The organism is Nitrosarchaeum sp. (assembly GCF_025699065.1).
In the GTDB taxonomy this organism is placed as follows: Archaea; Thermoproteota; Nitrososphaeria; order Nitrososphaerales; family Nitrosopumilaceae; genus Nitrosarchaeum.
Genome location: NZ_JAILWF010000006.1, coordinates 1 through 57,671 on the forward strand (window position 1 = coordinate 1; position 57,671 = coordinate 57,671).

At 34.4% G+C, this 57,671-nt stretch carries 67 protein-coding genes and 2 tRNA genes (1 of these 69 running past the window's edge); 47 read left to right on the top strand and 22 right to left on the bottom strand.

The window, feature by feature from the left end:
• The 3 genes from K5782_RS07270 to K5782_RS07280 form a co-directional block, all read left to right on the top strand.
• A partial coding sequence (locus K5782_RS07270; RefSeq protein ID WP_297465344.1) for a thrombospondin type 3 repeat-containing protein occupies positions 1-807 on the top strand: 807 nt, incomplete at its 5' end.
• 119 nt (positions 808-926) lie between these two features.
• Positions 927-1,085, top strand: coding sequence for a hypothetical protein (locus K5782_RS07275; protein ID WP_297465345.1), 159 nt, complete (start codon positions 927-929; stop codon positions 1,083-1,085).
• Positions 1,086-1,164: 79 nt separating this feature from the next.
• Entirely contained in the window at positions 1,165-1,488 is a 324-nt protein-coding gene (locus tag K5782_RS07280; protein ID WP_297465346.1) for a hypothetical protein, read from the top strand.
• Here K5782_RS07280 and K5782_RS07285 read toward each other — a convergent pair.
• The 3 genes from K5782_RS07285 to K5782_RS07295 all read right to left on the bottom strand — a co-directional run bounded on the left by K5782_RS07285 (position 1,483) and on the right by K5782_RS07295 (position 4,873).
• Positions 1,483-3,060 (bottom strand): radical SAM protein, encoded by a 1,578-nt coding sequence (locus K5782_RS07285; protein ID WP_297465347.1) that lies wholly within the window; start codon positions 3,058-3,060, stop codon positions 1,483-1,485. The two genes, K5782_RS07280 and K5782_RS07285, sit on opposite strands and share 6 nt — an antisense overlap.
• A 73-nt stretch (positions 3,061-3,133) precedes the next feature.
• Complete coding sequence (gene larB / locus K5782_RS07290; RefSeq protein WP_297465348.1) at positions 3,134-3,925, bottom strand: nickel pincer cofactor biosynthesis protein LarB; 792 nt, start codon at positions 3,923-3,925, stop codon at positions 3,134-3,136.
• A gap of 33 nt (positions 3,926-3,958) precedes the next feature.
• A complete protein-coding gene (locus K5782_RS07295) occupies positions 3,959-4,873 on the bottom strand; it encodes a malate dehydrogenase (protein WP_297465350.1) in 915 nt (304 codons plus the stop codon).
• Positions 4,874-5,058: 185 nt separating this feature from the next.
• Here K5782_RS07295 and larC point away from each other — a divergent pair, with 185 nt between their 5' ends.
• Genes larC through K5782_RS07310 form a run of 3 tightly spaced genes read left to right on the top strand, consistent with a single transcriptional unit; the run spans position 5,059 to position 8,235 of the window.
• On the top strand, positions 5,059-6,291 hold the full coding sequence (gene larC, locus K5782_RS07300) for a nickel pincer cofactor biosynthesis protein LarC (protein WP_297465352.1): 1,233 nt from the start codon (positions 5,059-5,061) through the stop codon (positions 6,289-6,291).
• Positions 6,284-7,081, top strand: coding sequence for an ATP-dependent sacrificial sulfur transferase LarE (larE, locus tag K5782_RS07305; RefSeq protein WP_297465636.1), 798 nt, complete (start codon positions 6,284-6,286; stop codon positions 7,079-7,081). The genes larC and larE overlap by 8 nt, the downstream gene beginning before the upstream one ends.
• Complete coding sequence (locus K5782_RS07310) at positions 7,078-8,235, top strand: cysteine desulfurase family protein (RefSeq protein WP_297465354.1); 1,158 nt, start codon at positions 7,078-7,080, stop codon at positions 8,233-8,235. Before larE ends, K5782_RS07310 begins: the two co-directional genes overlap by 4 nt.
• A gap of 7 nt (positions 8,236-8,242) precedes the next feature.
• On the opposite strand, the gene K5782_RS07315 is transcribed toward K5782_RS07310, so the two are convergent.
• The 4 genes from K5782_RS07315 to K5782_RS07330 form a co-directional block, all read right to left on the bottom strand.
• Positions 8,243-9,040 carry a PEFG-CTERM sorting domain-containing protein gene (locus K5782_RS07315; RefSeq protein WP_297465356.1) on the bottom strand — a complete coding sequence of 266 codons (798 nt, stop codon included), beginning with the start codon at positions 9,038-9,040 and terminating at the stop codon, positions 8,243-8,245.
• 71 nt (positions 9,041-9,111) lie between these two features.
• Complete coding sequence (locus K5782_RS07320) at positions 9,112-9,963, bottom strand: PEFG-CTERM sorting domain-containing protein (RefSeq protein ID WP_297465357.1); 852 nt, start codon at positions 9,961-9,963, stop codon at positions 9,112-9,114.
• Between the two features lie 63 nt (positions 9,964-10,026).
• Positions 10,027-10,869: a PEFG-CTERM sorting domain-containing protein gene (locus K5782_RS07325; protein WP_297465359.1), complete on the bottom strand. Its 843-nt coding sequence runs from the start codon at positions 10,867-10,869 to the stop codon at positions 10,027-10,029.
• 106 nt (positions 10,870-10,975) lie between these two features.
• On the bottom strand, positions 10,976-11,791 hold the full coding sequence (locus tag K5782_RS07330; RefSeq protein ID WP_297465362.1) for a PEFG-CTERM sorting domain-containing protein: 816 nt from the start codon (positions 11,789-11,791) through the stop codon (positions 10,976-10,978).
• Positions 11,792-11,970: 179 nt separating this feature from the next.
• On the opposite strand from K5782_RS07330, the gene K5782_RS07335 reads away from it, so the two are divergent.
• The 10 genes from K5782_RS07335 to K5782_RS07380 all read left to right on the top strand — a co-directional run bounded on the left by K5782_RS07335 (position 11,971) and on the right by K5782_RS07380 (position 24,379).
• Positions 11,971-12,222 (top strand): DNA-directed RNA polymerase subunit H, encoded by a 252-nt coding sequence (locus K5782_RS07335; RefSeq protein ID WP_007549733.1) that lies wholly within the window; start codon positions 11,971-11,973, stop codon positions 12,220-12,222.
• Complete coding sequence (locus K5782_RS07340) at positions 12,222-15,569, top strand: DNA-directed RNA polymerase subunit B (RefSeq protein WP_007549735.1); 3,348 nt, start codon at positions 12,222-12,224, stop codon at positions 15,567-15,569. The genes K5782_RS07335 and K5782_RS07340 overlap by 1 nt, the downstream gene beginning before the upstream one ends.
• Positions 15,569-19,360 carry a DNA-directed RNA polymerase subunit A' gene (locus K5782_RS07345; protein WP_297465366.1) on the top strand — a complete coding sequence of 1,264 codons (3,792 nt, stop codon included), beginning with the start codon at positions 15,569-15,571 and terminating at the stop codon, positions 19,358-19,360. The genes K5782_RS07340 and K5782_RS07345 overlap by 1 nt, the downstream gene beginning before the upstream one ends.
• Before the next feature lie 24 nt (positions 19,361-19,384).
• On the top strand, positions 19,385-19,615 hold the full coding sequence (locus tag K5782_RS07350) for an LSM domain-containing protein (RefSeq protein WP_297465368.1): 231 nt from the start codon (positions 19,385-19,387) through the stop codon (positions 19,613-19,615).
• Positions 19,616-19,665: 50 nt separating this feature from the next.
• Positions 19,666-20,838, top strand: coding sequence for a hypothetical protein (locus K5782_RS07355; RefSeq protein ID WP_297465369.1), 1,173 nt, complete (start codon positions 19,666-19,668; stop codon positions 20,836-20,838).
• Between the two features lie 54 nt (positions 20,839-20,892).
• Positions 20,893-22,401 (top strand): tetratricopeptide repeat protein, encoded by a 1,509-nt coding sequence (locus K5782_RS07360; RefSeq protein WP_297465372.1) that lies wholly within the window; start codon positions 20,893-20,895, stop codon positions 22,399-22,401.
• Between the two features lie 82 nt (positions 22,402-22,483).
• Positions 22,484-22,807 (top strand): ribosomal L7Ae/L30e/S12e/Gadd45 family protein, encoded by a 324-nt coding sequence (locus K5782_RS07365; protein WP_297465374.1) that lies wholly within the window; start codon positions 22,484-22,486, stop codon positions 22,805-22,807.
• A gap of 64 nt (positions 22,808-22,871) precedes the next feature.
• On the top strand, positions 22,872-23,336 hold the full coding sequence (locus K5782_RS07370; RefSeq protein WP_007549741.1) for a NusA-like transcription termination signal-binding factor: 465 nt from the start codon (positions 22,872-22,874) through the stop codon (positions 23,334-23,336).
• Positions 23,337-23,339: 3 nt separating this feature from the next.
• On the top strand, positions 23,340-23,777 hold the full coding sequence (locus K5782_RS07375; RefSeq protein ID WP_007549743.1) for a 30S ribosomal protein S12: 438 nt from the start codon (positions 23,340-23,342) through the stop codon (positions 23,775-23,777).
• 2 nt (positions 23,778-23,779) lie between these two features.
• Positions 23,780-24,379, top strand: coding sequence for a 30S ribosomal protein S7 (locus tag K5782_RS07380; RefSeq protein WP_007549744.1), 600 nt, complete (start codon positions 23,780-23,782; stop codon positions 24,377-24,379).
• 12 nt (positions 24,380-24,391) lie between these two features.
• On the opposite strand, the gene K5782_RS07385 is transcribed toward K5782_RS07380, so the two are convergent.
• Both K5782_RS07385 and K5782_RS07390 read right to left on the bottom strand, forming a co-directional pair.
• Positions 24,392-24,499 (bottom strand) — tRNA-Gln (locus K5782_RS07385).
• A gap of 44 nt (positions 24,500-24,543) precedes the next feature.
• Positions 24,544-24,864, bottom strand: coding sequence for a hypothetical protein (locus K5782_RS07390; protein ID WP_007549746.1), 321 nt, complete (start codon positions 24,862-24,864; stop codon positions 24,544-24,546).
• A gap of 35 nt (positions 24,865-24,899) precedes the next feature.
• Here K5782_RS07390 and K5782_RS07395 point away from each other — a divergent pair, with 35 nt between their 5' ends.
• Positions 24,900-25,604: a YkgJ family cysteine cluster protein gene (locus K5782_RS07395; protein ID WP_297465378.1), complete on the top strand. Its 705-nt coding sequence runs from the start codon at positions 24,900-24,902 to the stop codon at positions 25,602-25,604.
• On the opposite strand, the gene K5782_RS07400 is transcribed toward K5782_RS07395, so the two are convergent.
• A complete protein-coding gene (locus K5782_RS07400; protein WP_297465380.1) occupies positions 25,601-26,614 on the bottom strand; it encodes an NAD(P)/FAD-dependent oxidoreductase in 1,014 nt (337 codons plus the stop codon). The two genes, K5782_RS07395 and K5782_RS07400, sit on opposite strands and share 4 nt — an antisense overlap.
• A 123-nt stretch (positions 26,615-26,737) precedes the next feature.
• On the opposite strand from K5782_RS07400, the gene K5782_RS07405 reads away from it, so the two are divergent.
• Together K5782_RS07405 and K5782_RS07410 are read left to right on the top strand one after the other, a co-directional pair.
• A complete protein-coding gene (locus K5782_RS07405) occupies positions 26,738-26,938 on the top strand; it encodes a hypothetical protein (RefSeq protein ID WP_297465382.1) in 201 nt (66 codons plus the stop codon).
• Between the two features lie 39 nt (positions 26,939-26,977).
• The gene (locus K5782_RS07410) at positions 26,978-27,577 is read left to right on the top strand and encodes a nitroreductase family protein (RefSeq protein WP_297465384.1); all 600 of its coding nucleotides are present in this window, start codon (positions 26,978-26,980) and stop codon (positions 27,575-27,577) included.
• Here K5782_RS07410 and K5782_RS07415 read toward each other — a convergent pair.
• Together K5782_RS07415 and K5782_RS07420 are read right to left on the bottom strand one after the other, a co-directional pair.
• Complete coding sequence (locus tag K5782_RS07415) at positions 27,574-27,777, bottom strand: hypothetical protein (RefSeq protein ID WP_297465385.1); 204 nt, start codon at positions 27,775-27,777, stop codon at positions 27,574-27,576. The two genes, K5782_RS07410 and K5782_RS07415, sit on opposite strands and share 4 nt — an antisense overlap.
• A gap of 251 nt (positions 27,778-28,028) precedes the next feature.
• Positions 28,029-28,319, bottom strand: a complete 291-nt coding sequence (locus K5782_RS07420) for a rhodanese-like domain-containing protein (RefSeq protein ID WP_297465388.1) — start codon at positions 28,317-28,319, stop codon at positions 28,029-28,031.
• Between the two features lie 291 nt (positions 28,320-28,610).
• Here K5782_RS07420 and K5782_RS07425 point away from each other — a divergent pair, with 291 nt between their 5' ends.
• Both K5782_RS07425 and K5782_RS07430 read left to right on the top strand, forming a co-directional pair.
• Positions 28,611-28,712: a zinc-ribbon domain-containing protein gene (locus K5782_RS07425; protein WP_297465390.1), complete on the top strand. Its 102-nt coding sequence runs from the start codon at positions 28,611-28,613 to the stop codon at positions 28,710-28,712.
• A gap of 128 nt (positions 28,713-28,840) precedes the next feature.
• Positions 28,841-29,347 (top strand): hypothetical protein, encoded by a 507-nt coding sequence (locus K5782_RS07430; protein ID WP_297465392.1) that lies wholly within the window; start codon positions 28,841-28,843, stop codon positions 29,345-29,347.
• Positions 29,348-29,639: 292 nt separating this feature from the next.
• Here K5782_RS07430 and leuS read toward each other — a convergent pair whose 3' ends face one another.
• A complete protein-coding gene (leuS, locus tag K5782_RS07435; protein ID WP_297465394.1) occupies positions 29,640-32,519 on the bottom strand; it encodes a leucine--tRNA ligase in 2,880 nt (959 codons plus the stop codon).
• Positions 32,520-32,523: 4 nt separating this feature from the next.
• Positions 32,524-35,214: an alanine--tRNA ligase gene (gene alaS, locus K5782_RS07440; RefSeq protein WP_297465396.1), complete on the bottom strand. Its 2,691-nt coding sequence runs from the start codon at positions 35,212-35,214 to the stop codon at positions 32,524-32,526.
• A gap of 78 nt (positions 35,215-35,292) precedes the next feature.
• On the opposite strand from alaS, the gene K5782_RS07445 reads away from it, so the two are divergent.
• The 6 genes from K5782_RS07445 (at position 35,293) to K5782_RS07470 (ending at position 37,887) form a co-directional block, all read left to right on the top strand.
• The gene (locus K5782_RS07445) at positions 35,293-35,802 is read left to right on the top strand and encodes a hypothetical protein (protein WP_297465398.1); all 510 of its coding nucleotides are present in this window, start codon (positions 35,293-35,295) and stop codon (positions 35,800-35,802) included.
• A 176-nt stretch (positions 35,803-35,978) separates the two neighbouring features.
• On the top strand, positions 35,979-36,206 hold the full coding sequence (locus K5782_RS07450) for an integrase core domain-containing protein (RefSeq protein ID WP_297465400.1): 228 nt from the start codon (positions 35,979-35,981) through the stop codon (positions 36,204-36,206).
• A gap of 6 nt (positions 36,207-36,212) precedes the next feature.
• The gene (locus tag K5782_RS07455; protein WP_297465403.1) at positions 36,213-36,428 is read left to right on the top strand and encodes a hypothetical protein; all 216 of its coding nucleotides are present in this window, start codon (positions 36,213-36,215) and stop codon (positions 36,426-36,428) included.
• A 103-nt stretch (positions 36,429-36,531) separates the two neighbouring features.
• Complete coding sequence (locus K5782_RS07460; protein WP_297465405.1) at positions 36,532-36,705, top strand: hypothetical protein; 174 nt, start codon at positions 36,532-36,534, stop codon at positions 36,703-36,705.
• Positions 36,706-36,878: 173 nt separating this feature from the next.
• The gene (rpl12p, locus tag K5782_RS07465; RefSeq protein WP_297465406.1) at positions 36,879-37,178 is read left to right on the top strand and encodes a 50S ribosomal protein P1; all 300 of its coding nucleotides are present in this window, start codon (positions 36,879-36,881) and stop codon (positions 37,176-37,178) included.
• Positions 37,179-37,254: 76 nt separating this feature from the next.
• Positions 37,255-37,887 carry a trimeric intracellular cation channel family protein gene (locus K5782_RS07470; protein ID WP_297465408.1) on the top strand — a complete coding sequence of 211 codons (633 nt, stop codon included), beginning with the start codon at positions 37,255-37,257 and terminating at the stop codon, positions 37,885-37,887.
• Between the two features lie 2 nt (positions 37,888-37,889).
• Here the strand turns inward: K5782_RS07470 and K5782_RS07475 are convergent, their stop codons facing one another.
• Both K5782_RS07475 and K5782_RS07480 read right to left on the bottom strand, forming a co-directional pair.
• Entirely contained in the window at positions 37,890-38,756 is an 867-nt protein-coding gene (locus K5782_RS07475; RefSeq protein WP_297465410.1) for a 50S ribosomal protein L10, read from the bottom strand.
• Positions 38,749-39,411 (bottom strand): 50S ribosomal protein L1, encoded by a 663-nt coding sequence (locus K5782_RS07480; RefSeq protein WP_007549773.1) that lies wholly within the window; start codon positions 39,409-39,411, stop codon positions 38,749-38,751. Before K5782_RS07480 ends, K5782_RS07475 begins: the two co-directional genes overlap by 8 nt.
• A 194-nt stretch (positions 39,412-39,605) precedes the next feature.
• Here K5782_RS07480 and K5782_RS07485 point away from each other — a divergent pair, with 194 nt between their 5' ends.
• Positions 39,606-40,037: an Lrp/AsnC family transcriptional regulator gene (locus tag K5782_RS07485; RefSeq protein WP_297465412.1), complete on the top strand. Its 432-nt coding sequence runs from the start codon at positions 39,606-39,608 to the stop codon at positions 40,035-40,037.
• Between the two features lies 1 nt (position 40,038).
• Here the strand turns inward: K5782_RS07485 and K5782_RS07490 are convergent, their stop codons facing one another.
• From K5782_RS07490 to K5782_RS07500, 3 genes are read right to left on the bottom strand one after another with little or no spacing between them, the layout of a single operon-like run.
• A complete protein-coding gene (locus tag K5782_RS07490) occupies positions 40,039-40,521 on the bottom strand; it encodes a 50S ribosomal protein L11 (RefSeq protein ID WP_007549775.1) in 483 nt (160 codons plus the stop codon).
• 34 nt (positions 40,522-40,555) lie between these two features.
• The gene (locus K5782_RS07495) at positions 40,556-41,014 is read right to left on the bottom strand and encodes a transcription elongation factor Spt5 (RefSeq protein ID WP_007549776.1); all 459 of its coding nucleotides are present in this window, start codon (positions 41,012-41,014) and stop codon (positions 40,556-40,558) included.
• A gap of 1 nt (position 41,015) precedes the next feature.
• A complete protein-coding gene (locus K5782_RS07500) occupies positions 41,016-41,189 on the bottom strand; it encodes a protein translocase SEC61 complex subunit gamma (protein ID WP_048109392.1) in 174 nt (57 codons plus the stop codon).
• Positions 41,190-41,228: 39 nt separating this feature from the next.
• Between K5782_RS07500 and K5782_RS07505 the strand changes: the two genes are divergently transcribed.
• Complete coding sequence (locus K5782_RS07505; protein ID WP_297465415.1) at positions 41,229-42,005, top strand: D-aminoacyl-tRNA deacylase; 777 nt, start codon at positions 41,229-41,231, stop codon at positions 42,003-42,005.
• Positions 42,002-42,301 (top strand): MGMT family protein, encoded by a 300-nt coding sequence (locus K5782_RS07510; RefSeq protein WP_297465418.1) that lies wholly within the window; start codon positions 42,002-42,004, stop codon positions 42,299-42,301. Before K5782_RS07505 ends, K5782_RS07510 begins: the two co-directional genes overlap by 4 nt.
• Here the strand turns inward: K5782_RS07510 and K5782_RS07515 are convergent.
• Positions 42,298-42,750: a 50S ribosomal protein L19e gene (locus tag K5782_RS07515; RefSeq protein WP_297465420.1), complete on the bottom strand. Its 453-nt coding sequence runs from the start codon at positions 42,748-42,750 to the stop codon at positions 42,298-42,300. The two genes, K5782_RS07510 and K5782_RS07515, sit on opposite strands and share 4 nt — an antisense overlap.
• Complete coding sequence (locus K5782_RS07520; RefSeq protein ID WP_297465422.1) at positions 42,734-43,141, bottom strand: 50S ribosomal protein L32e; 408 nt, start codon at positions 43,139-43,141, stop codon at positions 42,734-42,736. The genes K5782_RS07515 and K5782_RS07520 overlap by 17 nt, the downstream gene beginning before the upstream one ends.
• Positions 43,142-43,342: 201 nt before the next feature.
• Here K5782_RS07520 and pckA point away from each other — a divergent pair, with 201 nt between their 5' ends.
• On the top strand, positions 43,343-44,899 hold the full coding sequence (pckA, locus tag K5782_RS07525; protein ID WP_297465638.1) for a phosphoenolpyruvate carboxykinase (ATP): 1,557 nt from the start codon (positions 43,343-43,345) through the stop codon (positions 44,897-44,899).
• Here the strand turns inward: pckA and K5782_RS07530 are convergent.
• Positions 44,868-46,916 carry a S8 family serine peptidase gene (locus K5782_RS07530; RefSeq protein WP_297465424.1) on the bottom strand — a complete coding sequence of 683 codons (2,049 nt, stop codon included), beginning with the start codon at positions 46,914-46,916 and terminating at the stop codon, positions 44,868-44,870. The genes pckA and K5782_RS07530 overlap by 32 nt on opposite strands.
• 77 nt (positions 46,917-46,993) lie before the next feature.
• Between K5782_RS07530 and K5782_RS07535 the strand changes: the two genes are divergently transcribed.
• The 16 genes from K5782_RS07535 to K5782_RS07610 form a co-directional block, all read left to right on the top strand.
• Positions 46,994-47,614 carry a superoxide dismutase gene (locus K5782_RS07535; protein ID WP_297465426.1) on the top strand — a complete coding sequence of 207 codons (621 nt, stop codon included), beginning with the start codon at positions 46,994-46,996 and terminating at the stop codon, positions 47,612-47,614.
• A 104-nt stretch (positions 47,615-47,718) separates the two neighbouring features.
• Positions 47,719-48,144, top strand: coding sequence for a prefoldin subunit alpha (gene pfdA, locus K5782_RS07540; RefSeq protein ID WP_297465427.1), 426 nt, complete (start codon positions 47,719-47,721; stop codon positions 48,142-48,144).
• Positions 48,145-48,148: 4 nt separating this feature from the next.
• Complete coding sequence (gene ftsY, locus K5782_RS07545) at positions 48,149-49,516, top strand: signal recognition particle-docking protein FtsY (RefSeq protein ID WP_297465429.1); 1,368 nt, start codon at positions 48,149-48,151, stop codon at positions 49,514-49,516.
• Positions 49,513-50,424, top strand: coding sequence for an ornithine carbamoyltransferase (argF, locus tag K5782_RS07550; RefSeq protein WP_297465432.1), 912 nt, complete (start codon positions 49,513-49,515; stop codon positions 50,422-50,424). Before ftsY ends, argF begins: the two co-directional genes overlap by 4 nt.
• Before the next feature lie 36 nt (positions 50,425-50,460).
• Positions 50,461-50,943 carry a 50S ribosomal protein L18 gene (locus K5782_RS07555; RefSeq protein WP_297465434.1) on the top strand — a complete coding sequence of 161 codons (483 nt, stop codon included), beginning with the start codon at positions 50,461-50,463 and terminating at the stop codon, positions 50,941-50,943.
• Between the two features lie 2 nt (positions 50,944-50,945).
• Positions 50,946-51,680, top strand: a complete 735-nt coding sequence (locus K5782_RS07560; protein WP_297465436.1) for a 30S ribosomal protein S5 — start codon at positions 50,946-50,948, stop codon at positions 51,678-51,680.
• A gap of 6 nt (positions 51,681-51,686) precedes the next feature.
• Positions 51,687-52,154, top strand: a complete 468-nt coding sequence (locus K5782_RS07565; RefSeq protein ID WP_297465438.1) for a 50S ribosomal protein L30 — start codon at positions 51,687-51,689, stop codon at positions 52,152-52,154.
• 1 nt (position 52,155) lies between these two features.
• Positions 52,156-52,581: an uL15 family ribosomal protein gene (locus K5782_RS07570; RefSeq protein ID WP_297465439.1), complete on the top strand. Its 426-nt coding sequence runs from the start codon at positions 52,156-52,158 to the stop codon at positions 52,579-52,581.
• A complete protein-coding gene (gene secY, locus K5782_RS07575) occupies positions 52,574-54,004 on the top strand; it encodes a preprotein translocase subunit SecY (RefSeq protein ID WP_297465441.1) in 1,431 nt (476 codons plus the stop codon). Before K5782_RS07570 ends, secY begins: the two co-directional genes overlap by 8 nt.
• Positions 53,982-54,569 carry an adenylate kinase gene (locus K5782_RS07580; RefSeq protein WP_297465443.1) on the top strand — a complete coding sequence of 196 codons (588 nt, stop codon included), beginning with the start codon at positions 53,982-53,984 and terminating at the stop codon, positions 54,567-54,569. The genes secY and K5782_RS07580 overlap by 23 nt, the downstream gene beginning before the upstream one ends.
• Position 54,570: 1 nt before the next feature.
• Positions 54,571-55,206: an EMC3/TMCO1 family protein gene (locus K5782_RS07585; protein ID WP_179365880.1), complete on the top strand. Its 636-nt coding sequence runs from the start codon at positions 54,571-54,573 to the stop codon at positions 55,204-55,206.
• Positions 55,203-55,763, top strand: coding sequence for a cytidylate kinase family protein (locus tag K5782_RS07590; protein WP_297465446.1), 561 nt, complete (start codon positions 55,203-55,205; stop codon positions 55,761-55,763). The genes K5782_RS07585 and K5782_RS07590 overlap by 4 nt, the downstream gene beginning before the upstream one ends.
• A complete protein-coding gene (locus K5782_RS07595; RefSeq protein ID WP_297465448.1) occupies positions 55,760-56,758 on the top strand; it encodes an RNA-guided pseudouridylation complex pseudouridine synthase subunit Cbf5 in 999 nt (332 codons plus the stop codon). Before K5782_RS07590 ends, K5782_RS07595 begins: the two co-directional genes overlap by 4 nt.
• 27 nt (positions 56,759-56,785) lie before the next feature.
• Positions 56,786-57,232, top strand: a complete 447-nt coding sequence (locus K5782_RS07600) for a hypothetical protein (RefSeq protein ID WP_297465449.1) — start codon at positions 56,786-56,788, stop codon at positions 57,230-57,232.
• Positions 57,233-57,300: 68 nt separating this feature from the next.
• Positions 57,301-57,401 (top strand) — tRNA-Ser (locus K5782_RS07605).
• Between the two features lie 168 nt (positions 57,402-57,569).
• A protein-coding gene (locus K5782_RS07610; protein WP_297465451.1) for a hypothetical protein crosses the window boundary here: on the top strand, positions 57,570-57,671 show its 5' portion. It continues 39 nt past the right edge of the window; only the first 102 of its 141 coding nucleotides appear in the window; it begins with the start codon at positions 57,570-57,572; its stop codon lies beyond the right edge, outside the window.

The following is a 57,671-nucleotide window of genomic DNA, read 5'->3' on the forward strand; positions in this document are numbered from 1 at the left end:
GATGTAGTTCCTCCAACTGACACTGATGGTGATGGCATTCCAGATTCTTCAGATTCTTGTCCTACACAAGATGAAACGATAAACGGATTTGAAGATTCAGATGGTTGTCCAGATGTAGTTCCTCCAAAAGATACTGATAATGATGGAATTGATGATAAAATAGATCAATGTCCTACTCAAGCTGAAACATTTAACGGGATTGAAGATTCAGATGGTTGTCCAGATGTAACAGCACCTAAAGATACTGATAATGATGGAATTGATGATAAAATAGATCAATGTCCTACTCAAGCTGAAACATTTAACGGGATTGAAGATTCAGATGGTTGTCCAGATGTAGCTACACTTCAAGACTCTGATAAAGATGGAATTATCAATTCTGCAGATCTTTGTCCGCGTTCTCCTGAAACATTTAACGGATTTGAAGATTCAGACGGTTGTCCAGATAATTCACCTGTAATTGATACTGACGGTGATTTGATCATTGATACACTTGATCAATGTCCAACCCAATCTGAAACTGTTAATGGCTTTCAGGATTCAGATGGTTGTCCAGATGTAGCCCAACCAACTGACACTGATGGTGATGGCATTCCAGATTCTATTGATTCTTGTCCAACCCAATCTGAAACTGTTAATGGCTTTCAGGATTTAGATGGCTGTCCTGATATCATTCCAACAACTGATTCCACTCCAATTTCTGAATCTGAGGATGATAACTCTCTATTGCAATGGACTGCTGTAATAGCTTCTGTTATTACTGCTGTAGGTGCAATTGGAGCTGCAAAATTAAGAAAATCCTCTTAATTCCAAGTTTGTAATTAAACCAAACATTTAATGCCAAAAATTATTTTTATGATAATAATTGGTTTGCACGCCAACAATCCAGAAAGAATCATTCAAAAGTGGTTCTTTCTGGAATTTTAATGAGGTTTGAATTATTGTTATCTGAAGGATTATCTAATTTTTCTTTATACTCTATTGAAATTGGACAAATAGCATTTGTTACTGCTGTAATAGTACTGTCTGTATCTGTATGTGTTAAAATTATTAAAAATAAAAAAAACAAGAAAAAATCATATTAAATTCTCAATCAAAACATTTTTCTATAATTTTCTTAACTATTACTCTAAGTTATTATATTCAAACAAACTCTAAATGTTTATGCATATAGAATATGAGGAATTTGATTCAATTGAGGATATTTTCTTGTATATGGCAGCTGCTGCACCACCCATGAAAAATACTATGCCTATTAATTCCTATAAAGGATTTATCATGGCATTTATTCCACTTAGTCCTTCAAGCGGTGATTCATATCTTATGATTTATGCTAAAGGTGCTCTTGAAACAGGCATTTATGAATTTGATATTAATTCAAAATCTTTCAAAAAAGTAAATGCAATTGAAAGGGCAGATAAAAATTACTTTATTTCTTTAACCCCCAAAAGAAATACTATCGCAGATGAAGCAGTTAAAAATCTATAATTTTTTCGTTTGAATTTTTGGAGCCGTCACAGATCTACTTCTGGCATATTTATCAATAATTTCGTCTGGAGTTCTTCCATTGAATAGATCTTTACATAATCCTCTTAGATATCTCATTATTGCCCATGTACCTGCTTTTAGAATTCCATACATGAATACTTTCATTGGTGGACCATATGTCTTATTTCTAAGAATAATTGGAATGATGTCATTAATTACACGAAGATTGTTTTCCCAACATTTCCAAAATAATGTAAACTGGGCCTCATTCAAATTTCCAAAATGCATTGAGTTCTTTTCACTAAAGTCTTGATAAAGTAATGGTGCAACTAGTCCTCTGAAATTCATTTCTCTAAAGTCACTCATCATATCAATAGTGTATTGTACATCGTCTGGTGTTTCATCTGGCCATCCTATGATAATTGTCGCAGCTGGGAACCAATGATTGTCATTCAAAATTTTTGCTCCTTCTCTTACCACACTACCCCATTCTTCAGGAGCAAATGGTCTTGTTTTCACACCTAGATGTTTTTTTACCATGTTTGGTGCAACTGTCTCAATTCCCAAATTTGTTGCAAGCCATCTACCGGTTTCATCTTGTTTGTTAATCCTTGAAATTTGTCGCATTAGCTCTGGATCTGCAGCAACTGCTGAAAAAGTCATATGTGTAGTTCCTATAAAATTGGCTCCCAATCCTTTTAGTCCTTTCCAAAGTTCTGTTATGGCATCTCTATTTGGAATAAAGTCTCTATTATCGCATCCATAAAGTAACATCTCATCAGAATGGAGCCATACTGAATCAAATCCGTAATCTAAATTGATCTTTGCTTCATACTGTAATCTTTCTAATGGTAAATCTTTCTTTGATCTTTTATTTACATCACAAAAATCACACCCTCTACCGCATCCTCTCATTGCTTCAATGAGTGAATTTATTGTTGGCCCTTCAATAACTGGAATATTTTGTATATTTTTTACAAAACAATGCATTAATTCTGGTGCATCGCCTTTTTCTAAATCATGAAATAAATCCAAAGCTAATTCATCAGCTTCCCCTACGACTACAGTATCTATTCCGTGAATTTGCATTCTATCCGATTTTGCAAGTTCCCATGCACCGTTTCCACCAACTACCACATGAAAATCGTATTTCTTTTTTAATTGAATAATATTTGCACACATTTTTTTGAATTTCATAGCAACATAAGATAATTTTTCAGGTGACATTGTTGTTGTAACTGGTGCCATTCCCAAAGGATCCATCACATTGATTCCAACTACTTTGGTATCTGGTCCAATTGATTTTTCTAACATCTCTGGATTTGCAATAAAAACTTCATCGCGTTTGTATCCTTGAAGTAATGCACTTTCCACTCTTCTTAATCCAACTTGAGCAACTTTTGATTCTCCTGTAATTGGATCTGTTTCAACTGGAGGACAGAAAACTTTGTCAAACACCCATTCTGGAAGGACTTCATATGGTCCACAGGCAATAAATCCATAAAGAAAATTTCCTCTATAATTTGTCATTAAACTACGATCAGCAGTTAGAACAATTCGTTTTCCAGCCAATATTAACAAGATTCGTTCTAGTATGGTATATATCATTTACGAGGTAAATTTGCTAATAATTTTCTATAACCTCTCAATTAGTGTTGCTTTGTACTGATTTTTGTATTACTCTATTTGCTATATTTGCAGATATTGCACCAGCCGCAATACCGTTGTCTATATTGACCACTGATAATCCTAACGAACAACTTTGTAACATTGAAGCCAGCGCAGCTATGCCTTTTCCACCATATCCATATCCAACGGAAGTTGGTATTCCTATTACTGGAATATCTACCATTGATGAAACTAGAGTGGCTAATGCTCCTTCCATTCCTGCAACTACAATAATGCAATCAACTTCTTCATTTACCATTTCTTTTAAAATTGGAAATATTCTTTGAATTCCAGCAACCCCGACATCATAGCTCGTAATGCATTTACAATTCATTGCTTCACACATTAATCTAGCTTCTTCAGCAACTCCTATATCTGATGTTCCAGCTGCCAATATGCCTACTTTTCCGCCTTTGGATTTAATTTGTTTTTTAAAAAGTACTATAGTTGATGAATTTTTTCCAGTTTTAATTTTTATTTTTAATTTTTTTGCAAATGCTAAAATTTTTGAATAATCTTCTTTTTTGATTCTTGAAACTACCACTGAATTAGTTTTCTCTAATGTTTTTTGAATAATTTTTTCAATTTCATCTATTTTTTTACTTTCTGCAAAAATTACTTCTGGTATTCCTTTACGCTTTCTTCTATTAATATCAATTTTGGCAATACCTTCTATTTCCTCAATTGAATATAGTGATAATAGTTTTTTTGCTTTATCTAATGAAATTTTTCCTTTTTCCAATGATTTTAAAATTTCATGAATTTCCAATAATGTTTCATCTATGTTTGAATAAAAAAATGCTTAGATCTGTATGCCTGAAATTGCACTTTTAACATTTTGTATCCCTGCATCAAATGATTGTTTTTCTTCAGCATTTAGGTCAAGTTCAATTATTTTTTCAACACCTTTCTTGCCAATTACCGCAGGAACACCTATTGTGACATCTGAATGCCCATATTCCCCATCAAGATATGTTGCAACTGGTATCACTTGTTTTCTATCTCTAACAACAGATTCAATCATCGCCGAGATTGCATTACCGGGTGCATGGACAGTTGCGCCTTTTAACTCAATTACCTTAGCTGCAACCTGTTTTGTATTTTGTACAAGTTCATCTAGTTTTTGTTTTGGTAGAAACGAAGAAAGTGGAATTCCAGAAACCGATGAAAATCTTGGCAATGGTAACATATTTTCACCATGTTCTCCAATTACAAGTGCTCTAATAGAATCACGTGAATATCCTGTAGCTTCATGAATAAATTGTCTGAATCTCGATAAATCTAGCATTCCTCCCATTCCAAAAACTCTGCTTCTATCAAATCCTGATACCTTGTAAGTAATGTATGCCATTGGATCAAGTGGGTTTGTCACGGGAATTATCATGGAGTCATTTGCATATTTTTTGATATTTTCTACGACACTTTTTACAATAGTTGCATTAATTTTTAAAAGATCCATTCTTGTCATTCCTGGTTTTCTTCCAGAACCAGCAACAACGACTACTATCTTAGAACCTTTCATATCTTCAAAATTATTTGATCCTTTTACTTCTACATCTATTCCTTGTTCTGACAACATGTGATTGATATCCATTGCCTCTCCTTGCGGTAATCCTTCTGCCACGTCGAGTAAAAGTATTTGATCATCTAATCGCTTTAATGCTGAGAATAGCGCTGCATCTCCACCAACTTTTCCTGAACCAATTATTGTAATCATAAAAGGAGCAGAAAATTTTCAATAATTAAATCTAATGAAATTTAGCTCTGGTAAGAAAGTGGAGGTTACTCGTTAAAAATTCTAGATGGTAAGTTTCGGGGGTTGTAAATTCTAGTTTTTCTAGAAATGGAAATTTTTTATCTATTTAGACAGAATTTATATGCATTTTTGATAATTTTTAATCTATGGTTATTGTTATTGATCCTCAAATAGCAGGCATATCTGGAGATATGATTCTCTGTTCTTTAGTGGATTTAGGTGCAAATAAAACCAAAATTATCAATGGGCTTAAACAATCTGAAAAATTTCTTTCAAATTCAACTATCAAACAAATTGATTTTAAAAAAATAGATAAACATGGAATAGAATCCACTTCATTATTTTTAGAAATTGATGAACACGTTCATGAAAGAAAAGGTACTGAAATTAAAAAAGCAATTATGGATTCTGCAAATGAGATTGGTCTTTCTAACAAAGCAAAATTTTTTGCAGAATCATGCATTGATACATTAATTTCATCTGAATCTAAAATTCATGGACTTCCTTTTGAATCAGTTCATTTTCACGAAGCATCTAGTATTGATACTTTGATAGATATTGTTGGAACTGCAATAGCTATGGATGATTTAGCGTTATTTGATGAAGATATTATTTGCATGCCAATTGCTGTAGGTGGAGGAACTGTGACATTTTCTCATGGAACCATGTCAAACCCTGCAAGTGCAATTATTCAAATCTTGAAAAATTCTAAATTCTCAATTCATGGTGGCCAAGTAAAAGATGAATTAACTACTCCTACTGGTGCTAGCATTCTTGTACATCTAGCAAAAACATCAATGGATTTCTATCCTTCAATGGAAATAATCTCTGTTGGATATGGTGCAGGAAAAAAAGAATTTGATGAATTTTCTAATGTTTTAAAGATTGTAAAAGGTATTCAAAAAAATAACTTTCAATTGGATTCTGTTAAAATTTTAGAAACTAATGTTGATGACGTCTCTGGAGAAATCATGGGAAATTTAATTGAAAAAATTATGAATAAAGGTGCTAGAGATGTTTCCATTTACAATGGTATTACTAAAAAAGGAAGACCCACAAATCTCATATCTGTCATATGTGATGATTCATCACTTCATGAAATTATGGAACTTCTAGTAATTGAAACTGGAACTTTGGGAATTCGTGTAAGTACTTCAGATCGTTTTATTGTGCCAAGAAAAATTCATAATATTAAACTAATTTTTGATAATAATGAATTTTTAGTAAAATACAAGGTTTCATCTTTTAAAGGAAAAAATGATTTTAAAATTGAATTTGATGATTTAAAATTGATCTCAAATACCTTAAACAAATCAATAAAGGAAACAGAATCATTGATTAGAAAAGAGATTATGAAATTAAATGTTAATTATGACTAAACTTGATAATCTTATTGATTGGTTTGGAACAAAGAAAAAGGTAATGATAGCTCTTTCTGGTGGTGTAGATAGTGCGCTTGTCGCTTATGCTGCATTTCAAAAATTAGGTGCATCTGCAATTGCAGTTACTGCAGACTACAAAACCTTGTCAAAAGAAGAACTAGAAACCGCCAAACAGATTTGTTCAGAAATAGGAATCCAGCAAATTCTTTTAGACTACGATGAGCTCCAAAATGAAGAATTTGTAAAGAATTCTTCGGATCGTTGTTTTCATTGTAGATTGGAATTAGGTGATCATTTGGTTAATCTTGCCAAAAAACATGATGTTGAATTAATTGTTGATGGGACTAACTTAGATGATTTAGGAGAATATCGTCCAGGAATTGAAGCCTTAAAAAACAATGGCATTAGAAGTCCTTTAGTAGAAACCAATTTTACCAAAAATGAAATTCGAATAACTGCAAAACTTGTAGGATTGTCCGTATATGATAAACCATCAAATTCTTGTTTAGCCTCACGAATTCCTTGGGGCCAGAGAGTAACAAATGAAAAATTAATTAGAATTGAATTAGGTGAAACATTTGTTAAACAAATTACAAATGTAAGACAAGTTAGAGTACGAGATCTAAATGGTATTGCAAAAATCGAAGTGGAGAAAGATAAAATATTTCTTCTTCAAGGTGATGCTTTGGAAGAAATTACTAAAAAATTAACGTTGATAGGATTTCAATCCGTTAAAGTAGATCCTGATGGATATAGACCTGGAAAAATTAATGTGATTGCAGATTGATATATCTTGACAATGCAGCATCCACACAAATTCATGACGATGTTTTAGATGCAATGCTACCTTATCTTAAAGAACAATATGGTAATCCTTCATCAATACATCGATATGGTAGATTGGCTCATAAAGCTATAGAAAAAGCTAGAAAACAAATCGCATCCTTGATTAATGCAGACCCATCAGAAATTTTCCTTACATCTGGTGGCACTGAATCTAATAATATGGCACTTTGGGGAATTGCATCAAAAAAACCTTCTTCTAAAATAATTACTTCTTCAATTGAACACGACGCAATATTAGAACCATGTAAAAAATTAGTCAAAAGTGGATTTGATGTTCTTTATTTGCCTGTTGACAATCACGGTGTTGTAAATCTAGGTACACTAAAAAATTCTCTTTCAGACGATGTATGTCTTGTTTCAATAATGTTTGCTAATAATGAAATAGGAACGATTGAACCAATTGCAAAAATTGCTCAACTGTGTAATGAACAAAAAATTCTATTTCATACTGATGCTGTTCAGGCTGTAGGAAAAACTCTAATTGATGTAAAGCAATTAGGTATAGATTTACTTTCTATCTCATCTCATAAAATTAATGGACCTAAAGGTGTGGGTGCATTATACATCCGACATGGAATTGATTTAGATCCCCTAATTTTAGGTGGAGGTCAAGAACATGGTTTACGCTCAGGAACCGAAAATGTGGCAAATATTGTAGGGTTTGGAAGAGCATGTGAGATTGCTAAGCTCCATCTTGTTGAGAATATCTCCTACATGAAAAAACTTCGTGACATCCTTATTGCAAAAATCATCAATGAGATTCCATATGTTACACTTAATGGTGACATTGAAAATCGTTTACCAAATAATGCGCATTTTACTTTTCTTGGTGTTGCAGGTGAAGACTTGATTATAAAACTAGATGAGTATGGCATAGCCGCGTCTACTGGTTCTGCATGTTCAGTTCACACCCAAAAAGCATCTCATGTTTTACAAGCGATGGGTTTTTCACATGAACAAATTACTGGTTCATTAAGACTTTCTTTGGGTGTATTTAACAACGAACAACAAATAGATGAAACAGTAAATATCTTGAAAAAAGTAACTACTGAGTTACGTTCTGTTTCACCATTTAAAGAAAAATACTCTTTTTGATTAAATCCTAAATAGGAATCTGAAATCTATTTTTTGTAACCATTATTGTTGTTATGATTCCTATTGCTAGAATCATCACTGCAATTGTACCAAATTCTGGAATTATTGTAGTACCTATTATTTCGATATCTGAATCACCTTCTTCAAAATTAATTGTAATTATTCTTGAGTTTGTATTTGTTACAGTTTCTTGATACGGTACTTCTATACCATCTATTATTATTATGAATGTGTCATCTGTTTGATCTTGTTTTTTTGCATCAAATGCATCTCTTGGCATTTCTAAAGTAATAGATCCATCATTTTCAGATTCTATTATTACTATTAATGCAAAGATGTCTTTGTCTATGAGCATATTTTTTACGGTACCGCCATTTATAGAATAATTCACGTCAAATGTGCCATAACTGCCAGCATCCACTTCAAATATGTCAGTTGCAGTTACATCTGATTTTGGTGAAAAATTGAATTGAGTTTCTGCAACATTACCTTCACCAAATGACGCTCTTACAGTGTATTCTCCCGATTTAACCCAATATGGGCCCTCTGCAATGATTGTATATGAATAACTTCCGTCTTCTGCTACATTGAATTGTGCAACATCTACTAAATTACCTTGATTGAAAATTTGTAATGTGATAGGGGTGCCTACTATGATGGTACTTACGTTACCTGAAATTACTACTGTATCTCCTTCTTTATATGAATTAGAATTTGTTTTTATTGTGATTAAGGACTGAGCAAAAACTGGTAGTGTGATAATCATTCCTAAAATTAAAAATACAAAAATAATTTTAGTTTTCACAAAAATTATTGTTGTACGATTGTATATTTCCTTTACTATCCTAAAATGAAAAAATGAAAAAAGTTGTGAATTTAGTATCTTGGCATAATGCTTAGTTTTGACTTTGCAGATACTGCAATTATTGATATAATTGCTACTGCTAGAATCATCACTGCAATTGTGCCAAATTCTGGGATTACAAAGGTACCTATCACTTCAATTTTTTGAGCACCTGCTAAGAAGTTGATTGTGACTTGATTGCCACTGATTTCTACATCATCCCATTCTTCTCCATCTACAAGTACCATGAAGATACCATCAAGAATTGATTTGTCTGGGTTTAATGTGAGTGTTCCATCTTCACTTGCGTTAATTCTTATGATAATTGCATTATCATTAGAATTGATGCTTGCACCTGTTACCACTCCACCAGTAATAGTGTATGGTACACAATAATTGCCTTTTAGATAAATCTCTGAAGAGGCACAATTGTTTGAGCTACCTGAAGTTGCACCACTTAATTCAACAAGTGCTTTATTGCTTTTTGAAGCACTTCCATAGTTGACTTTAATGGTGTATGTACCATCGTGTTTCCATAATTCACCATCTGTATTGAGAATCGTCTTAAAACTACCGTCACTCTCAGGATTTATCTGAGCAATTGTAACGACAGAATTTAATGGATTCACAACAGTAACTGTTATTGGCATTCCAGAAACATTTGCTACTTTACCGTGTACTGTAATTTTATCACCATGCGAATAATCTGTATTATCTGTCCAAACAGACACAGGCATATCCATCAACAACATTTGTTGTGCTGCTTTTCTTCCAGCATCTGGTTCGTAACAACCTACACATGCTTGAGCATATGCTGATGATATGGTTAAAGTACCGACTGCAGTCAAAACGGCTAATAGCGCGAACGACGTACGGTTGTTCATCTTATTTGCAAAATGAATTTGTCTCTATTTATGTATATTTAAAAAATGAAAAAAGTTGTAAATTTAGTATCTTGGCATAATGCTTAGTTTTGACTTTGCAGATACTGCAATTATTGATATAATTGCTACTGCTAGAATCATCACTGCGATCGCACCAAATTCTGGGATTACAAGACCGTTTTCTATTCCTACTTCAATTGAAGATTTATCATTGCCTTGTTGAGCTACAATAGTATAATTGCCATCTTGTTTCCATAATGCACCTCCTGTTATGATCTCTTTAGTGAAGTGCCCATTTGCATTTAGATTTGGTGCAAATTGATCTACCACAATCACATTTCCATTTGGTGCTATTACTTTCAATGTAATTGAATTAGCGCTATCTGTAATGCCACTAATTTTGATTATGTTGGATCCTGCCATTGAATTTGCTTCTTTAATCACCAATGTTTTTCTTACTGTTGGGGTTGGTTCAACAAATCCTTTTTCTAAAGTAGATTGACTAACATTTGTTTCTGAGGTCATACCATTTATGACTTCTACACGAAGTGACATTTTATACAACGAACTTCCATGTGGGCTTTGTTCAGCTTTTATTGTATAGAATCCATTCTCCTTCCACATTGGAACTTTAAATTCTATAGCAAAATCACCATTTTTGTCAGGTGTTAATTGACCAATGCTGACTACATTTAGACTAGGAGAAATTACTGTAAATGTAATATCAGTAACAGATGATTTTGTATGTCCATTAATTGATATTGTGTCAGAACCTTCTGATGCTATAGCTGAAATTGACATTCCTGTAGTTTGAGCAAATGCATCTTGTTGAATTGAAGTTATTGAAATTATTGACAAAACCATTACGATTAATGTCATTGATGTTGCTGAACTTTTAAAATTCATTCTAAATTGAAAACGGTTACTTGGTATTTATATACATTTTTAAAAATGATTCTGTATTATTTCTAGGGTCGATCATAAGATCTTAAAAAGAGAAAAAAAGATGAATTTAGTATCTTGGCATAATGCTTAGTTTTGACTTTGCAGATACTGCAATTATTGATATAATTGCTACTGCTAGAATCATCACTGCGATTGTACCAAATTCTGGGACTACGGTAGTACCAATTATCTCGATTTCCTCAGCACCTGCTGGGAATAGAATTGTCAATGTTCTATCTGTAGAAGTTGTTGTTTCCTCAAAGTCTACTTCTTCTCCGTCTACTAAGACAAAGAATGTATCATCTTGATCACCCATCTTTGCATCAATCAAAGCTCTAGGCAATGTAATGACAAGTGAACCGTCTTGACTTGCGGTTATTGCAATTATCAAGGAGTTTGCTTCTACATCTGGAGTGATGCTGATTAGTTTACCACCAGTTATCTTGTAACTGACCATAAATTCAGTACCTTCTACTGCCATTTTGGTTTCTTTTGGTCCGCTATCGGATGAACCTGCAAATGAGAATGTGGTTTCAGCTGTACGAGTTTGGCTTCCATAAGTTACTTCAATTGTATAAGTTCCCCCTGATCTCATTAGTGGTCCACCTACAGTAAATTCAGTACTGTATTTTTTGTCTAAACCAACATCCAATTGATCAAGTATTACTCTATTTCCGTTGGGTGCTGTTACTATGAGACTAATAGGAGTTCCAGAAAGAAGTTCTCTTACTTCTCCAGTTACTAAGACTATATCACCATCTTCGTATGATGTTTTGTCTGTAGTGACCGAGATTGGATTTACTATTTGTCCAAATGCTGGTGCTATTCCAATACTTGCAATAATAATTGCAGATAAGGCTAACACCGATAGATGAGTATTCATCAATTTTACGCTCGAATTTATCCTATTTAAGGTTGTGAAAAATATTATTGACTAAAAAGAAAAAAGACTGATTTTTGCCGAATTTCAGATTAGATATATATTAACCTGAGCGTGACTTTTTTTCAGTTTGTGTGTATTGTTTGCTGTTACATTTAATGTTCGTCATGGAGGTTTTGTAGATGGCAACTAAGAAAAATCAGGTTTTAGTGCCTGACCATATTTATGTGCCAAAACATGAAATTATTTCAAAACAAGAAGCTGAAGATGTCCTAAAAAAATATAATTGTAAACCAACAGAATTACCATTGATTTTTGTAAACGATCCTGCCATATTGGGACTTGGTGTAAAACCAGGCGATATGATAAAAATCACAAGAAAGAGCCCTACTGCTGGTGAGAGCCTTTACTATAGATACGTGGTGGAAGTTTAATGGCAGATCCTTCAGTTAAGCGTTGGCCAATAATTCAAGATATCTTGAAACGTGAAGGTATTGCACGTCAACATCTCAACTCTTTTGATGAATTTTTAGAAAGAGGTCTTCAAAGTATTATCAACGAAGTAGGGCAAATTGAAATTGAAAATGCTGAATATCCCTACAAAATACAATTAGGTAAAGTCAAACTACAACAACCAAGAATGATGGAGCTTGACGGTTCTATCACTCATATCACTCCAGCAGAAGCTAGACTAAGAAATGTTTCATACTCTGCACCAGTAATGATGGAAGCAAGTGTTGTTGAAGATGGAAAAATCTTAGAATCTAGATTTGTCCATATTGGCGATGTACCTGTAATGGCAAAATCAAATGCTTGCATTTTACATAATTTTTCAACACAAAAATTAGTTGAACATGGTGAGGATCCAAATGATCCTGGAGGTTATTTTATTATCAATGGTTCTGAAAGAGTTATTGTAGGATTAGAAGATCTTTCATACAACAAAATAATCGTTGACAGAGAAAGTGTTGGTGGAAATACCGTTTTCAAAGCTAAAGTTTATTCTTCAATTGTTGGTTATCGTGCAAAACTAGAATTGGTAATGAAAAATGATGGTTTGATTGTAGCTAGAATTCCAGGTTCTCCTGTTGACATTCCTGTTGTTACATTAACTAGAGCACTTGGATTAGAATCTGATAGAGAGATTGCAGCTGCTGTTTCACTTGTTGATGAAATTCAAAATGAATTAGAAGGTTCATTTGAAAAAGCAGGTGATGTTCCAACAGCAAAAGATGCAATTGTTTACATCAGTAAAAGAATCGCTCCTGGAATGTTAGAAGAATTCCAAATCAAACGAGCAGAGACTCTTTTAGATTGGGGATTATTGCCACACTTAGGTAAACATCCTGAGAATAGAAAAGAAAAAGCACAATTTCTTGGCGAAGCTGCATGTAAATTATTAGAACTTAAGCTCGGATGGATCTCACCAGATGACAAAGATCACTATGGAAATAAAGTAATCAAATTTGCAGGACAAATGTTAGCTGATCTGTTTAGAACTGCATTTAGAAATTTGGTTCGAGACATGAAATATCAATTAGAAAGATCTGGTCAAAAAAGAGGTATTAATGCAGTAGCTGCAGCAATTCGTCCAGGTATCATCACAGATAAATTAAACAATGCAATTGCAACCGGAAACTGGGGCAGAGGACGTGTTGGTGTAACTCAATTACTGGATAGAACAAACTACCTTTCAACTATTAGTCATCTTAGAAGAATTCAATCTCCACTTAGTAGAACTCAACCAAACTTTGAGGCAAGAGATTTACACGCTACACACTTTGGAAGAATCTGTCCTAGTGAAACTCCTGAAGGTTCTAACTGTGGTCTGGTAAAGAACTTGGCACTTTCTGGAATTATATCTGTAAATGTTCCATCCGAAGAAATTGTTGAGAAATTATATGATCTTGGAACAATTCACTTCTTTGATGCAAAAGAAGATGTGAAAAAAGATGGAGCTAGAATATTTGTTGATGGTAGATTAATTGGTTATTACAAAGATGGTGCTGAATTAGCAGAATCGCTAAGAGAATTAAGAAGAAATTCAAAAATTCATCCTCATGTTGGAATATCATTTCATCAATCTGCCATTGAAGGTTCTACAAAACGACTTTATGTTAATTGCAATGCTGGACGTGTTTTACGTCCTTTGATAATTATCAAAGATAACAAGCCATTGCTCACACAAGATCTATTGGATAAAATCTCAAAGAAACTTCTTTCATGGACTGACCTGTTGCGAATGGGAGTCTTAGAAATGATTGATGCCAATGAAGAAGAAAATTGCTATATTACATTAGATGAAAAAGATTCAAAGAAACATACTCATCTTGAAGTATTTCCACCAGCAATTCTTGGTGCAGGTGCTTCGATAATCCCATATCCAGAACATAACCAATCTCCAAGAAATACATACGAATCTGCAATGGCAAAACAAAGTTTAGGATTTTCAACTCCAATGATGAATACCAGTACTTATGTCAGACAACATTTGATGTTGTATCCACAAACACCAATTGTTAATACTAAAGCAATGAAATTATTGGGATTAGAAGATAGACCAGCTGGACAAAACTGTGTTGTAGCAGTTTTGCCATTTGACGGTTATAATATTGAAGACGCAATTGTACTAAGTAGATCATCCGTTGACAGAGGTCTTGGAAGAACATTCTTCTTTAGAATTTATGATGCAGAAGCAAAACAATATCCTGGTGGAATGCGTGATGCTTTTGAAATTCCAAACGCTGAAGATAACATTCGTGGTTACAAAGGTGAAAAAGCTTATCGATTATTAGAAGAAGATGGAGTTGTTGCATCTGAATCTCCAGTTCATGGTGGCGATATTTTAATTGGAAAAACAAGTCCACCAAGATTCATGGAAGAATATAGAGAATTTGAATCATCTGGACCCTACAGACGAGATACCTCAATTGGTGTCAGACCATCTGAAACTGGCGTAGTTGATACTGTTGTAATGACACAATCTAACGAAGGTGGAAAGATGTACAAGATTAGAGTTAGAGATATGAGAATTCCTGAAATTGGTGACAAATTTGCATCAAGACATGGACAAAAAGGTGTTTTGGGAATTTTAGCAAAAGCTGAAGATTTGCCATATACTGCTGATGGAATTTCTCCAGATGTTTTGATTAATCCACACGCATTCCCATCAAGAATGACTGTAGGAATGTTCATGGAATCAATTTGTGGTAAGGCTGCAGCACTAAGAGGAAGTCAATTTGATGGCTCTGCATTTGTAGGAGAAAAAATGGATGAAGTTAAACCTGTAATGGATGCTGCTGGATTCAAATACTCTGGTAAAGAAACAATGTATGATGGAAGAACTGGTAAATCATTTCCAGTTGATGTTTTCATTGGAGTAGTATATTATCAAAAACTACACCACATGGTTGCTGATAAGATTCATGCAAGAGCACGTGGACAAGTTCAGATGTTAACTAAACAACCAACTGAAGGAAGAGCAAGAGGCGGTGGTCTGAGATTTGGTGAGATGGAAAGAGATTGCTTGATTGCATATGGAGCGTCAATGATTCTTAAAGATAGATTGCTTGATGAATCTGATAAATCTGATATTTTTGTCTGTGAGAGATGTGGATTAGTTGCATATCATGATGTTAAACAAAGAAAATACATCTGCAGAGTTTGTGGTGATAAAGCTAAAGTTTCATCAGTATCTGTTGCATATGCATTCAAACTTTTGTTACAAGAAATGCAAAGTTTGAATGTGGCCCCAAGATTACTCATTAAGGAGAAAGTATAATGTCGATTCAAGCAATTAAAACAATTGATGCAATTAGATTTTCAGTTTGGTCTCCAACTGAAATTAGAAAATATTCTGTAGCTGAAATTACAGCTCCTGAAACATATGATGAAGATGGAATGCCTGTACAAGGAGGCCTTATGGATGGTAGACTTGGTACACTTGAACCTGGACAGAAATGTCTAACATGTGGAAATACTGCTGCTAGATGCCCTGGTCACTTTGGTCATATTGAACTTGCAGAACCTGTTTTGCATATTGCATTTATTGATAATATTTACAAGCTATTACAATCAACTTGTCGTTCTTGTGCAAGACTCAAGGTCCCACAAGAAGATTTAGAAGAATTTAGAAAAATCAAAGAAAAACATGCTGCTTATACTGTAATTTCTGAAAAACGTATTCCAGAGCAAATTATTGAAAAAGCAAAAAAAGCAAAAGAATGTCCTCATTGTGGTAAAACACAATACGAGCTAATCTTTACAAAACCTACTATCTTTGTTGAAAAAACAGAGATTGGTGAACACAGATTATTACCAATTACAATTAGGGAAAGATTCACTCAAATTATTGATGATGATCTTAACTTATTATCGTATGATCCTGTGACTGCAAGACCTGAATGGTTTATTTTACAAGCACTACCTGTTCCACCCGTAACTGTAAGACCATCAATTATTCTTGAAACTGGAATTCGTTCTGAAGATGACTTAACACACAAGATGGTAGATATTATCAGAGTTAATCAAAGACTAAAAGAAAGTAAAGAAGCAGGAACACCTCCTTTAATTGTTCAAGATTTAGTAGACTTGTTACAATATCATACAACCACATATTTTGATAATGAAGTATCTGGCATCCCACAAGCTCATCATCGTTCAGGGCGTCCACTAAAAACATTAACTCAAAGATTAAAAGGAAAAGAAGGAAGATTCAGAGGTTCACTTTCTGGAAAGAGAGTAGATTTCTCTAGTAGAACTGTAATCTCACCTGACCCTAACTTAGATTTGTCTGAAGTAGGAGTTCCTGAACAAGTTGCAATGAAATTAACAATTCCTGAAATTGTTACTGAATGGAATATTGAAAGAATGAGAACACTTGTAATAAATGGACCAAACAAATTCCCGGGTGTTAACTATATCGTGAGACCAGATGGTGTTAAAATTAGATTAGATTTTGTTGAAGATCGTTCTACAATAGCTGAAACATTAGAAATTGGTTATCTTGTAGAAAGACATCTTGCTAATGGTGATATTGTCTTGTTTAACAGACAGCCTTCTCTTCACCAAATGTCAATTATGGCTCACTATGTGAGAGTATTACCAGGAAAAACTTTCAGATTACATCCATCTGTTTGTCCTCCATACAACGCAGATTTTGATGGTGATGAGATGAATCTTCACGTTCCTCAAAGTGAAGAAGCAAGAGCAGAAGCAATTCTCTTAATGAGAGTTCAAGATCAATTAATTTCACCAAGATATGGTGGTCCAATTATTGGAGCTCTAAGAGATTTTGTTACTGGTGCTTATCTTTTGACTAAAGATGATACTATTTTGACTCCACAAGAATTTTACAATTACGCAATGCTTGGTGGATATACAGATAAACTTCCAAAACCTGCAACAAAAACTAAAGACGGTTTGATGTATACTGGTAAACAATTATTCTCATTATTCTTACCAAAAGATTTCAACTATGTCATTACATCAAAGTGGTCCAAAGGAACAAAAGGCGCACAAAAGGATGTTGTAATTAAAAACGGTGAATTACTTAGTGGCGTAATTGATAAATCTTCAATTGGTGCAGAAGAACCAGAAAGTGTGTTGCATAGAATTGCAAAAGACTATGGTAACACAAAGGCAAAGAACTTTTTGAATTCTATCCTAATTATGGTAAAACAATACATTACTCACTATGGATTTAGCTATGGTTACGCAGATCTTGAAGTACCTGAAAAAGAGAAACAGCAGATTCTTGATGACATTCAGGAAACATATGGTATCATATCTGATCTTACTTCTCAATATGAAAAAGGAACTCTAAAGCTTACTAGAGGAATGAGACCTGAGGAAGCACTAGAAGCATACATTGTAAATGAGTTAGGAAAAGCAAGAGACAAAGCTGGTATGACTGCAGATCAATCCCTTGATCAAAGTAATGCTGGAAGAATTATGGCTACAACTGGTGCAAGAGGTTCAGCACTTAACATCGGTCAGATGGCAGGTGCATTAGGACAACAATCAAGAAGAGGAAGTAGATTACATGCTGGTTACAATAATCGTGCATTACCGCACTATCAAGAACATGATAAAAATCCTGACGCACATGGTTTTGTTAAATCAAATTACAGAGAAGGACTTTCTGCACTTGAATTCTTCTTCCATGCAATGGGAGGTAGAGAAGGTCTTGTAGATACTGCAGTTAGAACACAACAAAGTGGATACATGCAGCGTAGACTTATCAACGCGTTAGAGCACATTAGATTAGAATATGATGGAACTGTAAGAGATCCACACGGTCACATCATTCAATTCCTTTATGGTGAAGATGGAATAGATGTTGCAAAAAGTGATCATGGTGAAGCATTCAATGTTAATAGATTAATCGAATCACAAATCATTGTTGATTCTGGAAAGAAGGCAACAAAAGAAGAAATTACTGAATTAACAAAGAAATACACAAAGACATTCAATCCTAGATTAAAGGAACTTGTATCTGAAGGATTACTTGATTCAAAATTAAGTAAGGAAGGTGCAGAAATTGTTTGTAAGAAAGGTCTATCATTATACAACAAAGCCAAAGTTGAACCAGGACAAGCAGTAGGAATTATCACTGCACAATCCATTGGTGAACCTGGTACTCAGATGACTCTAAGAACATTCCACTTTGCAGGAATTGCAGAAAGAAACGTAACTTTAGGTCTTCCAAGATTAATTGAACTTGTTGATGCAAGAAAGAAACCTGTCACACCAACTATGGATATTTATCTTGATAATGAATCTAAAAAATCAAGAGAAAAAGCAATCGATATAGCAAGAAATGTTTTGCAAACTAAAGTAAGTGCATTAATCTCTGACAGTGAAACTGATTACACATCTCAAATTAAATTAATTCTTAGTGCAAACAGACTCAAAGAAAGAGGATGTACTGTTAGTGAAGTAGAGGCAGCATTACAATCAAACAAAAAATTCAAAATAGAAACAACTGGGGACCTAATAACTCTAAAACTAGTCGATGAATCTGATGCTCCAACTGTTATTGCAATTAGAAACAAAATACTCAATACTACTGTAAAGGGAGTCCCAGATATTGAACGTGTAACTCTAGTTCAAAAAGACGATGAGTGGGTAATTCAAACAACTGGTTCAAACATTGCCAAAGTCCTTGAAGTTCAAGGAATAGATAAGAAAAACGTTAGAACAAACAATGTGTTTGAAATTGCTGGTACATTAGGAATAGAGGCATCTAGAAATGCTCTGATAAATGAGCTGAAAAATACTCTGGAAGATCAAGGTCTGGAAGTAGATAATAGGTATATCATGTTAGTATCTGATTTAATGTGCTCAAGAGGATACATGCAACAAATTGGTAGACATGGAATTGCTGGTACTAAAGATAGTGTTCTTGCAAGAGCCGCATTTGAAATTACAGTTCCAACAATTGCACATGCTGCATTAGCTGGTGAAGTTGAACAACTCAAGGGTATTACTGAAAACGTAATCGTTGGTAGTATGATTCCAATTGGAAGTGGAACCGTAGACCTTTACATGCAAGTAAGTAAGAAGAAATGAGGATAATAAAAAATAGTGATTAAGATGGGCGATGAAATTTCTAATTTAATGAGCAATAACAAGGATAAAGTCATTTTATTGCGATTAAGAAACAACAAATCTGTTAGGGGAAATTTGCAAGACTTTGATGTTCATATGAATTTGACATTAGATGATGCTGAAGATATCTCCGATGGAAAAACTGTAAAACTCGGAAAGATACTTTTACGTGGAGATAATATTTTGGCAGTATCACTACCAGATGAAGAATCTTAGCTCAAAAATACAGTTCATTCTTAAATATTAAATTCAAATTATATTCTATTATGCTTCTATTGTTTTCTATAGTTTTTTTATTTTTTCTATTACCAGTATATGCTGAACAAATACCTGACTATAACAATCCATACGCTCCAATCTTTACTGACAAAACAGTATACACTTGGACTGATAAAGTCCAAATGACTATTCATGCACCAAGCTGGAACACAGATAGATACCTGATTGATTCAATAGGTGATGATGATCATCCTATCAAAATTTCTACAAGAGGTCATTCGCTATCTCCATACAAATTTACTGAAACTGATGTGAATTCTGGAAAGTTTGCCGCTGAAATAATTCTTACAGGATTTTCCCATGATGCTGACGGTGATGGTGATTTTGATACAACTCCTAGAACTATGGGAAATGGGCCAACAAGTGGATTTTTAGAATCTGATCGAGACTCTGCATTAACTATAACATTTGAATTTGCAAATGGAGTTGTTCTTACTAAATCTGTTCCAATACAGTGGAATATTGGATCAATTCAATTCTCTAAAGAAAATTATCTATCTAATCAAACTGCAACAGTACATGTAATTGATCCTGATCTTAATCTGAATCCTGAATCACTAGATCATATTCCGATAAAGATTTCTTCAAATTCTGACGTGTCAGGTATAGAGGTGAGTGCTGTAGAAACATCTGAAAGATCAGGTATTTTTTCTTCAACAATATCATTTACCCAAAATCTATCTTCAAGTGGAAATAGACTTTATGCATTACCTGGAGATACAATTTTTGCAAAGTATGATGATTATACCCTTCCAAAACCTTATTCCATATCTGATAATCTTGCAATGAGCACATCTGCAATAATTGGTACTTCTTCTTTGGCATTGCAAAGTATGCCGATTATATTTTCAGATAGTATGGGCAATCAAATCTCTACAGTATCGGCTAATGATCAAATTCAGATCGTTGGAAAGATAATAAATCCACAAAATTATAAACAAAAATTTGTTTATCTCTTTCAGGTAAAAGATGAGAATAATTTTGTAGTATCTTTATCTTGGATACAAGGAGAAATATCTGCAAATCAAAATTTAGATATTTCCCAATCATGGATTCCCCAACAAACTGGAAATTATTCTATTGAGACATACACATGGAACTCGTTGACTAACGCAGCTCCGCTATCTCCTTCATTATCAACATCCGTTTTTGTTAATTAAGTAATAGTATGATTTCTACTTAATCAATAAATACAAAATTACGATTTTAGCCGTGTGTTTGGATATAAAATTGGATTGTTACTAGTGTTAATTGTATTATTTCCACTTATGCCTTCAATATTTGCAGATCCAATTTTGTTAGACTTTGATAAAACCGAATACCATACTGGTGATAATATGATCATAACAGGACATATCTCAAACTATAAGATGCCAATAATAGCAATGAGTCTTTTTGATCCTGAAGGCGATATTTTATCTGCAAATAATTTGATTATCAACTCTAATGGTACCTTCTCCAAAGCATTTTCCTTAGACTCTCCTTTTTATGATAAATCAGGACAATATACTGTAAAACTAAATTATGGTAAGATAGTCCAAAATGAATTTTTTACAATTGTAGGTAATACTTCTGAGCCTGAAATAGCAATTCCAGAATCTATAATTCCTGAAATTATTTCCATAAACACTGACAAGAATCAATACTATGATCAAAACTTTATTACAATAACCGGTTCTGTTAATACAATTGATTCTCCGACTGTACTGATTGGGGTTCATGATCCATATGGTACACCAATCGGATTTTATTTTGGAGAAATTAATTCTAGCTTGCAATTTTCTACAAAGTTTCTTGTAAAGTCTGGCGTTAATTTTAAAGTGGATGGAACTTATCAAGTAAAAGCACACTATGGTGAGAGTGAAAAAACAATAAACTTTGAATTTTCTAAAAAACTTGATACTGTAGAACCAGAAATAAAAACACCAGAAATAAAAACACCAGAAATAAAAACACCAGAAATAAAAACACCAGAAATAAAAACACCAGAAATAAAAACACCAGAAATAAAAACACCAGAAATAAAAACTTCTGAAAAAAATATTAATTCCGTAGATTACCAACCTCAGATAAAAAAATATGATAATCTATCTGTTGAAGATATAGAGCTAGGAAAACTACTAAATCAAATTAATTTGGATTGTGATCATAGTAGATTCATCGATACCATTTCATATAATGATGGAATGGGACCCGCGTTATACCGACTTTGCAAATTTGATCAGTCCTTGAGTTTCTTTAATGACTCTTTATCAAAAGATCCAAACAATGTTGAAATTATTACCAGTAAAGGTTCTGTCCTTGGAAAAATGGGTCGTACTTTAGAATCTATTTCATATTATGATACAGCTCTTAATATAGATCCAAATTTTATTCCTGCAATTAACAATAAAGCAAATGCCCTTGCAAATATGAAAAAATACGATGAATCTATCTCTCTTTACAATAAAGCTCTTGAAAAAAATCCAAGTTATGATACCGCAAGAAAAAATCTCCAATTAGTTTTACAAGAATCCTCATTGGAAAATAAGGTAATATTTACTGAATATGCTTCTACAAGCACAGATGTTTCATCTAATATTGTATCTTCAAAAGATACCATGACTGAAAAACTGCAAACGGAAAATAATTTAAAAACACAAACAAAAAATCCAACTAATATTTTTGAGGAGTTATCTTTGGTATTTTCATCATTAGGCTCCCTCTTCGGATTTCAAAATTAAGAGTGATTTCTAGTTTTTTTATATGTAAAATTTCAATAAACCTATAAAGCCCAGTAAAGACGATTGTGAATAAGGATAACACATGAGTAAGATACTAGAAAAGACACTAAAAGATGCACATAAAGAAAATACATTAACAATTGGCACTAAACAAGTATTGAACTCTATGAAAGATTCCAAATTAATTGTCCTGTCTCAATCTGTAAAAAAAGAGATGTTTGCAAAAATTGAATCAGATGCGAAAAAAGAAAAAATACCATTAGTTAACTTTCAGGGAACTTCAGTTGCATTAGGGAGACTATGCGGCTTACAATTCCGAATCTCAACAATATCATTTACATCAATAACTGATGCAAACATTAAATCAATTCTTAAAGATACAGAAACTGAGGAAAAAAATGAATAAACATTTCATCTCTAATCTAAGTTTAAATGAGACAAATTTTGTTCGGAGTTAAACAGGAATTCTAATGACACAATCAATTAAACTTACAACAGATCAAATGCGAATGATGTCACTCTTTCAAAATGTTACAGGTGCAACTGCTCGTGATTGTGTCGAAGATGAAAAACAAGATCGTGTAATTTTTGTAGTAAATACTGGTAAAATGGGCTTGGCAATCGGAAAAGGTGGAATTCATATCAAATCATTGCAAAACATTGTAAAGAAAAATGTCGAACTCGTTGAATTTGACGAGGATCCAGCCAAATTCTTAACAAATCTCCTTAATTCTAAACTCGTCTCTGAAGTAAAAATAAATACACGTGCCGATGGTTCAAAACAGGCAATAGTTATGGTAGACCCAAGAAAGAAAGGCATTGTTGTAGGAAGAGAAGGCAGAAACGCTGAGAAAGCAAGACTTTTAGCTAAACGATATTTTGATATTACAAGTGTGCTGATTAATAGTCCTGAAAAAGCAACATTGGAGATGTAAAATATGACAAAATCACCACTAGGTTTATTCGCAGGCAGAGTTCTAATCGCAAAACGAAAGAGACAACGATGGGCAATCTCTACTTACAAAAGAAGAAAACTTGGTATCGATAAAAAAGCAGATCCTCTTGGTGGTGCTCCGCAAGGAAGAGGAATAGTCTTAGAAAAAGTAGGTATTGCAGCAAAACAACCAAACTCTGCTGTAAGAAAATGTGTTAGAGTTCAATTAATTAAAAATGGTAAAACCGTAACAGCATTCTTGCCACGAGACGGTGCAATGAATTTCATCGATGAACACGATGAAGTACACATCCAAGGAATGGGTGCAACACAAGGTGGTGCAATGGGAGATATTCCAGGTGTACGATTCAAAGTATTCAAAGTAAATGGAACATCACTTAACGAACTAGTAACTGGCAAGAAAGAAAAACCAAGGAGATAAAATTGGCTGAGACAAAAAATTTCTTATTATTTAGAAAATGGGACATGTCTGATATTGAAATTCAAGATCCTGGATTAAAGACAGCAATTTCATTAAGACGACAAATCTTGCCCTACACTTTTGGTCGTTCAGCATTAAAGAGATTTAACAAAGCTGAAGTAAACATTGTAGAAAGACTTTGCAACAAAGTCATGCACTTTGGAAAGAAATATGCTAAAAACACTGGACGTATGACTGGTAAGAAAACCAAAGTACTCAACACTGTTAAAGTTGCATTTGATATTATTGCCTTAAAGACTGGTAAAAATCCAGTTGAGGTGTTAGTTAGAGCAATTGAAAACTCTGCACCAAATGAAGACACTACACGAATTGTATATGGTGGTACAGTCTACCATGTATCAGTAGATGTAGCTCCAATTAGAAGAGTCGACATGGCACTAAAGTTCATTGCAGACTCTATACGAGATGCGACATATTCTAATCCAAAACCAATTGAGGAACACATGGCCGAACAACTAATTTTGGCTGCAGCAAACGACCCAAACGCTCCTTCTGTAAAGAAGAAGCACGAATTAGAAAGAATAGCGCAAGCTTCTAGATAGTAATTTTACCAGTAGCCCGAGGCAGATTCGAACTGCCGTCTCCGCCTATCCACTCTTGAGATCCAGAGGGCAGAATCCTTAATCTAAAATTTTTTTATTTGACCGCTAGACTATCGGGCTACCAAAACAAATTCTGATGTTTTAGCATATAATCATTTACTAATTTACTTGAACTGCACTTCATGAATGGCAGTTGCATAATCGCATTCTGCTTTTAGTCTCATGTATGGAATTAATCTATAATGAATAGAGTAAAGATGATCTTCTTTTCTAATAATTCCTTTTTGCATTAGTGATACTAGACCACGGGATGTAATTCCAATCTTTGTATTTGTTTTTTCACATACTTCGTCACGTTTTTTTTGATATTGCTCTAATGAAAAAGCTACATCATTAATTTCTAAAATTAAAGGCCACACAATTTCAGCCCAGACAAATCTTCTGTTTTCAGTAGCCGATGCATATTTGCCTTTTTCACTCAACATTAATAACATCTGCAAAAGAAGTTATAACTTAATAGTTGTCTCAAAAAGAAATTGAAGAATCACTGAATTTATTACAAAAAGATTGGGATGTTGATCCAATTTTGCGCCAATTCATACTAGGAAAAATAACTGATGTTAGTGATTATTCCATTAAAGTAAAAGATGTTATTTTTCATATCCCATATTTAACATCTGAAAAAAAATATATTTTGTGGAAATGTTTTTGGCCTGATTGTCATAACTGCTGTGATCGACAAGGTAGATTGCCATTAACTTCTGATGATCTAATTACAATTGGAAAGGGTCTAAAATACAAAAAAACATCTGATTTTATAAAAAACGAAACAATAACTACAACTTGGCAAGACTCTTCTCCTTCTGGCCAAATCACCACAATGACTACAATTAATCTAAAACGAAAAAAAGATGAGACTATACAGGAAGATGGAACTCATATTTCTTGTAGATTCTTAGATGAAAAAGGTGGATGTAGTATGCATCCAGATAGGCCTGGCGTATGTTATCTCTATCCTTTCTCTACATGGCTTGAAAATGAAAAAGGTATGGCACGAGTTCATGCTACATACCAGTTTACTGGTGATTGTCCTGGATTTTACCTAGCAGAAGACATACAACAAATGAAACAAGAACTCAAAGATTATTCAAAAATAATTTATGATTATACCTTATCATCAAGCAGAACAATGAGAGAAAACTTTGGTTCTGTAAGTTTTGGTTAGGCCTTTGCTACTTTCATCAGATCAGAAATCTTTACATCCATTCCAAATCTAGCTTCGTTTTTCTTCATGTATCTGAAAATTGAGATAAAGTCTGGAAGTGACTTGAAGAAATTAAAGTCCTTGTGGATCTTTGCTCTAACAAACTTGAAAACTTTGTCGTATATCTTATAATGTTCATCAACTGCTTTTTCATAAGCTGCAAAATCGTGCATGTTCTCAACAAAGATATCAACACACTGCATACTTGGAATGATTCCCTCACCTAGTAACGCATAGACAGTACCAATTGATTCTCCAACTCCTACAACCTTTCCTTTGTAAAACGGTTTGCACTTACCAGGAGTTGCAAGTCTGATTGGTCTTCCTTTAGTTTTTTGAACTTTACCGCCATACTTTTTTAGAAAATCGTCAGTTGCTTTGATGTGATTCTTTCTGTAATCGCCTGCACCAATATGTGCATACTTTTCACCTAGTGGAAAATACCAAAAATATCCAGACATTCCTGGAAATGGTTCAATGTAAAAGTCATCAAATGGAACCTTATCTTCATATTCTACTTTGTATTCGTATGTTGGTAAGAAAAAATCCTCTTCTAACTTTGGAAGATAAGTTCTTGCAAATCCAGTACAATCAACTATCATATCATACTCTTTTTCTAGTTCTTCTAGCTTTGGTGCTATGCCGTAGATAATTTTAGAATCTTTAATGAAATCTTTGATTAATGCAAGTTTGTCATATGTACACAAGCCATGCAGACCGATATCAAATTTTACGTTATTATTCATCTTTACATGCATGGTTTTTCCGTCATGGATTAGAAAGTCATCAAAATTTCGTCCTACTTTGCTGCAAAACTTGTCTAGTTCTGATTTTATTGTACCCCATGCGCAAATAGAATCATGTCTCTCTTGTGTACTTCGTTCATAACCTACAACCTCATGTTCTGAATTTTTGAGTCTGGCCATAAGATAACTCCCTGCGACACCCATGCCCATAACTGCAATCTTCATTTAGCCTAAATCTGGTCAGACCTAATAAAAACACTATCTGGCGATTTTACAAATTTTTAAATTTCTTAACTAATCGTATTAATACTACGAATATTTTATACAAATTTAGGTAAAATGGGTACTATGCAAGCAATCGAAAAACTTGAAAATTCAAACCAAGGAATTCAAGTAATTTTAGACCACCTTGCAGAACAACTATCTGACATAAAGCAAGATCCAAGATTAGAAGGACTGGTAGATGATCTGGAGAATCTATTTCATGCATATCTCAAAACATGGATGAAAAGCAACACTGATGTAATTACGATGCTAAAAGAACAATAGAATCTCTCAAGTTAAATTTGGAAAGATTTTACAAAAACCATGGATACATTTGACGCAATAAAATCAAGAAGATCAATTAAGAGTTTTCAAAATTATACAATGAGTAAAGAAGAGATTAATCAATTATTGGAAGCTGCCATTTTATCTCCAACATCATACAACATCCAGAATTGGCGATTTGTCATTGTGACAAAACAGGAGATCAAAGACAAGCTTTGCGCTTTATCATATGGTCAGAAACAAGTGGCAGAAGCCTCTTTGGTAATTATTTTATGTGCTGACTTGAAAGCATGGGACAAAGATCCTGAACAATACTGGATAAACATTCCAGAAGGCCCACGTCAATCCATTGCAAAAGCAATAAGACAATCATATGCTGGAAATCCAACACTTGAAAAAGATGAGGCAATGCGTTCCTGTGGATTTGCAGCTCAAACTATAATGCTTGCAGCAAAAGCAATGGGTTATGACACTTGCCCTATGGAGGGATTTGATTTTGGAAAAGTTGGCAATCTGATTAATCTGCCATCTGATCATATCATATCTATGATGGTAGTTGTTGGCAAAAAAGCAAAAGATGCTGCTCCTAGAGGTGGACAGTTACCATTATCTAAAGTAGTCTTTGAAGATCATTTTTAGTGGTTTGAGAAAGGATATTTTTCATCACATTTACTACATCTATCATGCATTCCTTTAGCCGGTTTTGTTAATCCACAAAATTCACAATATCGCATAATTCCAAGATCAATTGCCTTTTTGGAGCATCTTGATTGCTCTTCTGAGGAATGTTTGTCATTTGATTTGCCACACATTGGACATAGCTCATCTAAATCAGTCAATGACTGATTCGCTTTATGTGGTATTTTTATTGTTAACTATGCAAAACTAGTTATTTTAAAAATATTCAAATCATCATGAATCGATTAATTTGACCAATTTGGACTGGAAAAAATAAAAAAAATTCCATCCTTCTTATCTTTCTCGTCTGATAGATAATATTATGACATCAGAAAAATGTGAATGCATCCTTTGCAGTTTCATTACCAATTCTGTTTCAGACAATGTTCAAATCTATGATTCTGAATAAAATTTAGAGCCAAGAAGAATATCCACCATCAAGTGTAATTGCGTAAAATCCTTCTTTTGTCAACTCATCAGCTGCGATGTTTCCCCGATATCCAGAACTGCAATACGTGCAGATCTTTTTGTCTCGCATATCTTCAATCTGTTTTTTCTTTGCATTACGAATTGCCAACCCTAAAGGCATATGAACAGAGTCTTCAATTATTCCTCCCTTTAATTCATCAATTTCACGAACATCAATTATTACAAAATCATTTTTTTGAGACATTAGCTCTTTTGCTGTAATCTTGTCTGCCATTAATTGTTTTATGAGTACTGCAATTTATTTTTGTTCCAAATGTTTAAGAATATCATGAATTTAGATCATTCATGGCCCAAAGTAAATGTCCTTACTGTAGCTCACTATTTGAAAACAATGAAGTATTATCAAAACACATAGACAAAGTACACAATGCTGCAGAACCGATCTAGTCTTTTTGGGTAAAAAGATTGACTCGTTGTCACAACTAATATTTCGTAATTTTACTTCTATGAATTCGGACTAGGAAGTTTTTAAAAATTTTAAATCAAACAAAATAACACCTATTTTGTGAAACCTCAATCATGTAGAAACTGTGGAAAAGAGTTACATCAAAATCAAAGAGTTTGCCCTAGTTGTGGTAGGGATACGGGTTATGATGATGTGGAATAATTTTTGAAACTAAATTTATTGTTTTTAATGAATGAATTTCAAAATTAATACATAATTCATCTAAAACATTAAAAATCAATATAGAAAATTATGATTCAGATTATATACAATAAAAGATAATTATCTATATGGTAAGTACACCTATTTGGATTGCAATCATAATTGGTGTTTTCTTCCTAGGAATTGGTGTAAGTTATGCGCATTTTGCCAGCACTTATGATCCAATGTCTATGAAATTTCAAAATCAAGAATTGTTTAATCAAATGATGTCAAATAATCCAAAGATGTCTCAACAGTGGATGAATTCAGATATGATGAATCAACAACAAATGATGAATGATCCACAGTTTAGGCAACAAATGTTTCAACAAATGATGCAAAACCATGATGACATGATGGAATGGATGGCAAAAGATCCGAAACATATCGAGCAGATGTCAAAGATAATGAAAGATGATCACATGTTTATGTCAAAAATGATGTCTGCAATGATGAATGATCCTGATTTAAGATTACAAATGATGGGTCACATGTCAGAAAATCCTGAAGCATTCAAAGAAATGATGAACATGATGGGTTCAAACATGACATATCCCATGGGTTCTGGAATGAATCAACAAATGATGCATCCATAAAGTAATTTTAATTTTGTAAATGAAATTATCTAATTCAAAGCATGCCACAAACTAGAAAATATTTACAAATATTCCCAGATGCATACTAAGTCATGCAATCTGCAAGTCCGACCAAAGACCTAGTTAGTCATACTTCGTGGGTAGAAGACCAATATCCTTTTCTATCTATGTCTGCGTTGATGGTTTCGGATCTTTTTCGAAGGATGGTGAAAAAATGAAACCGAAATACAAGAAAACAAAATTTGGCATCTGGCCTGAATAGTGCATTGAATAATTCATGATTTGTCGAAAATTATTCAATCAATATTGCAGGTTTGAATGGCCTTGCATGTCTTGCCTTTGATTTGGGATCATAGATGTTTTCATCTGATTCTGAGAAAACATCAATGTCCACCCCAAATTCCTTCTTTCCAATGTCTGTTAATTCATTTGCCAAAAATTTTTTCTCATCAAATTCTTTTGATTCTAATTTCATCTGTCTGATTTCAGATGGTTCTGATAAGATATCTTTGATTGTCTTTTGTACAAAGTCTGGTATTTTTTTAACATCTGAAGTTTCTGGATTCGAAATTAATTCCTTCATAACAATTCCCATGTTTGTCTGTCCTGATGTGACTTTTTCTAAAATAGAATGATATACTCTAGATTTGAATGAATCAGCAGTATAGATTGTAATTTTTTTTGGAGTAATTTTTGTTACCTTAAGAATATTTGAAATATCATCAATTAGTAATTTTAACAACTCTTCGGATTGAATTGCAGACGCATTGATGCTCTCTTCAGAATATTTTGGCCATTGAGATGTTGATGCTAAATCAGAATGTCCTAATTTTTCCCACATCTCTTCAGATATGTGTGGTGCAAATGGTGATAACATTGCAACACGTACTGAATTAATCTGATGTAAAATTCCTGAAATGTTTGTCCTATTTTTTGCATTTGCTCTTTTTGTGTACCAGTTAAGTTCAGATTCAAATGAAAACAAGATATCATGTAATGCTTCTCTTAATCTCATTTTTTCTATTGAATTGGTAACTTGAGAGATCATGCTCTGGGTTTTAGATAAAATCCACTTGTCTTCAGCCTCTAAATTATTGATTTTTTCTGCTTTTAGCCTTGAACATTCATTGTATAATGATTCTAGTTTATTTTGAATGCCTGAGACTGATTCCATATTAAAATCAGCGTCTTGGAGTAATTCAGCTGATATGATAATGGCTAATCTTATGGGGTCTGCGCCATAATCTTGAATTGCCTTTCGCAATGGTATGATATTTCCCATACTCTTTGACATTTTAGAACCGTTCATCAATACTGAACCATTAACTACAATCTCTTTTGGCCAATTGTTTTCAGGAAATATTGCAACATGATTCAAAACAAAAAACGTCAAGTGATTTGGAACCAAATCTCGTCCTGAATGTCTTGAATCCACTGGATAAAAGTAGTCAAATTCTTTTTTGATTTGATTAATTACATCGACTGTTAATTCTGTAATTGACGATACCTTGTTTGCATCACCTTTGCCCAAGAAAATATAATCAAAAAATTCTGGAGATAATTTTTCAGCCTTTAGTGTTCCATCATTTACAAATTTTGAAATTATATAGTATGCCATGTAAATTACAGAATCTGATAGACTTTCTACAATCCAGTCCTTATCCCATGGTAGTTTGGTTCCAAGTCCATGCTGTCTTGCACAAGCTCGCTCTCGAAGCCATCCAATTACATAGTTAAACTCTGCTCTAATCTCTTGTGGTAAAATATTCATCACATCAAAACATTTGGTAGCTAGTTCTTTCCAGTCTTTATCGCCATAATTTAAGAACCATTGATTGTTAAGAACTTTGACTACACATTCTGCACCGCATCTACATCGAACAGGAGTGTTTGTTAGTTCTAGTAAAATATCTGCATGCTTGTTTTTGATTAACCATTCCTTGATTGTATCTTTAGCATATGCTACTTTGATTCCTGCAAATTGTTCTGTATTTTGTTTCAATTTTCCGCCGTAGAACTCCTTTCCATAAACTTCTTTTGTCGCATCTTCTAGTTTTGGATCACTTTGATTTACGACACCAAATTTCTCAACTGTTTCTTTTGCTGGATTTTCTCCAAATCCTTCAGTCTGAATAATTGAGATTGGGGTAATTTTGGCTACTTTTAAGGCTAATTCGGGCTCAATTTTGGACTTTTTGAGATCTTCTAATGCTTGATAATCAAATGGCGCATGGGCTGGAACTGACATTACCATTCCAGTACCAGTACCACTTTCAACAAAACTGGCTGGAAGCATTAGGATTGAATCATTTCTATGTGAGACGGTAACTGATTTTCCGATCAATTCTACGCCTTTTATCTCACCATCATATGTGATTTTTTTATCCAAAAATTCTAGCTTGTATGCACATTCTTTACTTACAATCCATTTTTCATTACCTACTGTAATTTTCTTGTAAATTATTTCTGGATTTACCCAGAGATTTACAACACCAAAGATTGTTTCAGGTCGAAGTGTTGCAGTTGGAATGATGTAATCTTCATACTTAAATTTAATTAAAATATATTCAGTAAAGTCTGGCTCTACATCTCCTAGAGTGTCATGTTGTGAAACTGGATTTTGATCCTTTGGACACCAGCCAACTGGATGAGAACCTTGAATGATTAGTTTTTTCTCCCGTAATGTTTTGATTTGCCACTCGATAAATTTACTGTATACGGGATCAATTGTGGTAAACTCTCGTCTCCAGTCAATCGAATATCCCATTTCAATCATTCCTGTTTTGATTTCTTTGTGAAAGTAATCTGCAATCTTTACTGGTTCTACAAATGTCTTGATTGATTCTTCTGGTACTCCGTAAAGATTTTTTAAATTCTCGATAATTTCTTTGTCGTTTGCCTCTACTCTTTTTGCCATTCCAAGTATTGGAGTTCCAGTGTAGTGAAACGCCATTGGAAACAAAACATTGAATCCTTTCATTCTGTAGAATCTTGCATGAACATCAGCTAATGTGTATGTTCTTCCATGTCCGATGTGTTGAGGTGAGTTTGGATATGGGTATGCAACTGTTATGAATTTTTTTTCTTTTTCGCTAGGATCTGTTTCAAAGTCTTTAGAGTCATTCCATCTCTTCCTCCACTTTGATTCAATCTCATTCCATCTTATTTCCATAATATCATCCTAAAATCATTGATTTTGCTTTGGCTATTGCGTCGTTTATTTTAGATGTGTCTTTTCCTCCTCCCTGAGCAAATTTGGCATCTCCGCCTCCTGCTCCACCTAGTATTTCAGCCACAGATTTGGCAATATTTCCGGCATTTTTGCTCTTTGAGGCCTCATCTCCAGAATATGCTATTACTCGAATCGTTGGACCTGATTCGAAAATTCCGACATATACTGAATTCGGATTATCCTTGACTAGTTTTTTACCAAAGTTCATGTGGAAAAATTCGTCATACTGTTTTGAATTTGTAAAACATGATTTTATTTTATCTACATTAATTTCGATTTCATCTATGACTCCATTACTTGATTGAGCTGTAACTTGTTCTAATAAAACAGGAATCTTTTCTTTTGCCTTTTGCTTTTCTTCTTCTCTTTGTTTGTCTTTTAGCTCTTTTTGCTTTTCTTCTTGTATTCTTTTTGCGTTTTCAATCTCTTGTTGTTTTACATATTCTTTGGCAGTCGGACCTGAGACAAATTCCAATCTAACAACACCATCTTGAATTCTCTTAGTCTTTGTTATCTTGATTAATTCAACTTCTTTTGTCTTTTTGACATGTGTTCCACCACAAGCTTCAACATCAAAGTCTTCAATTGATACGATTCTAACTGACTTTACTGGAACTACACCTCCCTGATAAATTTTAAATCCATACTTTTGTTCTGCAGTTCCCCTGTCATAGTTTTGTATGGTTACTGTCATGTCTTTTGCAACAATATTGTTTGCAGCATTTTCAATGTCCTGTACTTGCTTGTCAGTTAGTGAAGAATGATGAGTGATATCCAACCTTGCATGATCAGCTTCTTTGAATGCAGAGTGCTGCCATATCCAAGAACCTAATACTCCTCTAGCTGATGAGTTTAGTATGTGAGTGCTGGTATGATTCTTTGTAATGTTTGATCTTCGAAGTGAATCTACTTTGCACTTTACTACCTCGCCTTGTTTTGGAATTACTCCTTCTATCTCATGAACTATGACTCCACCGTGTTTGTTTACATCAATTACTTTTGAGCCTGCAATGATACCATAGTCTGGCTCTTGTCCACCACCTCTTGCATAAAATGAGGTTCTATCAAGCACAACAGATTTATCAAAAACTTTGAGGACCTTTGCATCAAACTCCATTGGATCATCTTTGTAAAAGAGCATCTCGGTTTCTGGAAGATCATCAAGTGGAAGTTGTTCAATGTCTTTTTTCTTGTCTGACTGGTGAAGATCTGATAATTTTGCATAAAATGATGAGGGAATTTCAGATATTACGTCAATTTCTCTTAGATACTCTGGTGTAATTCCATCTGATTCGTATAAAGTGATTAACTCATCTACTGTTGGCGCTCTGCCTTTTCCTTTAAGGCGTTCTGCCATCTTTCCCATTCTTACCTTTGATTCAACATATCTTTCTGATTCTAATTTCAAAATGGTCTTGACATCTTGTCTCTTTTCATCTAATTCAGGATATGTGTCTCTGAGATAATCAATATGCATATCTACTAACTCATCGATATCCAGCTTGAGATTCATTCTATCTATTGTTCCATTGATTCGTCTTAACATCATTCTTAGATTATAACCTCCGCCAACATTGCTTGGTAATGCACCATCAGTAATTGCAAATATCAGAGTTCTAAGATGATCTGCAATTAGATACATTCCTTCAAGTGGTGTGATGATTCGATTGACTTGATCTTGTGTTAGTCCAGCTGTTTTTACGGCATTTTTTCTTACTTCAATCAAGTCGTCATGAATCTCTAGATTCTTTGCAATTGCGGTAAAGTATTTTCGTAACATCTCAGAATCTGAATCAATTCCAATCTTTTCAAACAGATGATTAGTGATTGGACCAAAGCAGCAGTCATATGCAGTAGGAGTTCCCTTTGTAATCCAGGCAAATCGCTCAAGACCTGCACCCATATCGATAATCTTTTGATCTAGAATGGTGTGTTTTCCCAACTCACCTTGAAATTCAGTAAATACGGCATTTCCTAGTTCTAATCCTCTGACAAAATATTCTAGTGAAGAACCAAAAGAGCCACCGCCTGCCCACACATCTTCAACAAAAACCACTTCTTCTTTTTTAATTCCAAACTGCTCTGTCAATAATCTAAAGTCTAAATCAACACATTCATCTTTCCAGTATCCTTGTGCATTTGGAATACTATGTTGTCCAATCATACAAAAGCTAGAAAAATGTCTGCCAGTTACTCCGACATTTTCCAAATCCTTGAATCTCAAACAAGTTTGTGGCACTACAAGTGGATTTGCAGGAAACTCAAAGACTACTTTTGAACCCATTATTCTTTGAAAATCAACAATTGATGCAATAGTAAAGTATAGATCGTCTCGCCATCTACAAACAACTGGATATCTTGAAACTGATGTGTGGTTGTTTTTTACAAAAAATGATTCTACTTCTTTCCAGGCCTGTGTGTAGTCAAATCTCTTTTTAGTTGGTGGATCTCCTATGAATGAATAAGTATCGTCTGCATCATCAGGACATAATCCTCTCTGCGAATCCAGAGTCCAAAAATATCTTTTACACTTTAAGCATGATTTTCTAACAAATCCTTGTTCTTCAAATAACTTGACCTTATAGTATCTGTCTGGGTCAGATGAAAATTCATTCAGAATTTCTTTTTTATCCAACGAAGAACTTCTATTTGTCCAATATTAAGAATTGTCGATTAATAATACATTAAATAAACTGGCAATATCTTGCAAATTATGTTTAAGAGAAAACCAGCATTACGAGAAGGGGTCCATGTTTTCTCTACTAAAAAAAATGGCGAATATTATGATTTTATCTTTGGAGTAATTACTGGCGTTGATGGCAGGAAAGTTGGTGTCAATGGAGTAATTGTCAATCCAGTAGGCCTGAAAAATAAAATTGCTCAGGGAAAAGCAGGTGAACGTTCCTCTGAGATTTTGGAGCATCCAACACCTGATAATGTGGTTTTGGCCCTTGTGTATAGAGTAGAACATGAAAACTATGCTGAGGTATTAGATCTTGATAAAGACAAATGTGATTTGATTCCGCCAAAAGTTTATGCAATTTTAGATGGATGGATTCGCGAGACTCTGCCTGAATTTATCAACAATGTATTGTCTTTGCCACCAGGTCCAGAAAGAGATGAAGCTAAACGTGTCTTAAAACACAGAATGGAAACACTAGTTGATAAAAATCTAAAACGAACTCTTTATTCTGTTTGCCGAAGTCTGAAAATTCTAAACTAAACTTTTTTCTTTACACGTCATTTGTTGGATATCGAATCTAGAGTTTTAAGAAGGATTTTTTGGGATTTAAATCTCAAAATACCATTAATTTTGATAATTTCATGCGTGAGTTAAATGGAATTAAATGGTCATGAAAAAAAATTCATTCTATATAAGACATTCACATTCAAAAAGATGTGAACAATAACAAGATGGAGAGATTTAACGGAGAATTTCGAGACAGAGAGAAAGTTACAAGAGGATTGAAAAAAGATGAATCATCATTGATTGATGGCTATCAGTTGTATCACAATTACATTAGACCGCATATGGCGTTAGATGGAAAAACACCATCAGAAGCTTGTGGGATTACCATTCAGGGAGGAAATAAATGGAAAACGTTAATTCAAAATGCAAGTAGATAATCTCAAATGGTTCAGAGAAGTAGAAAGAATCTAAAGATAGGTATCGGAGTTTTCATTATGGTTTCAGGCATATTGAATATTACAATGGGTGAACAATCCTATCAGAATTTAATGGAAAATAGAATCATTACACTAGCTTACATCATAGTTGGAATATTGATCATATTGGGAACAGATAGGATCAAAGAACTTTTGAGAATAACTCCAAAGGTGAAACAATGACGGGAGAGGGTTTAGGATATGACCTTGGCAGTATGCTTTTCTGGGTGTTACTTGCTGGTGGCATAGTGGGTGGAATCATTTACAGTATTTGGAGAAAGAAAAAATGACAAAAAAATATCTATTTGGCACAATTCTAATGATTCTATTCATTCCATCTTCTCTCTATGTTTTCCTTTTGATCTTCCAAGGAAAATCCATAGATGAAATAATCCCATACATTATGGGAAGTATAGTATTATTGGGAATTGGGTTTTTGCTTCGTTCTAAAAAAATGTGATTTTTTATCCCGACACAAATAACCAAATACAAAAAATCCCACACAATTTAAAATCCAAATGATTGTAGAAAATTCTAGCAACCTTTAGGTAACACCCCTTTGAGAAACCGACAACGAAACAGAATCTAACTCCACCATAGTTTTATATTATGCCCTAAGAAAATCTCGATACAATGGAATACGTTTATGCTGCTTTACTTCTTCACAAGCTACAAAAAGAAGTTAATGAGGCAAACATCAGCTCAGTTGTAAAAGCATCTGGCGCTGCAGTTAATGATGCTCAAGTAAAAGCATTAGTTGCAGCATTGGCTGATGTTAACATCGAAGAAGCAATCAAAGCCGCACCTGTAGCAGTAGCAGCAGCAGCCGCTCCGGCAGCCGCAGCAGCAGGTGAAGCAAAGAAAGAAGCACCAGTTGATACCAGTAAAAATGAAGAAGCCGCGATGGAAGGTCTATCTTCACTATTTGGATAAACAACTATTATTTTTTCAATTTAATTTTGATTTTTTACATCAATGTTAATTAACAATTATTTGTTTTTTGTATTGATTGGTTGATTTTTCAATTCCTGCTCATGTGTTTATCTACATTTTAGATCTCTTTGGAACAATGGCATTTGCAGTAACGGGTGCTTTCAAAGCCATAGAAAACAAATCCGACATCGTCGGAGTTTTACTGTTAGCGACAATTACAGGCGTTGCGGGAGGTGTAATCCGGGATGTTGTGATGGGCCAGTTTCCAAACGCATTATCTGATCCGGCATATGTTGCAATAACAGTTACATCAGGAATTGCAATTTTCTTTTTATATACACATCTCAAAAAACACTGGAATTTATTTTTGAAGTTTGATGCAATTGGACTTGGTGTATTTTCAATAATTGGAGCAACGTTTGCATACAATTTAGTAGGGCTAAACTTTCTTGCAATAATGCTTGCAGGTGTACTTACTGCCGTAGGTGGTGGTATACTTCGAGATGTCTTTGTCACACAGGTCCCAATAGTTTTTGTAAAGGAATTTTATGTCTCTGCAAGCTTTATTGGAATTTTGGTATTTTATTTTATGTTGTACTTTGGTGGAGAGTTGTACTCTGCAACAATTGTAGGATTGACAATAACTACTGCATTGAGATTAATTGCAATGAAGTATAATTGGAATCTTCCTAAAGTTAAAGGAATTTAAGATTAAGCTGGACTGTAGCCTTTGGCTTTTGATGCAAGGCCTTTTGCTTGGCCTTCTGCCTTTTGCAAAATCTGCTCTTTAGTTTCACTTGTCATAAATCCAGACTCTACTGATAATGAGCGAGCATGCTGAGCTGCCTTGCCAATAATTTGGTTAATGTTTTCTGGAGTAACATATGCTGCCTCAATTGACAGTGATACTGCTTCTTGGTGATATTGAGCAAATGCATTTCTAATTGCTTCTACATCAATTACCATGTCTTTTTCTGCATATTTGAGACCCTCCTCTAATGCAGTGTATAGTGAAATTCCAGCTTCAACTGGTTTGATATCTAATTTACCTAACAATACTGCTAGTTTCTCATTAATTACTCCGCCTTTCTTTACTGGAGTTGAGTCTTTTGCAATCCAAATTGTTCCTTGATCAATCTTTGTTGGAATTCCAGCCTCTTTGAATTCAGTAAGCATTGGACCTGGAGCAATTCCCGTGTTCTTTGCAGGAACTACAATGTCTACACTTGCAATATCCCCACCTCTTGCTGCCATCATAATTTTGTTTTTGGCAAGTAAGACGTTTAGTTTGAATGGTGACATGTTTGTAAATATGAAAAGGCATTGACCTACTAGTTCGTCAGCAATTCCTTTGATTCCTGGAATGTCTGATTTTTCTAATGCTTTTTGTGCAACTCTGTCTTTGACACAGACAAATTCTACCTGACCTTTGAGTGCTTTTCTTAATGGTAATAGTTGTGATGCTCTAACTTTGTTTGTCTTTACTAATGCAACAACTTTGTATTTTTTTGGAATCTCCATCATTTGTTGATACATCTGAGTTTTTTTTGCTGGATATTTTGTTCTATTTTCATGCATGTTTCTTCTTGACCTCTTCTATCTGTTTAATTGGTTTTCCCATTGTGGTTTTAATGATAATTCTTTTCATGTTCTTATCTCCGTTTGGTAATTTCTTTTCAACTGCAGCAAGTACTGCATGTGCATTAATTGCCAAGTCTGCATCACTCATTGTCTCATCACCAATTTTACATGACATTGCTAATGTTGCTCTTGCTCTAACTTTGATTGATGCTCTGAATCTTGTTAGAAATGATTCAATTGATGCGTTAAATGGAACTGGTGTTGGCATTTTACCTCTTGGACCTAATAGCTGACCCAATACTTTACCGACTACTGGCATTATTTGTGTGTCTGCCAAAAAGAAATCATATTTGTTGATAAATTTTCTAGATGCTCTTTTATTTGCTGCAAATCTATCTAATTCATCAGAACCTACAACTGCATCAGCTTTTGCTGCCTTTGCTTTTTGACCCATATCTCCTGTTGCCATAATGCAAACAGTTGATGGGGAGCTTGTCTTTGGTAGTTGGACTACTTCGTTTAATGCAAAGCCCTTTTTGACATCAATATCTTTGAAGACTAGAATCATCTCAACAGACTGTGTAAACTTGCGTTGTTTACTGCCTGTCTTAGCCTCTTTGATCATGTCTGCAAGCTTTGCCTCGGTAATCATTATGAAGAATTTCCGAGATTGCCTACTTAAAATCGTTTAGAGGAATGGGAGTTGAGAATTCTATTTTATTTTAAAAAATTACACATTTCTATGCCAATTTTTGAAATTAAGGGACAAAAATCCTCATGAACTTACATTTATTAATTCACCATCCTCCATTTTCGAATAGATTGCAGAAGTTTGATGATCTTGATATGAAACTCTTAGCAGAGTTGACAAAAGATGGTTCAATCTCAGTTCCAGAACTATCAAAAAAATTAGGAATCAATGCATCTGTTTTGTACAGCAGAATAAAGAGACTGGTAAAAAAGAAATTAATTAAAAAATTCACAATAGTTGTAGATGAATCTCTTTTAGGAGTTGGAGTAAAGGCATCAATTGGAGTTAACCGCGATCCAAAACTAAAAGATACTATTCACAAACAACTGATGGCTACCCCTGAGGTCACGTCAATTTCTGAAGTTACTGGTAGATTTGATATTATAGTAAATGTCCAGACAAAAAATCTAGAGGTACTTCATTCTATAGTAATTGAGAAGCTAGGAAAAATTGATGGAATAATTAATACTGAAACTTTTGTAGAGTTACAAAAAACGAATAAAGATTTAGTTTATTCTGTGGTGTAATTTAGTTTAATTTTGCGTCCCACTTGCCAGCGTTAATCTCTGCTGTGATTTCTTTTGGAGTCTTTCCCTCCACTTTGATTCCAAGTGATGAGCAAGTTCCAATAATTGTTTTAGCTACAGATTTTAGTGAAGTTGCATATGATTTCTCTAGTTTTGTTTTTGCAACTTTTACTACAGAATCAATGGTAATGTCTCCTACCCAAGCAGTTCCTGCAGTACCTGTTCCTTTCTGAACTCCGGCCTCTTTTAGCAATAATGCAGCAGCCGATGGAATTCCAATTTCTATCTCCCATTTTTTAGTATCTGGAAATACTGAAACTGTAACTGGAACTTTCATTCCCTCAAAATCTTTTGTTTTATCGTTAATTGCCTTGATAATCTCCATGATGTTTACACCCAATGGACCCAAAGCTGGACCTAGTGGTGGACCTGCAGATGCAGCTCCTCCTGTTACAAGTGAAGATATTTTTTGTGCGTCTACCATGTTTATCAGCTTATTATGAAAAATTTAATCCTTCCTAAGACTCACTAGATAGTTTTAGGTAGTTTGCGTCGACAGTTACTGGTAATTGATATGATGCATCAAGTAAGACTACGGTTGCTTCTTCTTTGTCTACATCAATTCTTGTGATCGTGGCTTTCATTCCTTTGAATGGACCGCCAGTGATCTCAACTATGTTATCTACTGTTAATTGTGAAACTGTGGATTTTTTGACTAGATATCCTTCTATATCTTTGAATTCTAATTCTCCTCTTAGTTGACCACGAATATGTCTGATTCCTTCAACTGCCATGTATGCATCACTTGGGTTAATTGCCTCAATGACAACGTATCCCTTTAGATTATCAACTAGTAATACGGATTGAATATTCATCTTATTGTTACTTGCTTTAGCTTCAAGTAATCTCATTACCACTTTCTCTTGACCTCCAGTGGTTCTTATTGCAAAAAGGTGTGATTTTACTTCTTCAGACATTTTACCTACCAAACGTAATTACCGAAAAGACAAACTGTATTGTAAATCCAATGGCACCTACTCCTCCAATTCCCAATAATACTAATCTGAGATGCTGTTGATACTCATCTTTGTCTGGCTTTTTTGCCATCTTCATAGTATTTGCCATGTTTTTCAAAGTCTGCTTCGGGTTCATTGCCTGAAATTAATAAGGTGTCCTTATATCTCTTATCTCATGGAGCTGCTAGTAGCTTATCGCGATGACCCTGCAGGATACAATATGGCAAATTTTCTTTCTCAAGAAATGAAAAAAGAAGGTGATATCTATCATGGAAAATACTATGATTTGCTGATAATTCCAACTCCTGCAATTTCAGCTGATTGGCTAGAAGAAAAATATGATTATGATGGATTTATTTTTCTATCAAAACATGCTGCAGAATCTGGAGTATTGGCACTTACCTGTCACAGTACTGGAAATTTCTCAGAAGCCAAGTTTGGTGGAAATGATAGACAGATTGCAATACCACATCCATTTATCCAAAAAACATATCTTCAAACTTTATGGAAACACAAATCCATTTTTTCTGATTTTCAAATTACTATAGAGGCAACTCATCATGGACCAACTGCATTATCAAAACCTACAATATTCATTGAAATTGGAACCACTGAAAAGCAATGGACTGATGTAACACTCTGCAATTCAGTAGCTTCTCTAGTTCATCAAGTGATGAGTGGTCACATCAAAGCATCACCCATCGCCATATGTTTTGGAGGGACTCATTATCCAGACAAATTTACAAATGAATTACTTGAAGGCAAATACTCCCTTGGAACTGTTGTGCCAAAACATGCCTTAGATAATATTGATGAGAATCTGTTTTCTGAAATTTTATCAAAAAATAAAATGGCAACAACTGCTCTGCTTGATTGGGGAGGAATGGGTCCAAACAAACAAAAAATTCTTGAACTACTAAAGACAACCCATCTTGAGGTAATCCGATTATGAGTATTGATAAAAAAATTTACAAAAAACTACTTGAAGTACCAAAAGGAAAAATTACCACTTATGGTGAACTGGCAAAAGCAGTTGGTCTAAAAAATGGACAACGAGCCGTTGGAAAAATTATGAACAAGAACCCATATCCTGTAATTATTCCATGTCACAGAGTTATCAAATCCAATGGAAAGATTGGCGGATATGCATACGGTGAAGAAATAAAATCAAACATGTTATCAAAAGAGGGAATAAAGATTCAAAATGGAAAAATTTTGGATTTGGAAAATTCTATCTATCGATTCTAGATTCTTTTTGCTATAATCTCTTCCATCAATAATCTGAGGTGTGCTTTGTTTCTTACAGTGTTTCCGCCTACTTTTTTGTATAATGCCCAAAATTCAGGATTTGTCAAATCCTTTCTGTCTTTAGCAATCTTTAGTAATCTTCTGAGTGAGCGAACCTTTGCAACGTAGACGTCCTTCTTTCCTATTCTTGCCCCTTTTCTACCTTTTTTGGAGCCTTGCGTTGTTCCTCTTTTATGCTTTTGAGCTTTCTTCATTTGTGATCTGCCCTTTGAGGTTCCAACAATTGGTTTAATGGTAATTTTCTTTGCAGTAATTAAACTTCGAATATTTTGTCTAGTGATTGCATCAGCTACATCGTCTAGATGATCAGCATCTAATCTGACTCTATTAACTCCAACTCCTGTAACTCGTGCTACGAGTCTTTTTTTAGCTTTAAGATTTACTACCAACGGTTCTCACTCTTGCGTTAAATATTTTGAACTTGCTTTCAAGTGCTTTTACTAAAATCTCTTTTCTCTTTTTAGTACCTACACTATGTCCAAATCTTATTCCATCTGTTTTTGGATTAAGATTTTCCAAGTCACTTAATTTGTAAACTAAATTATCTGTATATCCTGACGGATGTAATCCTTTAGCAATTTTTGGTCCACCGTATCCGACTTTGACAAGTCCTGGACGACCTCTGCCACCTTTTAATTTTCTTTGATGATGATCAACTCCTTTTGGTTTTCTCCAATTGGTTTGTAATCTAACATAACGCCAGCTCTCTGGTCTGACAAAATCTGGATTATTTCCTTTGATCTCTTCTCGTTTTGCTAGCTTCTCTTTATTGATCGGCATTAGTTTGACTCTTGAAATTTTAAATAAATACGTTCCTAGATTAAAAAAGATCATCTTTTGGGAAAGAGATAATAAGGAAAATTGAGTCGGATCGAAATATCTCATGATCAAGCCTGGGATTCCTATGATAATTGCTGAGGGGTGCTATTACCTCTGATCGAAGTAGTAAGTACTCTCAAAGTTGACAAATTCTTATCTCAAATTCAGTCATTTGGAATTTCTCCCTCAAAGATACATCGAAATCTGAGTGTAGACGACCTAGTAAAAATTGCAGTAGAGAAAAAAGAAGGTGTAATCAATTCAACCGGTTCTCTTTCTGTTAATACCGGCAAGTACACTGGACGTTCTCCAGATGACAGATTCATCGTTTATGATGATAAGACTCACAATACTGTAGATTGGGGTAAAGTAAATCACCAATTCCCCTCTGGCAAATTTGAGAAATTACTGGAGAAGATGAAATCTTTTGTAAGCAACAAGGAACTCTACGTCTTTGATGGATTTGTAGGAGCTGACAAGGACAATCGTTTACCCATTAGAGTGATAAATGATCATGTATGGCAAAGTCTCTTTGCAAGAAATTTGTTTATTCGACCAACTAATGAGGAGCTAGAAAACCATACTCCTGAGTTTACTATTTTATGTATCAATAACTTTGAGGCAGTTCCGGCAGTAGATGGTACCGAGTCTAATGTTTTCATTATTATTGATTTAACTAGAAAAATTGTCTTAATTGGAGGAACCCAATATGCAGGTGAAATGAAAAAATCTATGTTTTCTGTAATGAATTTCCTTTTACCTGAAAAAGGAGTTTTCCCAATGCATTGCTCTGCAAATATTGGCAAAGATAATGACACTGCATTATTCTTTGGATTGTCTGGTACAGGAAAGACAACGTTATCCGCTGATCCAAACAGAAAATTAATTGGCGATGACGAACATGGTTGGTCTGATAACGGGACATTTAATTTCGAAGGAGGATGCTATGCAAAATGTATCAACCTAAGTCAAGAGGCAGAACCTGAAATTTGGAACGCAATTAGGCCAGGGGCTGTCTTAGAAAATGTTGTACTAAATAACAATAATCCCGATTATGATGATAATCTCTTAACTGAAAATACTCGAGTTGCATATCCTCTTGATTACATTCCAGGTGCAGTTATTCCAAGTGTAGGTGGTCATCCAAAAGTAATTGTATTTCTAACAGCTGATGCGTTGGGTGTTTTGCCCCCAATCTCCAGACTGACTAAAGAAGGTGCAATGTACCACTTCATGTCCGGTTATACAAGTAAGTTGGCAGGAACTGAACGAGGAATAAAGGAACCAAAATCTGTATTTTCTGAGTGCTTTGGAGCTCCATTCATGCCTAGACCAGCTGCAGTATATGCCAAGGTGTTGGGTGAAAAAATTACCAAACACAATACAGTCGTTTATCTAGTAAATACCGGATGGTCTGGTGGTCCATATGGTGTAGGTAAAAGAATTAAGATAAAATACAGTCGAGCAATGGTTACTGCTGCAATTAATGGCTCATTAAATATTGTAAAATACAAACATGATGATTTGTTTAACCTAGATATTCCAACTGAAGTGCCAGATGTTCCTTCAGACATTTTGGATCCGAAAAATACTTGGACTGATAAAGACTCTTACGATCTTTCTGCTAAAAAATTAGCTCAAATGTTTGTTGAGAACTTTAAAAAGTTCCAAAATGTTGCACCTGAAATCATTTCAGCAGGTCCTGTGTATCGTGCTTAACTGATTTTATTTTAACAGCTCCAATAATTCCTATTATTGCCACAATTCCTAAAACTATCGTTAACTGTTTTTGTGGAACATCTATGATTTCAAAATTATCTTGAGTTTCATCAACTGAATCTGCAATGATGGTATTGTATGCATCTAGTGTTTGGTCATTTGATTTTATTTTTGCTTCAATCCAATATTCTCCGTTTTGATTTATTCTAATTTTTGCATCCTTATTTGGCGTGGCAGTGATTACATCTGTTATCTCCGTGTTGCTTTTTGTCACTGAAATCTTTGCAAAATTCCAATCTGGATCATTAATTGTAAAAAATAATGAGTTATTATTTTGAATCACATCAATTGATGCTTTGGTATAGTGTATTTGTATTGGAACTGTGTATTTTATTTTATCATGATTGATGAGAATTTTTTCTTGAAACATTCCATAGTCTTCTCCAGAGATTTTAATTTTAATTATTAAATTATTTTCTTGTAATGAATCTTCAACTTGAATAAATTCAGGACCTTCAAATGTTACATTGAGATTATCCAAAGTTCCATTAAGCAGTTTTAATTTTAATTGCTTTTCTGCCGTTTTCTTATCTGATGATAAATTGACTACAAAGTTTGGCGGGGTGATGATTAAATTAGCATCAAATGCCTTTCCAAGATTTAGCCTGCCTGAACCAGTATCACTTAATGAAAATTCGGAGCCATATGCGTCAGATACCCTCTCTGAAGTGGTCATGAGAAGTGATTTTATCTCATCATTTGTCATGATAGGATACTTTTCTAGTAGTAGGGCAACCGAGCCACTCACATGTGGGGCTGCAAAGCTAGTCCCACTAGTAAAATTGTATCCTCCGTTTGTCTGAGTTGTATTGATGTATGCCCCTGGTGCTACCAAGTCAGGTTTTATGTAAAATGGTGAAACAGGACCCCTTGAGCTAAAATGTGCAACAAAGTCTGGGTTGTAAAACAAATGTAAGTTAGCTTTACTTTCACCAAGTTCTTTAATCTCCAGTCCTTCTTTTCTATCAATTGATACTACAGGAATTTGTGGCTTGTAGTTTGGCTCTATGAATTCATGAATTAACTGACCAAGAAAAATTCCTGGTTGGTTGTTGTAGACAATCATTGCCTTTGCACCTGCATTTGCTGCATTTTTTTCTTTAATTGAAAAATATAACATCTCGCCTTCTATGTCGCTTCCTCTTTCTACAAGTAAAATTGCATCAGTTGTATTGATTTTTTTTAGTTCTGTTTCTTTTCCATATCCTCCGAAAACAATTTTTCCAGTAATTGGTTCGTCAAGTTTTGTAGAACCTGTCATTGGAATTACAGTGTATGGTTTTTCATTAACCTCAAGTGTTGCAATAAGACTAGATGTCAAGTTGTTATATGTTGCACCAACTGTAATGGAGCCGGGATTTTTTCCTGGGCTGCCAATAGTCTGAGGGATTGGTCCATCATTTCCAGCTGCTGTAATTACGATAATTCCTTTTTGCAGTGCATTGTCTACTGCTTTATCGATATTGGCGTTTGTCTTGTTTACACCAAGACTTATGTTGATAATGTCAGCATCATCTTCAATTGATTTATTGATTGCCTTGATTATCAAATCCGATGATACTCCTTCTCCGTCTTCTGAAACTTTGTAAGCTAGAATTTTTGCCTTGGGTGCAACTCCTTTTAGAATTCCATCGGCTGCAATTACTCCTGCAACTTGAGTACCGTGACCGTTAGTGTCAAGTGGCGGTTCGCCTTCATTTATGAAATTATATCCGCCAATGACTTTGCCATCTGGTCCAAAACCAAAAAGATCTGGGTGATTATAGTCAACTCCAGTATCGATTACTGCAATTTTAATTCCTGATCCATCGAATCCTTCCATTCTTGGAATATCTCCTCCGATAAATGGAATACTTTGTTCAATGTATGTATGGACATTATCATCAGGTAGTAATTGAAAAATAATTAAAGATGAAAAAATAACTATGATACTTGCAAAAACTACCCCAAACTTCATAATTTCATGATATTTTTAGCAAGTAAAAACCAATTGTCTACTAAAGCAATAAATTGAATAAATACTGCATAACTTCTATGGGAAAATACACACTTCCACAAATACCATATGCTTATGATGCATTAGAACCTCACATTGACGCAAAAACAATGGAGATTCATCACACAAAACATCATCAAGCATACACCGACAAACTAAACGCTGCACTAGAAAGTTGCCCAGCTGATGTACAAAGTAAAGATATCTTAGACATTTTGTCTAACATCAACCAAGTACCTGAAGCGCAACGTGGTGCCGTTAATTTCAATGGTGGTGGTTATGATAACCACAAGCTATTTTGGAACAACATGAAACCAAAAGGAGGCGGCGAACCAGGAGGAGTAATTGCAGATGCAATTATTAGCTCTTTTGGAAACTTTGCAGCCTTTAAGGAGAAATTCTCATCTACTACTGCAGTAATTCAAGGAAGTGGTTGGGGATGGTTAGTATACAATCCTTCAACAAAGAAGGTCGAGTACAAATCTATGCCAAACCAAACTAGTCCAAGAACAGAAGGATTAGTTCCATTATTGGGTTGTGATGTTTGGGAACATGCATACTATCTGAAATATCAAAACAAACGACCAGATTACATTGCATCATGGTGGAATGTAGTTAATTGGGACGAAGTAGAAAACAGATACTCCAAAGTAAAATAAAGTTCTATCTTTATTTTTTTTATTATCTCTATTTTTGAATCTGATTTATTTTAGAACAATTTCCATGAATGAATTTATAACCATCTCAGGGTTGTTTGTTGTAAATGAGTGAAGAACAGGCCCAACACTTGATGCAGCAACTCCAAATGCTTGAGACTTACTATGGAGATTTATCACAACGTGAAGCTACACTTGTTAATGTTTTACGAGAGGCCATATCTGCAATTGAATCAATCAAAGCACTTCGCGAAAAACCAGATTCTGATAGTTTGGTACCCATTGGAATGGGAACTTATGTGCAGACAAAAATCTCATCAGCCAATAAAATAATTTTGAATGTGGGGGCTGGAATTGCTATGGAAAAAACTTATGATTCTTCAATAAACTATCTTGAAGCAAGAATAAAGGAAATTGAAGTTGCTATACAGGACACTACTGCGCGAAAACAAGATGCTATGGCAAGATTAGAACAAGGCAAAGAGCAAATGAATCAACTCATGCAACAAACATCAGAAGATCTTTCAGGATAAAATAATGTTTGATAAACTTCGTAATGCATTTTCAAATGCAGCGAAAAGTCTTGGGGAAAAAGAACTAAACGATAAAGACATTGAAGAAATTCTTTACGAATTGGAAATCTCTCTTATGGAATCTGATGTTGCAAGTGAAGTTATTGATACAATAAAATCAGATTTGAAAACTCAATTACTTGGATCCAAAGTAGATAAAAAAGAGATTGAAAAGTTTGTCAAAGACAGCTTAATTTCAAACATATCGTCTTTATTTGATGCTGCAGGTACAGTTGATCTCTTTGAGTTGATTAACGAAAAAAAGAAAACTGTTCAACCATTTCTGATTTTATTTGTAGGAATTAATGGAACTGGAAAAACTACATCACTAGCAAAAGTTGCTTACCTGTTGCAGCAAGCAAAGTATTCTGTAGTAGTTGCAGCTGCTGATACATTTAGAGCAGGAGCTATTGAGCAATTGCGTGAACACACTAATCGTTTGAATCTAAAACTAGTTGCACAAAATTATAATTCTGATCCAGCTGCAGTTGCCCGAGATGCGGTTCTTTATGCAAAATCCCACAAAATGGATTGTGTACTAATTGATACTGCTGGAAGAATGCAAACAAGCAAAAATCTAATGGAACAAATCGCTAAAATTACCAAAGTAGTAAATCCTGATTTTAAAATTTTTGTAGGTGATTCTCTTGCTGGAAATGATACTGTAAATCAAGCTAGGGAATTTTTTGAACATGTCAAATTCAATGGCTCAATTCTCACAAAAAGTGACGCTGATGCACGTGGCGGAGCTGCACTTTCTATTGTCAAAATCACATCTACTCCGGTATTATATCTTGGAGTTGGACAGGAATATTCTGATCTCAAACCATTTGATAAAGAAATCTTTCTAGAAACTGTATTTGGTTCCTTGTCTGGAGTAGACAGAAAAGAAATTCAAAAACCAAAAGCAGAACCAAAACCAGAATCAATTGAGGAAATAAAACAAGAACTAATTCAAGAATCTGTACTAAAACCAATTGAAGCACCTAAACCAGAACCAAAACCAGAACCAAAAGCAGAACCAAAACCAGAACCAAAAGCAGAACCAAAACCAGAACCAAAACAAATTGAATCCGATGATCCGTTTGAAGGAATTGCAGACAAAGACATTTCAAAATATTCAGACTTGTATGATATTGCTCCGCCAGAAAATGATGATGAAGCGACAAAGCTTGGTAATGCAATCCGTCAATGGATTAGGCAGGGACGACCAAAACCTGGAGAAGAAAAGAAACAAGAATCAGATCAAGAGACAGATTCCAAGCACAAACAAGATAAAGAAGAAGAAAAGTCTAAAAAGAAAAGAGGTGTATTTGGATTCTTTAAGAAATGAAAATCAAAACTAAAAATTTACTCACTTTGGCAGAACTATCATCTAAAGAATTTGCTGCACTAATTGATTACTCAATCGTTCTAAAAAAAGAATTAAAAAAAGGCAACAAGCCGTTGCTAAAAAACAAAACACTTGCAATGATTTTTCAAAAACCATCAACTCGAACACGAGTAAGCTTTGAAGCAGGAATGTTTCAGCTTGGTGGACATGCTATTAACCTCTCATCACAAGAGATGCAATTATCTCGAGGTGAAACAATAGAAGATACCGCAAAGACTTTGTCTCGATATGTAGATTGTATCATGGCACGAGTATATGATCATAATTTACTTGAAAAATTATCTGACTCTTCTAATGTTCCAGTAATCAATGGATTGTCTGATTCATTTCATCCATGTCAGATTCTAGCTGACTTTATGACCATAAAAGAGAAAAAAGGAAAATTCAAAGGACTCAAGATTACTTGGATTGGAGATGGAAACAATGTGTGCAATTCTATGATTTACGGATGTGCACTATCTGGCACAAAGATGTCTATTGCAACACCCAAAGGATTTGAACCCGATAAATCAGTACTAAAAGAATCTACAAAATCTGTTGAGATAGATCTGACAACTGATCCAATAAAGGCAATCAAAAATGCTGATGTTGTAGTTACTGATACATACACTTCAATTCATAATAACGATCAAAAACGAATCAAAAAGTTTCTTCCAAAATATCAGATCAATGATTCATTGATGAAACATGCCAATAATGATGCAATCTTCATGCATTGTCTTCCAGCAAAACGAGATTACGAAGTTACATCATCAGTAATTGATGGACCTCAATCAGTTGTATGGGATGAGGCAGAAAATAGACTCCATACTCAGAAGGCTTTACTTGCTTCAATAATTCGCGCTTAACGTATATAAGAGCAGTTTCAAACTCGTGTTCTATAGATGGCCTATTCAAACATCCTCAGAAGACTACGAGAGGAAAAAACTAATTACAAAAAACGCTCAACTCTACTGATAGGTAAGCACGATTTTATCACTGTAAATATTACAAATGAAAATACCCAAGTCCAAATTGTAAAGCCTGGTATGACTGGCGATAAGGTAATCGCCTCTGCTCACTCTAATTATTTGCTAAAAAAAGGTTGGAAGGGCTCAAGAAAGAGTATTCCTGCTGCATATCTTACTGGCTATCTTGCTGGAAAGAAAGCAATGGGCAAGGGAGCAAAAGATGCAGTACTATACACTGGTACTAGAAAATATACACAAAGAATGGCAGCTGCACTAAAAGGAGTAGTTGATGCAGGACTTAAAGTTCCAGCAGGTGCAGAAACTTTTCCACCCGAAGAAAGAATCAAAGGTGAACATCTCACAGTAAAAAATGATACTACAAAAATTAAATCTGCTATTGATAGTGAGGTCAAGTAAAAATGAGTCAAACCGCACAAACCAAACCTACTGGAAGAGGTGGACAAGGTAGAAGAGATGGACCTGGTGGCAGAGGTGGACAAAAAGTTTACGGTGGTGGGAAACCAAGCAATGGACAATCTAGAAGACCAAAAAGAGAAGATGAAGAAGAAGTTTGGGTTCCAAAAACAATTTTAGGAAAAAAAGTTGCATCAGGCGAAATTAATTCTATTGAAGAAATTATTCAAGATGGTTTAAGAATTCAAGAAGCAGGAATTATCAAAAAATTACTTCCTGATTTGAAAAGTGAAGTAATTGATGTTGGTATTATTCAAAAGATGACATCAAACGGTCAATCAACAAGATTCAAAGCTATTGTTGCAACAGGAAATCAAAACGGTTACCTTGGTATTGGTCAAGGAAAATCAAAACAAATGAGAATTGCAATTGAGAAAGCAACAAACCAAGCATTACTCAATGTAAGTCCAATCAAACTAGGATGTGGTAGTTGGGAATGTAGATGTGATGAAAAACATTCTGTTCCATTTAAAATTCGAGGAAAAGGTGGAAGTGTTACAATTGAAATTATTCCAGCACCACGTGGATTAGGATTAGTAGCTGGTGGTAAAATTAAACGATTACTAGAGTTGGCAGGTCTTAAAGACGCATGGACAACTGCAAAGGGTTCTACTCCAACAATGAACTCTACTTCAAAAGCTATTCTGGACTGCTTAAAGCAGACATTTAGTCAGGGTTGATATTAAATGGGTAGCGCATATCTTGTAGTTCGAATCAAAGGTCAAGCAGACTGTCCATATTGGGCAACTACTACAATGACATTGTTAAAATTGGATAAAAAATATCGTGCAACTATCTTACCTGCAAAAGACAATACATTAGGAATGTTAAACAAAGTAAAACATTATGTTACTTGGATTGAAATTGACGCATCTTTGGCAAAAGAACTCATCGATAAAAAAGCAAGAAAAGAAGGTTACAAGAAAATTACAGCAGCAGATCTTAAAGAATTAGGTTTTGAAAGTTCTGACGCACTTGGCGCAGCACTTGCAGAAGGAAAAGCAACTCTATCTAAATTAAAACCATTAAAACCTTGGTTTGCATTATCTCCGCCAAGATTTGGTTTCAAGAAAAGTACAAAAAAGATGTACGGACAAAAAGGAGTCTTAGGACACAACAACGATCTTCCAAAATTAGTGAGGAACATGATGTAACATGGCAACACGATTACGAAAGACAAGAAAACTAAGAGGTGGACGTCACATGGGTTGGGGACAAGTAGGTCAGCACCGTGCAAGTGGTCACAAAGGCGGACTAGGAATTGCTGGATTACACAAATATCATTTTAGTACTTTGCTAAAAGAGGTTCCAGATCATTTTGGACACGATTCTACTCACCCACCTCATCCAATCATCACGAGAAAATGGGCAAGTGTCCGTGATCTCGATGATCTATTCGCAAAATTTGGTAAAGAAGAAGGAGGAAAGAAAGTCATAGACCTTGAAGCAGCAGGTTATGACAAACTCCTAGGCGGCGGTAAAATATCAAACCCATATACCGTCAAAATAGCCAGATTTACTGCATCTGCAGAAGAGAAAGTAAAATCTGCAGGAGGAGAGGTGTTATCTGAGAATGGCTGAAGGGACAATAACTAATCTTATTAGAAAAGTTGTTTTCAAGGCAGAACCTTATATTCCACAAGTCCCAAAACCGAAAAAAAAGATTCCATTACAAACTAGATTACTTTGGTGTGGTGTTGCATTATTAATTTACATGGTTATGGGTCAGACTCCATTATTTGGAGCGACTGCACCAGAATTTGATTTTCTACAATTTGCCAGAGTTATTTTTGCATCACAACAAGGAACACTAGTTGAGTTAGGAATTGGACCTATAGTTACAGCAGGTCTGTTGATGCAATTGCTTAGGGGTTCTGATATTCTAAAATTTGATTTTAAAAAACCAGAAGAGAGAGGAATATTTCAAACTGCAACAAAACTTGTAACATATGTTGTGATTGTAGCTGAATCTATAGTATATGCAATAGCCGTTTATGGTCCAGGAGTTCCTGAACCATACGTTTTGTATGTGATGATTGGACAATTAATGGCAGCATCAATTATCATCATGTTCTTAGATGAACTTATTCAGAAAGGATGGGGAATTGGAAGTGGAATTAGTTTATTCATTATGGCAGGTGTAGCTCAACAAATCTTATGGAGTCTCTTCAGTCCTCTCCCAGCTGGTGATGGTGGAACTATTGGTATACTTCCATATGTTGGACAATCAATTATGAATGGAGATTTATCTAATGTATTTTTCCGTGCAAATCAACTTCCAAGTGTCTTTGGAATATTTTTGACGGCAGGAATTCTTTTGATTTTGGTATTTACCCAAGGAATGAAGATTGAAATTCCAATTGTATCTACTAAGTATAGAGGATTTTCAGCTGTTTATCCGATTAAACTAATGTACGTATCAAACATCCCAGTAATTTTAGCATCTGCACTCACTGCAAACGCAGTATTTCTTGGTCAGATGTTTTGGGCAAACTTTAATCCGCGAAACAATAACGCGTTTATGAACTTTGTAGCACAATTTGATCCTACCAGTCCATCTACGCCTATAGGAGGAATTATCTATTACATAACTCCACCAAGAGGATTAGAAGTTGCAGTTTTGGATCCTACAAGAGCTGTAGGATATGTTTTGTTTATGATTGGAATTGTAGTTGTATTTGGTAGATTATGGGTTGAACTCGGCGGTCTTTCATCAAAGACTGCAGCTCAAAACTTACTTGATGCTGATGTACAAATTCCAGGATTTAGACGATCAAATGCCCCAGTAGAGGCATTGCTTGCAAAGTATATTCCATCTGTTACAATTATCGGTTCAATAATTTTGGGTTTGTTGGCAGGAGTATCTGATGTTCTGGGAGTTTTCGGTTCTGGAATTGGAATTTTACTTATGGTGGATATTCTCATCAACTATTACACTCAATTAGTACGAGAACAAGTCGAAGTTGTAATGCCACGTCTAGGTGCTTTACTTGGTAGAAAGTAGAAAAGTCGTAGTGGTAGGGATACCTGGCGTAGGAAAAACTTCTTTATTGCAAAAAATTGTTGAGATTTTACAAAAAAATAACAAAAGTGTAAGTGTTCATAGCTTTGGAAGTATCATGTTTGATGTTGCAAAAGCAAATGGTGTAACTGACAGAGATGAACTAAGAAAACTTCCACTATCACAACAAAAAAATCTACAAAAAATTGCTGCAGAAAAACTTGCAATACTAAATGAAGATATTGTGATTATTGATACTCATGCTTTTATTAACTCTCCAGAGGGATATTATCCGGGATTACCAGAACATGTTTTGCATATTCTCAAACCATCCAATTTTGTATCTGTCTCTGCAAAACCTGAAGAAATCTATAATCGAAGAATGAAAGATATCACTAGAACTAGAGATAATATCTCAATTGATAATATTAAAAAGGAATTAGACGTTCAATCTGGTATGATATCTGCTTGTGCTGTAATCTCAGGCTCGCCAGTAAAACATGTGCTTAACAGAGAAGGAATGATAGACGAAGTTGCAGAAAAAATAATCAGGACTATAGGATTGTAAAATGGCTTTGGATTCTGTTTTACTATTTTTGAATTCGGTATTTCTTCAAGAAGGTGGCATGTTTGATTTTCTTGGTGGAGGTCATGGTGCATTGGGAAGTGATGATCCTATCATCAAAGGATTAATTTTATCAGCATTTTGTGTTGCTGGATTTGGAATTATTCTAAATGTCTTTAATGCTGGAGTTAGAAAAAAGATGGTTGATCAAACTAAATTAAAACGAATCATGAAAGAAACACGTGCTTGGCAAAAAGAGAGAATGGCAGCAATGCGTTCAAAAGATCAAGCAAAAATTAACGAGCTAAGCAAAAAATCCTCTTACATGAATAAGATGTCAATGGAGATGATGCAGATGAACATGAGACCGATGATGATTACATTTGTTCCCTTGATTTTAATATTTTATCTAGTACTTCCAGTTCTATTTTCACACATTGTTGCATTATCTCCAATATCACTAAACGTTATACCTGGAGAATTTTTTCAGCTCACATGTACTGCTGAACAAGCCGCAGATATAGAAAACATATGTACTAAAGAAAATGCTTTGTATCTTTGGGCTTGGTATTTTCTTTCATCCATTGCTTTTAGTGGCATTATTATGAAACTAACAAAAACATCAATGGATCTCAGTTGACCAAATCAATTGTAATCTCTGGTCCTCCAGCTGTCGGAAAGACAACTGTTGCCAAAGGATTGGCTAGTGAATTCAAATTAACATATCTTAGCGGTGGTGATATTCTAAAAGAGATGGCAAAAGAGGAAGGATTTGATGCAGTTGGTGATGATTGGTGGGATACTGAAAATGGAATGAAGTTTCTAAGTCAAAGAGAGAACAATTCAGAATTTGATAAAAAAGTTGATGATAAACTAATACAGCTTTTCAAGAAAGGTGGGATGGTAATTACAAGCTATACTTTGCCATGGCTAGTTGATGACGGAATTAAAATCTGGTTATCAGGCTCACATGATAGCAGTTCACAAAGAATGCAAACTAGAGACAACATGACTTCAAAGGAAGCATATGAGATTACTAAGCTAAGATATGACAAAAATCGTGCATTGTATAAAAAATTATATCATTTTGATTTTGGAAACGATATCTCTGTATTTGATAAAATTATTGATACTGATAATCTAAATGCAACTCAAGTAATTAATATTGCAAAAGATACTGTAAGAGAATTATTATGACTCTAAAGCAATTGGAAAACTTGGTTGTAATTGATCAGGATATTACTGATGATACATATGGAACGTATTATGATAAAAGAACTTTAGAGCAATTATTAGATTATGGTTTGATAATTTTAGATAAACCCCCAGGACCTACTAGTCATGAAACTGTTGCATGGACTAAACGAATTCTGAAAATTCCAAAAATTGGTCACAGTGGTACACTTGATCCTCAAGTTTCTGGAGTCTTGCCTTTGGGACTTGGGGAAGCAACAAAAGCACTTGGTGTTTTGCTTTATGGACCAAAGGAATATCACGCTCTAGGACGATTCCACTCTCTTCCGTCAAAACAAAAACTCGATGAAGTTCTTGAAATGTTCCGAGGAGAAATCTTCCAAAAACCTCCACAACGTTCAGCTGTTCTAAGACAAACTAGAACTAGAACCATTTACGAATTAGAGGTACTAGAGCAAAAAGAAAGATTGCTCTTAACACGAATTTTATGTGAAGCAGGAACATACATTAGAAAACTCTACTATGATATCGGAGAAATTTTAGGACCAGGTGCTACTATGATTGAACTAAGAAGAACAAAAGTTGATCAATTCCACGAAGCTGATGGTCTTGTAACGTTACATGAACTAGCAAATGCTTATGCCCTTTGGGAAGAAAAAAAAGATGACACAAAACTAATGTCAATGATCAAACCTATAGAATATGCATTAAGTGAACTCAAGTCCGTTGTAATTCGTGATTCTGCGGTTGATGCATTATGTCATGGTGCACAACTCGCAATGCCTGGAATTTTACAAATATCTCCAAATCTGAGAAAGAGTGATATCGTTGCAATTTATACACAAAAGGGAGAAGCAGTCGCTTTGGCAGAATCACTGATGTCTGAAGAAGAGATACGTGATGCAACAAAAGGATATGCCTTTGAAACAAAACGAATTATCATGGCTCCTAACATATATCCAAAAAAATGGAGATCAAAATCTGTTCCAAAGGATTAAAAAATCAAATAAAAAACTCGATCATAATTGTTAGCAAAAAGCCTTGTAATTTTTATCAGCGTTGGTGTTATAGCTGGTTTTTCATTTGGATTTTATTTACTCGAAATAAAAAGTACCAATCAACTTGTGTATGTGGATGGTTCTTCACTTTCTTTGGTTACTGAAAAATCTGATTTTAAGCGAGGTGAAGAAATAAAAATTATTTTAATAAATTCTGGAACGAATCCGTTAACATTTTCAGATACATCTTACGGTTTGAAGATTAGCGGATTATTTGGTATTGTAAAATATTCTCCACCTGCATCTCCAGTAATTTCGACACTAAACCCAGGAGAAAAAACTGAATTCGTTTGGAATCAAATGAAAAATGACGGTCTTCCAGTAATTGAAGGTCTTTACAAAATTAATGTGAACGGAATTGATTCTATGGGAATCAAAGTAGAAAAATCAATTACAGTTAACATTTGGAAGTAATTTTTTATAATTTCAAGTAACACAATATATAATCAAATTTTCCCAAACAAATCTGTCGTAAGACATGTGCCGGGGTCGCCTAGCCTGGTAGGGCGCGCGCCTGGAAATAATTAACCATAAAGCGCGTTCTCGCAAGGGAACGGGAGTTCAAATCTCCCTCCCGGCGCCATACTCTTTTTGAAATTAATTTATCCAAATTAAAACAAACAGTTCAATTATTATGTAGAAGGCATGCCACAACTAAAAAATTATGGTCATATATTGATAAACAAAATAACTTTTTGATTATGATTTTGAAAATATCCAAAAATCTATTATCTAAAAATGGGGAGTATGAATGACACCTGGACAAATGGACGCAAGAAAAAGAAAAATGATACAAACCATCGAAAATCCACCAAATTATCTTAGTAAGAATACCATTTCTGATAAAAAGAAA

Excerpts from the sequence above, each read along its gene's own strand:
- K5782_RS07485 (WP_297465412.1), top strand. The coding sequence starts at position 39,606 with ATGAAACTCTTAGCAGAGTTGACAAAAGATGGTTCAATCTCAGTTCCA.
- K5782_RS07365 (WP_297465374.1), top strand. The coding sequence starts at position 22,484 with ATGAGTAAGATACTAGAAAAGACACTAAAAGATGCACATAAAGAAAAT.
- K5782_RS07555 (WP_297465434.1), top strand. The coding sequence starts at position 50,461 with ATGGCCTATTCAAACATCCTCAGAAGACTACGAGAGGAAAAAACTAAT.
- K5782_RS07475 (WP_297465410.1), bottom strand. The coding sequence starts at position 38,756 with ATGCATGAAAATAGAACAAAATATCCAGCAAAAAAAACTCAGATGTAT.
- argF (WP_297465432.1), top strand. The coding sequence starts at position 49,513 with ATGAAAATCAAAACTAAAAATTTACTCACTTTGGCAGAACTATCATCT.
- K5782_RS07295 (WP_297465350.1), bottom strand. The coding sequence starts at position 4,873 with ATGATTACAATAATTGGTTCAGGAAAAGTTGGTGGAGATGCAGCGCTA.
- K5782_RS07420 (WP_297465388.1), bottom strand. The coding sequence starts at position 28,319 with ATGGCAGACAAGATTACAGCAAAAGAGCTAATGTCTCAAAAAAATGAT.
- K5782_RS07400 (WP_297465380.1), bottom strand. The coding sequence starts at position 26,614 with ATGAAGATTGCAGTTATGGGCATGGGTGTCGCAGGGAGTTATCTTATG.
- K5782_RS07390 (WP_007549746.1), bottom strand. The coding sequence starts at position 24,864 with ATGTTGAGTGAAAAAGGCAAATATGCATCGGCTACTGAAAACAGAAGA.
- K5782_RS07410 (WP_297465384.1), top strand. The coding sequence starts at position 26,978 with ATGGATACATTTGACGCAATAAAATCAAGAAGATCAATTAAGAGTTTT.
- K5782_RS07280 (WP_297465346.1), top strand. The coding sequence starts at position 1,165 with ATGCATATAGAATATGAGGAATTTGATTCAATTGAGGATATTTTCTTG.
- K5782_RS07510 (WP_297465418.1), top strand. The coding sequence starts at position 42,002 with ATGAGTATTGATAAAAAAATTTACAAAAAACTACTTGAAGTACCAAAA.
- K5782_RS07520 (WP_297465422.1), bottom strand. The coding sequence starts at position 43,141 with ATGCCGATCAATAAAGAGAAGCTAGCAAAACGAGAAGAGATCAAAGGA.
- K5782_RS07530 (WP_297465424.1), bottom strand. The coding sequence starts at position 46,916 with ATGAAGTTTGGGGTAGTTTTTGCAAGTATCATAGTTATTTTTTCATCT.
- K5782_RS07560 (WP_297465436.1), top strand. The coding sequence starts at position 50,946 with ATGAGTCAAACCGCACAAACCAAACCTACTGGAAGAGGTGGACAAGGT.
- K5782_RS07355 (WP_297465369.1), top strand. The coding sequence starts at position 19,666 with ATGCTTCTATTGTTTTCTATAGTTTTTTTATTTTTTCTATTACCAGTA.
- K5782_RS07275 (WP_297465345.1), top strand. The coding sequence starts at position 927 with ATGAGGTTTGAATTATTGTTATCTGAAGGATTATCTAATTTTTCTTTA.
- K5782_RS07565 (WP_297465438.1), top strand. The coding sequence starts at position 51,687 with ATGGGTAGCGCATATCTTGTAGTTCGAATCAAAGGTCAAGCAGACTGT.
- K5782_RS07345 (WP_297465366.1), top strand. The coding sequence starts at position 15,569 with ATGTCGATTCAAGCAATTAAAACAATTGATGCAATTAGATTTTCAGTT.
- leuS (WP_297465394.1), bottom strand. The coding sequence starts at position 32,519 with ATGGAAATAAGATGGAATGAGATTGAATCAAAGTGGAGGAAGAGATGG.
- K5782_RS07320 (WP_297465357.1), bottom strand. The coding sequence starts at position 9,963 with ATGAACAACCGTACGTCGTTCGCGCTATTAGCCGTTTTGACTGCAGTC.
- K5782_RS07340 (WP_007549735.1), top strand. The coding sequence starts at position 12,222 with ATGGCAGATCCTTCAGTTAAGCGTTGGCCAATAATTCAAGATATCTTG.
- K5782_RS07505 (WP_297465415.1), top strand. The coding sequence starts at position 41,229 with ATGGAGCTGCTAGTAGCTTATCGCGATGACCCTGCAGGATACAATATG.
- K5782_RS07405 (WP_297465382.1), top strand. The coding sequence starts at position 26,738 with ATGCAAGCAATCGAAAAACTTGAAAATTCAAACCAAGGAATTCAAGTA.
- K5782_RS07460 (WP_297465405.1), top strand. The coding sequence starts at position 36,532 with ATGACAAAAAAATATCTATTTGGCACAATTCTAATGATTCTATTCATT.
- K5782_RS07375 (WP_007549743.1), top strand. The coding sequence starts at position 23,340 with ATGACAAAATCACCACTAGGTTTATTCGCAGGCAGAGTTCTAATCGCA.
- K5782_RS07570 (WP_297465439.1), top strand. The coding sequence starts at position 52,156 with ATGGCAACACGATTACGAAAGACAAGAAAACTAAGAGGTGGACGTCAC.
- larE (WP_297465636.1), top strand. The coding sequence starts at position 6,284 with ATGACTAAACTTGATAATCTTATTGATTGGTTTGGAACAAAGAAAAAG.
- K5782_RS07495 (WP_007549776.1), bottom strand. The coding sequence starts at position 41,014 with ATGTCTGAAGAAGTAAAATCACACCTTTTTGCAATAAGAACCACTGGA.
- K5782_RS07490 (WP_007549775.1), bottom strand. The coding sequence starts at position 40,521 with ATGGTAGACGCACAAAAAATATCTTCACTTGTAACAGGAGGAGCTGCA.
- rpl12p (WP_297465406.1), top strand. The coding sequence starts at position 36,879 with ATGGAATACGTTTATGCTGCTTTACTTCTTCACAAGCTACAAAAAGAA.
- larC (WP_297465352.1), top strand. The coding sequence starts at position 5,059 with ATGGTTATTGTTATTGATCCTCAAATAGCAGGCATATCTGGAGATATG.
- K5782_RS07455 (WP_297465403.1), top strand. The coding sequence starts at position 36,213 with ATGGTTCAGAGAAGTAGAAAGAATCTAAAGATAGGTATCGGAGTTTTC.
- K5782_RS07370 (WP_007549741.1), top strand. The coding sequence starts at position 22,872 with ATGACACAATCAATTAAACTTACAACAGATCAAATGCGAATGATGTCA.
- K5782_RS07335 (WP_007549733.1), top strand. The coding sequence starts at position 11,971 with ATGGCAACTAAGAAAAATCAGGTTTTAGTGCCTGACCATATTTATGTG.
- K5782_RS07445 (WP_297465398.1), top strand. The coding sequence starts at position 35,293 with ATGTTTAAGAGAAAACCAGCATTACGAGAAGGGGTCCATGTTTTCTCT.
- K5782_RS07535 (WP_297465426.1), top strand. The coding sequence starts at position 46,994 with ATGGGAAAATACACACTTCCACAAATACCATATGCTTATGATGCATTA.
- K5782_RS07585 (WP_179365880.1), top strand. The coding sequence starts at position 54,571 with ATGGCTTTGGATTCTGTTTTACTATTTTTGAATTCGGTATTTCTTCAA.
- K5782_RS07330 (WP_297465362.1), bottom strand. The coding sequence starts at position 11,791 with ATGAATACTCATCTATCGGTGTTAGCCTTATCTGCAATTATTATTGCA.
- K5782_RS07500 (WP_048109392.1), bottom strand. The coding sequence starts at position 41,189 with ATGAACCCGAAGCAGACTTTGAAAAACATGGCAAATACTATGAAGATG.
- K5782_RS07430 (WP_297465392.1), top strand. The coding sequence starts at position 28,841 with ATGGTAAGTACACCTATTTGGATTGCAATCATAATTGGTGTTTTCTTC.
- pfdA (WP_297465427.1), top strand. The coding sequence starts at position 47,719 with ATGAGTGAAGAACAGGCCCAACACTTGATGCAGCAACTCCAAATGCTT.
- K5782_RS07325 (WP_297465359.1), bottom strand. The coding sequence starts at position 10,869 with ATGAATTTTAAAAGTTCAGCAACATCAATGACATTAATCGTAATGGTT.
- secY (WP_297465441.1), top strand. The coding sequence starts at position 52,574 with ATGGCTGAAGGGACAATAACTAATCTTATTAGAAAAGTTGTTTTCAAG.
- ftsY (WP_297465429.1), top strand. The coding sequence starts at position 48,149 with ATGTTTGATAAACTTCGTAATGCATTTTCAAATGCAGCGAAAAGTCTT.
- K5782_RS07480 (WP_007549773.1), bottom strand. The coding sequence starts at position 39,411 with ATGATTACCGAGGCAAAGCTTGCAGACATGATCAAAGAGGCTAAGACA.
- K5782_RS07350 (WP_297465368.1), top strand. The coding sequence starts at position 19,385 with ATGGGCGATGAAATTTCTAATTTAATGAGCAATAACAAGGATAAAGTC.
- K5782_RS07595 (WP_297465448.1), top strand. The coding sequence starts at position 55,760 with ATGACTCTAAAGCAATTGGAAAACTTGGTTGTAATTGATCAGGATATT.